The sequence below is a fragment of the Streptomyces sp. NRRL WC-3742 genome, from assembly GCF_000720635.1.
Lineage (GTDB): Bacteria > Actinomycetota > Actinomycetes > Streptomycetales > Streptomycetaceae > Kitasatospora.
Genome location: NZ_JOCF01000032.1, coordinates 1 through 56,440 on the forward strand (window position 1 = coordinate 1; position 56,440 = coordinate 56,440).

At 73.3% G+C, this 56,440-nt stretch carries 50 protein-coding genes, 1 pseudogene and 2 riboswitches (1 of these 53 cut by a window edge); of the genes and pseudogenes, 28 read left to right on the forward strand and 23 right to left on the reverse strand.

Annotated elements, in window-relative coordinates:
* Positions 1–111: 111 nt before the first annotated feature.
* Entirely contained in the window at positions 112–639 is a 528-nt protein-coding gene (locus IH61_RS0118890) for an ATP-binding protein (RefSeq protein ID WP_051837412.1), read from the reverse strand.
* 150 nt (positions 640–789) lie between these two features.
* On the opposite strand from IH61_RS0118890, the gene IH61_RS0118895 reads away from it, so the two are divergent.
* Positions 790–1,602, forward strand: a complete 813-nt coding sequence (locus IH61_RS0118895) for a helix-turn-helix domain-containing protein (RefSeq protein WP_051837414.1) — start codon at positions 790–792, stop codon at positions 1,600–1,602.
* Between the two features lie 17 nt (positions 1,603–1,619).
* The gene (locus tag IH61_RS0118900; RefSeq protein WP_031071233.1) at positions 1,620–1,832 is read left to right on the forward strand and encodes a DUF397 domain-containing protein; all 213 of its coding nucleotides are present in this window, start codon (positions 1,620–1,622) and stop codon (positions 1,830–1,832) included.
* A gap of 176 nt (positions 1,833–2,008) precedes the next feature.
* On the opposite strand, the pseudogene IH61_RS44660 reads toward IH61_RS0118900, so the two are convergent.
* A pseudogene (locus IH61_RS44660) lies at positions 2,009–2,195 on the reverse strand (transposase); the annotation flags it as partial.
* Between the two features lie 357 nt (positions 2,196–2,552).
* Between IH61_RS44660 and IH61_RS0118905 the strand changes: the two are divergent.
* Positions 2,553–4,529, forward strand: coding sequence for a DUF6528 family protein (locus IH61_RS0118905; RefSeq protein ID WP_031071236.1), 1,977 nt, complete (start codon positions 2,553–2,555; stop codon positions 4,527–4,529).
* Positions 4,530–4,671: 142 nt separating this feature from the next.
* Here IH61_RS0118905 and IH61_RS0118915 read toward each other — a convergent pair whose 3' ends face one another.
* Positions 4,672–5,412: an SDR family NAD(P)-dependent oxidoreductase gene (locus IH61_RS0118915; RefSeq protein WP_031071239.1), complete on the reverse strand. Its 741-nt coding sequence runs from the start codon at positions 5,410–5,412 to the stop codon at positions 4,672–4,674.
* 369 nt (positions 5,413–5,781) lie between these two features.
* Entirely contained in the window at positions 5,782–6,747 is a 966-nt protein-coding gene (locus tag IH61_RS0118920; RefSeq protein ID WP_031071241.1) for a serine/threonine dehydratase, read from the reverse strand.
* A gap of 201 nt (positions 6,748–6,948) precedes the next feature.
* Here IH61_RS0118920 and IH61_RS0118925 point away from each other — a divergent pair, with 201 nt between their 5' ends.
* Entirely contained in the window at positions 6,949–7,149 is a 201-nt protein-coding gene (locus tag IH61_RS0118925; RefSeq protein WP_031071243.1) for a DUF397 domain-containing protein, read from the forward strand.
* A gap of 32 nt (positions 7,150–7,181) precedes the next feature.
* On the opposite strand, the gene meaB is transcribed toward IH61_RS0118925, so the two are convergent.
* Genes meaB through IH61_RS0118940 form a run of 3 tightly spaced genes read right to left on the reverse strand, consistent with a single transcriptional unit; the run spans position 7,182 to position 12,292 of the window.
* Entirely contained in the window at positions 7,182–8,174 is a 993-nt protein-coding gene (gene meaB / locus IH61_RS0118930) for a methylmalonyl Co-A mutase-associated GTPase MeaB (RefSeq protein WP_031071246.1), read from the reverse strand.
* A 12-nt stretch (positions 8,175–8,186) separates the two neighbouring features.
* Positions 8,187–10,400, reverse strand: coding sequence for a methylmalonyl-CoA mutase (scpA, locus tag IH61_RS0118935; RefSeq protein WP_031071248.1), 2,214 nt, complete (start codon positions 10,398–10,400; stop codon positions 8,187–8,189).
* Positions 10,397–12,292, reverse strand: a complete 1,896-nt coding sequence (locus IH61_RS0118940) for a methylmalonyl-CoA mutase family protein (RefSeq protein ID WP_051837417.1) — start codon at positions 12,290–12,292, stop codon at positions 10,397–10,399. The genes scpA and IH61_RS0118940 overlap by 4 nt, the downstream gene beginning before the upstream one ends.
* Before the next feature lie 317 nt (positions 12,293–12,609).
* On the opposite strand from IH61_RS0118940, the gene IH61_RS0118945 reads away from it, so the two are divergent.
* Complete coding sequence (locus tag IH61_RS0118945) at positions 12,610–13,683, forward strand: C40 family peptidase (RefSeq protein WP_031071252.1); 1,074 nt, start codon at positions 12,610–12,612, stop codon at positions 13,681–13,683.
* 273 nt (positions 13,684–13,956) lie between these two features.
* On the opposite strand, the gene IH61_RS0118950 is transcribed toward IH61_RS0118945, so the two are convergent.
* The 4 genes from IH61_RS0118950 to IH61_RS0118965 all read right to left on the reverse strand — a co-directional run bounded on the left by IH61_RS0118950 (position 13,957) and on the right by IH61_RS0118965 (position 18,928).
* Positions 13,957–14,841: a M56 family metallopeptidase gene (locus tag IH61_RS0118950; RefSeq protein ID WP_031071254.1), complete on the reverse strand. Its 885-nt coding sequence runs from the start codon at positions 14,839–14,841 to the stop codon at positions 13,957–13,959.
* Entirely contained in the window at positions 14,838–15,206 is a 369-nt protein-coding gene (locus IH61_RS0118955) for a BlaI/MecI/CopY family transcriptional regulator (RefSeq protein WP_031071256.1), read from the reverse strand. Before IH61_RS0118955 ends, IH61_RS0118950 begins: the two co-directional genes overlap by 4 nt.
* 168 nt (positions 15,207–15,374) lie before the next feature.
* Positions 15,375–18,125, reverse strand: coding sequence for an ABC transporter permease (locus IH61_RS0118960; RefSeq protein ID WP_031071258.1), 2,751 nt, complete (start codon positions 18,123–18,125; stop codon positions 15,375–15,377).
* A complete protein-coding gene (locus IH61_RS0118965) occupies positions 18,122–18,928 on the reverse strand; it encodes an ABC transporter ATP-binding protein (RefSeq protein ID WP_031071263.1) in 807 nt (268 codons plus the stop codon). The genes IH61_RS0118960 and IH61_RS0118965 overlap by 4 nt, the downstream gene beginning before the upstream one ends.
* Positions 18,929–19,118: 190 nt before the next feature.
* Positions 19,119–19,296, forward strand: a riboswitch (M-box (ykoK) riboswitch).
* Positions 19,297–19,649: 353 nt separating this feature from the next.
* Between IH61_RS0118965 and IH61_RS0118970 the strand changes: the two genes are divergently transcribed.
* The 3 genes from IH61_RS0118970 to IH61_RS0118980 all read left to right on the forward strand — a co-directional run bounded on the left by IH61_RS0118970 (position 19,650) and on the right by IH61_RS0118980 (position 22,919).
* Positions 19,650–21,326 (forward strand): NRAMP family divalent metal transporter, encoded by a 1,677-nt coding sequence (locus tag IH61_RS0118970; RefSeq protein ID WP_031071265.1) that lies wholly within the window; start codon positions 19,650–19,652, stop codon positions 21,324–21,326.
* A 131-nt stretch (positions 21,327–21,457) separates the two neighbouring features.
* Positions 21,458–22,192, forward strand: coding sequence for an MgtC/SapB family protein (locus IH61_RS0118975; RefSeq protein ID WP_031071268.1), 735 nt, complete (start codon positions 21,458–21,460; stop codon positions 22,190–22,192).
* A gap of 49 nt (positions 22,193–22,241) precedes the next feature.
* Positions 22,242–22,919: a DUF1275 family protein gene (locus tag IH61_RS0118980; RefSeq protein ID WP_031071270.1), complete on the forward strand. Its 678-nt coding sequence runs from the start codon at positions 22,242–22,244 to the stop codon at positions 22,917–22,919.
* An 11-nt stretch (positions 22,920–22,930) separates the two neighbouring features.
* On the opposite strand, the gene IH61_RS46030 is transcribed toward IH61_RS0118980, so the two are convergent.
* A complete protein-coding gene (locus IH61_RS46030) occupies positions 22,931–23,584 on the reverse strand; it encodes a hypothetical protein (RefSeq protein WP_051837421.1) in 654 nt (217 codons plus the stop codon).
* A gap of 173 nt (positions 23,585–23,757) precedes the next feature.
* Here IH61_RS46030 and IH61_RS0118990 point away from each other — a divergent pair, with 173 nt between their 5' ends.
* Genes IH61_RS0118990 through IH61_RS0119000 form a run of 3 tightly spaced genes read left to right on the forward strand, consistent with a single transcriptional unit; the run spans position 23,758 to position 27,220 of the window.
* Positions 23,758–24,282 (forward strand): PadR family transcriptional regulator, encoded by a 525-nt coding sequence (locus tag IH61_RS0118990; RefSeq protein WP_031071273.1) that lies wholly within the window; start codon positions 23,758–23,760, stop codon positions 24,280–24,282.
* Positions 24,279–24,965, forward strand: coding sequence for an ABC transporter ATP-binding protein (locus IH61_RS0118995; protein WP_031071276.1), 687 nt, complete (start codon positions 24,279–24,281; stop codon positions 24,963–24,965). Before IH61_RS0118990 ends, IH61_RS0118995 begins: the two co-directional genes overlap by 4 nt.
* Positions 24,962–27,220 carry an FtsX-like permease family protein gene (locus IH61_RS0119000; protein WP_031071278.1) on the forward strand — a complete coding sequence of 753 codons (2,259 nt, stop codon included), beginning with the start codon at positions 24,962–24,964 and terminating at the stop codon, positions 27,218–27,220. Before IH61_RS0118995 ends, IH61_RS0119000 begins: the two co-directional genes overlap by 4 nt.
* Before the next feature lie 36 nt (positions 27,221–27,256).
* On the opposite strand, the gene IH61_RS0119005 is transcribed toward IH61_RS0119000, so the two are convergent.
* Together IH61_RS0119005 and IH61_RS0119010 are read right to left on the reverse strand one after the other, a co-directional pair.
* Positions 27,257–27,709 (reverse strand): nucleotide triphosphate diphosphatase NUDT15, encoded by a 453-nt coding sequence (locus IH61_RS0119005; RefSeq protein ID WP_158845083.1) that lies wholly within the window; start codon positions 27,707–27,709, stop codon positions 27,257–27,259.
* A 25-nt stretch (positions 27,710–27,734) separates the two neighbouring features.
* Positions 27,735–29,234, reverse strand: a complete 1,500-nt coding sequence (locus IH61_RS0119010; RefSeq protein ID WP_031071282.1) for an SDR family oxidoreductase — start codon at positions 29,232–29,234, stop codon at positions 27,735–27,737.
* A gap of 339 nt (positions 29,235–29,573) precedes the next feature.
* Here IH61_RS0119010 and IH61_RS0119015 point away from each other — a divergent pair, with 339 nt between their 5' ends.
* A complete protein-coding gene (locus tag IH61_RS0119015) occupies positions 29,574–31,013 on the forward strand; it encodes a GuaB1 family IMP dehydrogenase-related protein (protein ID WP_031071285.1) in 1,440 nt (479 codons plus the stop codon).
* Here IH61_RS0119015 and IH61_RS49975 read toward each other — a convergent pair.
* Both IH61_RS49975 and IH61_RS0119025 read right to left on the reverse strand, forming a co-directional pair.
* Positions 30,974–32,341: a DUF5995 family protein gene (locus tag IH61_RS49975; protein WP_063763228.1), complete on the reverse strand. Its 1,368-nt coding sequence runs from the start codon at positions 32,339–32,341 to the stop codon at positions 30,974–30,976. The genes IH61_RS0119015 and IH61_RS49975 overlap by 40 nt on opposite strands.
* A 107-nt stretch (positions 32,342–32,448) precedes the next feature.
* A complete protein-coding gene (locus IH61_RS0119025) occupies positions 32,449–32,838 on the reverse strand; it encodes a DUF3224 domain-containing protein (RefSeq protein ID WP_031071289.1) in 390 nt (129 codons plus the stop codon).
* A 110-nt stretch (positions 32,839–32,948) separates the two neighbouring features.
* On the opposite strand from IH61_RS0119025, the gene IH61_RS0119030 reads away from it, so the two are divergent.
* The 3 genes from IH61_RS0119030 (at position 32,949) to IH61_RS0119040 (ending at position 35,887) form a co-directional block, all read left to right on the forward strand.
* Complete coding sequence (locus tag IH61_RS0119030) at positions 32,949–33,902, forward strand: pseudouridine synthase (protein WP_031071290.1); 954 nt, start codon at positions 32,949–32,951, stop codon at positions 33,900–33,902.
* A gap of 90 nt (positions 33,903–33,992) precedes the next feature.
* Positions 33,993–34,754: an SDR family oxidoreductase gene (locus IH61_RS0119035; RefSeq protein WP_031071292.1), complete on the forward strand. Its 762-nt coding sequence runs from the start codon at positions 33,993–33,995 to the stop codon at positions 34,752–34,754.
* Positions 34,751–35,887, forward strand: coding sequence for an S-adenosylmethionine:tRNA ribosyltransferase-isomerase (locus tag IH61_RS0119040; protein ID WP_051837423.1), 1,137 nt, complete (start codon positions 34,751–34,753; stop codon positions 35,885–35,887). The genes IH61_RS0119035 and IH61_RS0119040 overlap by 4 nt, the downstream gene beginning before the upstream one ends.
* Before the next feature lie 17 nt (positions 35,888–35,904).
* Here the strand turns inward: IH61_RS0119040 and IH61_RS43000 are convergent, their stop codons facing one another.
* Both IH61_RS43000 and IH61_RS0119060 read right to left on the reverse strand, forming a co-directional pair.
* Positions 35,905–39,591 (reverse strand): SpoIIE family protein phosphatase, encoded by a 3,687-nt coding sequence (locus tag IH61_RS43000; protein WP_051837425.1) that lies wholly within the window; start codon positions 39,589–39,591, stop codon positions 35,905–35,907.
* Positions 39,592–39,995: 404 nt separating this feature from the next.
* Complete coding sequence (locus IH61_RS0119060) at positions 39,996–41,426, reverse strand: MFS transporter (RefSeq protein WP_031071296.1); 1,431 nt, start codon at positions 41,424–41,426, stop codon at positions 39,996–39,998.
* A 135-nt stretch (positions 41,427–41,561) separates the two neighbouring features.
* Between IH61_RS0119060 and IH61_RS0119065 the strand changes: the two genes are divergently transcribed.
* Positions 41,562–42,095, forward strand: coding sequence for a winged helix-turn-helix transcriptional regulator (locus IH61_RS0119065; RefSeq protein ID WP_031071298.1), 534 nt, complete (start codon positions 41,562–41,564; stop codon positions 42,093–42,095).
* 127 nt (positions 42,096–42,222) lie between these two features.
* Here IH61_RS0119065 and IH61_RS0119070 read toward each other — a convergent pair whose 3' ends face one another.
* The 4 genes from IH61_RS0119070 to IH61_RS0119085 form a co-directional block, all read right to left on the reverse strand.
* Complete coding sequence (locus IH61_RS0119070; RefSeq protein WP_031071300.1) at positions 42,223–43,434, reverse strand: alpha/beta hydrolase family protein; 1,212 nt, start codon at positions 43,432–43,434, stop codon at positions 42,223–42,225.
* A 103-nt stretch (positions 43,435–43,537) separates the two neighbouring features.
* A complete protein-coding gene (locus IH61_RS0119075) occupies positions 43,538–44,722 on the reverse strand; it encodes a thiolase family protein (protein ID WP_031071302.1) in 1,185 nt (394 codons plus the stop codon).
* Positions 44,723–44,865: 143 nt separating this feature from the next.
* Entirely contained in the window at positions 44,866–45,816 is a 951-nt protein-coding gene (locus tag IH61_RS0119080; RefSeq protein ID WP_051837428.1) for a serine hydrolase domain-containing protein, read from the reverse strand.
* An 81-nt stretch (positions 45,817–45,897) separates the two neighbouring features.
* Complete coding sequence (locus tag IH61_RS0119085) at positions 45,898–46,317, reverse strand: HIT family protein (RefSeq protein ID WP_031071305.1); 420 nt, start codon at positions 46,315–46,317, stop codon at positions 45,898–45,900.
* A gap of 163 nt (positions 46,318–46,480) precedes the next feature.
* On the opposite strand from IH61_RS0119085, the gene IH61_RS0119090 reads away from it, so the two are divergent.
* The 12 genes from IH61_RS0119090 (at position 46,481) to IH61_RS0119145 (ending at position 56,377) form a co-directional block, all read left to right on the forward strand.
* Positions 46,481–46,669 (forward strand): YegP family protein, encoded by a 189-nt coding sequence (locus tag IH61_RS0119090; protein WP_031071307.1) that lies wholly within the window; start codon positions 46,481–46,483, stop codon positions 46,667–46,669.
* 162 nt (positions 46,670–46,831) lie between these two features.
* Entirely contained in the window at positions 46,832–47,146 is a 315-nt protein-coding gene (locus IH61_RS0119095; protein ID WP_158845086.1) for an antibiotic biosynthesis monooxygenase family protein, read from the forward strand.
* A 168-nt stretch (positions 47,147–47,314) separates the two neighbouring features.
* Positions 47,315–47,442, forward strand: a riboswitch (FMN riboswitch).
* 253 nt (positions 47,443–47,695) lie between these two features.
* Entirely contained in the window at positions 47,696–48,379 is a 684-nt protein-coding gene (locus IH61_RS0119100) for a riboflavin synthase (protein ID WP_051837432.1), read from the forward strand.
* Positions 48,376–49,023, forward strand: coding sequence for a nicotinamide mononucleotide transporter family protein (locus IH61_RS0119105; protein ID WP_031071314.1), 648 nt, complete (start codon positions 48,376–48,378; stop codon positions 49,021–49,023). The genes IH61_RS0119100 and IH61_RS0119105 overlap by 4 nt, the downstream gene beginning before the upstream one ends.
* Positions 49,020–50,297, forward strand: a complete 1,278-nt coding sequence (locus IH61_RS0119110; RefSeq protein ID WP_051837434.1) for a bifunctional 3,4-dihydroxy-2-butanone-4-phosphate synthase/GTP cyclohydrolase II — start codon at positions 49,020–49,022, stop codon at positions 50,295–50,297. The genes IH61_RS0119105 and IH61_RS0119110 overlap by 4 nt, the downstream gene beginning before the upstream one ends.
* A gap of 35 nt (positions 50,298–50,332) precedes the next feature.
* On the forward strand, positions 50,333–50,806 hold the full coding sequence (ribH, locus tag IH61_RS0119115; RefSeq protein WP_031071318.1) for a 6,7-dimethyl-8-ribityllumazine synthase: 474 nt from the start codon (positions 50,333–50,335) through the stop codon (positions 50,804–50,806).
* A 117-nt stretch (positions 50,807–50,923) separates the two neighbouring features.
* Complete coding sequence (locus IH61_RS0119120) at positions 50,924–51,196, forward strand: phosphoribosyl-ATP diphosphatase (protein ID WP_031071320.1); 273 nt, start codon at positions 50,924–50,926, stop codon at positions 51,194–51,196.
* Between the two features lie 51 nt (positions 51,197–51,247).
* Positions 51,248–52,096 carry an ATP phosphoribosyltransferase gene (gene hisG / locus IH61_RS0119125; RefSeq protein WP_031071322.1) on the forward strand — a complete coding sequence of 283 codons (849 nt, stop codon included), beginning with the start codon at positions 51,248–51,250 and terminating at the stop codon, positions 52,094–52,096.
* 172 nt (positions 52,097–52,268) lie between these two features.
* The gene (locus IH61_RS0119130; RefSeq protein WP_031071325.1) at positions 52,269–52,709 is read left to right on the forward strand and encodes a PH domain-containing protein; all 441 of its coding nucleotides are present in this window, start codon (positions 52,269–52,271) and stop codon (positions 52,707–52,709) included.
* Between the two features lie 218 nt (positions 52,710–52,927).
* Positions 52,928–54,271 (forward strand): hemolysin family protein, encoded by a 1,344-nt coding sequence (locus tag IH61_RS0119135; protein WP_199823351.1) that lies wholly within the window; start codon positions 52,928–52,930, stop codon positions 54,269–54,271.
* Positions 54,268–55,308 carry a hemolysin family protein gene (locus tag IH61_RS0119140; protein WP_031071329.1) on the forward strand — a complete coding sequence of 347 codons (1,041 nt, stop codon included), beginning with the start codon at positions 54,268–54,270 and terminating at the stop codon, positions 55,306–55,308. The genes IH61_RS0119135 and IH61_RS0119140 overlap by 4 nt, the downstream gene beginning before the upstream one ends.
* A gap of 85 nt (positions 55,309–55,393) precedes the next feature.
* A complete protein-coding gene (locus tag IH61_RS0119145; protein ID WP_031071331.1) occupies positions 55,394–56,377 on the forward strand; it encodes an NAD-dependent epimerase/dehydratase family protein in 984 nt (327 codons plus the stop codon).
* Position 56,378: 1 nt separating this feature from the next.
* On the opposite strand, the gene IH61_RS0119150 is transcribed toward IH61_RS0119145, so the two are convergent.
* Positions 56,379–56,440, reverse strand: the 3' end of a protein-coding gene (locus IH61_RS0119150) for an AAA family ATPase (RefSeq protein ID WP_051837444.1). The gene runs 1,912 nt beyond the window's last position; 62 of the gene's 1,974 nt are visible here — the last part of the coding sequence; the start codon falls outside the window, past its right edge; it ends in the stop codon at positions 56,379–56,381.

Consider the following 56,440-nt stretch of genomic DNA (forward strand, 5'->3'; position numbering starts at 1 on the left):
GTGCCCACCCCCGGGCCGCGCCGCGCGGCGCCCGCCCCACACCGGCCGGGCGCCGCACCACCACTGCTCCCGAAGGGCGTCGTTGGTCGGAGTTCGCCGGTTGGGTGGGCTTCAACGCGCGCTTGAGGAATCGGTGATCGAGAGGTCGGCGTGGACGATCTTCCCGTGCGGGAGAGGCGTGACGCCCCAGCGTCCTCGGGTGAGCCGGTGCACCATGGCGAGGCCCCGGCCCGACGTGGCGTCGCGTCCGGCCTGGATCATCACGGGCATCGAGCGGGAACCGTCACCGACGAGGATGCGGAGGATCCGGGCCGAAGGCCGGCGTACGGCGACGATCATGCGGGTCTGGCACCCGGTCTTCGCGGCGTTGGTGACCAACTCGCTGACGATCAAGGTGGCGTCGTCCACCAACTCGTCGAGCCTCCATTCCAACAGCTTCGCGGTCACGAAGTGCCGTGCGGCCCTTACCGATTGGGGCTGATACGGCAGGCACACCGTCGCCGGCTCGGCGGGCGGACGGGCCTTCGCCTCCGCTCCCGTCCGGGCAGTGGCGCGGGCTCGGTGCGGCCCGAACGTCGGGAACGTGCGCGGCGATTCCGTGAAATCGGGCCTCAGGCGGGCTTCTTGGCCGAAGCGCATGGGGCGTGTCTGTTCTGAGGGCATGGGGGACTCCGTAGGTTGCTCGGCGCAGTCGGCACCTCACCTGCTGTAGCCATGGTGGCCCGACCTCCTCTACGATCGCCAGGTCTCAACCTTCACTGTTCTGGTGCGTCACAGAGGGGTCAGGCCGTGGAGTCGAACGAATATGACGAGACGTCATCTCTGGCGATCCGCTTCGGGAGGGAGCTCCGCCGGTTGCGGAAGGCCAGAGGATGGTCCCAGGTCGAGCTCGGCAAGCGGATGGGCTATTCGCACGGGTTGGTCTCGTACATCGAGGGCGCGAAGAAGCCCATCACTCTTAAATTTGCAGTGAAAGCCGACGAGGTGTTCGAAACCGGCGGCACCTTCGTGGAGTTGTGGCGGATCTACTCCCGCGCATCCCTGCTGGAGGGGTTCCCGGAGTACGCCCTCCACGAGGCCAGGGCCATCGAGGTCCGCCACTTCGAGCCGGCCGTGGTGCCCGGCCTGCTCCAGACGCCGGACTACGCGCGGGCGTTCGCCTCCGCCGCCGTTCGGCGGGGCAGTATCACCGAGAAGCAGTTGGACGACCGCCTGGACTTCCTCGTCACTCGTCAGCGTCTCATCGACCGGCACCCAGCTCCCCACCTCCACTTCGTGCTGGACGAAGGAGCGCTGCGGCGGCGGGTCGGCGGGCCGGAGGTGATGGCGCGGCAGTTGAAGCACCTTGAAGAGCTTGCGGTCCGCCCGAACGTCACGATTCAGGTCGCCCCGTTCTCCCTTGCGGAGGAGCTGCCGTTCACGATGGTCGTCACGTTGCTGACCATGCCGGACCGCACGCTCCTGGCGTACTCGGAGTGCCAGTTGCGCGGGTTCCTCGCGCGGGAGAAGGCTCTCGCTCGGGCCTGGGAGAGGGACTACCATCAGCTCCAGGTGGAGGCGCCGTCAAAGGGCGCTTCACTGGAGATGATCCGCAGTTCGTAAGGCGTGAGAGGAACATCATGACCCCCCGTGCAGACCTGTCCGGCGCCGCGTGGTTCAAGTCCAGTTACAGCAACAACGGGGGAACATGCGTCGAGGTGGCCGCCAACTTCCCCGGCCTGGCTCCCGTTCGGGATTCCAAGGACCCGGAGGGTCCGGCGCTCGTGTTCGCGGCCGATGCCTGGAAGTCGTTCGTCACCGCCGTCCGACTCGGCGAGTTCGGCACCGTCTGAGCTATCGAGAGGTCGGCGTGGACGACCTTCCCGTGCGGGAGAGGCGTGACGCCCCGGCGTCCTTGGGTGAGCCGGGGATCCGCAGGGCCCGGCGCTCGTGTTCGCGGCCGATGCCTGGATGGTCAAAGCCGCTCGGATCCGGGCGGACCTGATCGACCGGCTGGCGGAGGTGTGCACCGTCTTCCACGGGCCGTATCGCTCCGGCAGGTCACGCCACGGCACGCCCGTCCGGATCCGGTGCAGCACCCCGTTCGCGACCTGGCGATGGTCCCGGGACCTGCCGCAACGCCTGCTCACTGGGAGAAGCGGCGCCAGGCGCTCCCACTGCGCATCCGTCAGATCACTCCTACGCCCCAGAGTCATATCAACGACTCAACTGATCGCCAGGCCACTGCCTGGGCGATCTGGCCCCCCTTTTTGAGCTGTTCCGCCCCGCCGCGCTGAGGCACGCATGGGCGGCCATGGCCGGCGTGATGTGTCGACGCCGGCCCGTTGGCCGCCCATGCGCTCTCCCTGCAGTAGCGATGCGAACCGTCAACTTTCGGTGCGGCCATCTCCCTTGAGGATTCCTTCTTGCCGGAAGCCCGGCTTCGCGGCGGTCGGTCTCCCGGTGCCGGGCAGGTCCGCGGCGCCGGCATGACGAGCGCCGAAGATCGCAGACGATACGATCGCGAACCGCGTGATCAATTGGCGTTCATGTGAAGATACTTGAGGGGTTTGATGAGAAAGGTGCGCTTTGTCCGGTCGCTCTTGGTCGTGGCGGCGCTCATGGCGTCGACGCTGGCCCTGGGGGGCGGGGCAGCCGAGCCGGCGCAAGCGGCGGGCATCGACTACGGGATAGTCGCGGGGGACCAGGGCAGCAACTCGCTGATCGCCTATGATCCGGCGACCTGGGCGGTCCGGTGGACGTGGCAACCGAAAACGACCGAGGGCTTCACCTCGGACGAGATATCGGCGTTCGGGCTCGTGACCGACTTCAAGCTGCGGAACACCTCGGCCGGCCAGCGGATGGTCGTCACGGCCAGCGGCGGGTTGGCGGCGATCGTCACCCCTTACCCCGAGGGGAAGAAGGTGTGGTCGGCCAACCTGAGCGGGGACAACCTGCACGGTGCGGAGCTGCTGCCGAACGGCAACATCGTGGTGGCGTCCAGCGAGAAACTCACTACGACGACGAATGGGGGGCGTACTGGGACGGGGGCCGGAGGGTTCCTCAGGGTCTACGCGTCCTCCCAGGGGGCGAATAACGCCACCTACGCGGAGTACCCCCTGAACGAGGCGCACGGCGCGCTCTGGGATCCGACCTACGACCGGCTCTGGGCAATCGGCTACAACGGCAGCGGCGCGCCTGTTCTGGACTCCTTCACCATCACCGGGAGCGCCGCGCAGCCGCACCTGACCCTGGACAAGCAGATCAACTTGCGGGACACGTTGAAGGACACCGCTCCCCACGACTTGACTGCGGATCCGAACAACGCGAACGTGCTTCTGCTGAGCACGGGGACGAAGACATGGTCGTACGACAAGTGGAAAGGCAGCTTCACCCCGCTCGTCACGGCCAACGATGTCAAGGCCATCAGCGCGCAGCCGTCAGGTCAGCTGGTGATGACACAGCCGGATAGCTCCAAGACGCCGGAAACGGCGGGCGGCTGCAGCACCAACACGTGGTGCACCGACACCATCGACTTCTACAGCCCGGTCAAGAACCTGGACGGCTCCGTCAGCGGCTACACGCACACCTCGCACAAGGTGACCGGTGCCCGGTTCTACCGCGCACGCGTGTGGAACCCGACCTACAACTCCGTCGGCGACGCGACGCACGGCACGGTCTCCGACGGCGCCCTGTCCGGCGGCTTGCGGACTCCGGCGGTGATCGACGCCAACGCCCGGATCTCGCAGATCAGCGCCGCTGCGCTGCCCGACGGGACCTTGCACGTCCAGACGCTGCTCCCCGGAGCGGGAGTCTGGGACCGCACCCGCAACCTCGACGGAACGTGGTCGACGTCGACCCAGATCGACGCCAACCCCGCGATCACCGCGATCAGCGCCGTTGCGCTGCCCGACGGGACCTTGCACGTCCAGACGCTGATCCCTGGAGCGGGAGTCTGGGACCGCACCCGCAGCGCCGCCGGCACGTGGTCCAGCTCGAGCCAGATCGACGCCGATGGCCGGACCTCGCGGATCAGCGCCGCCGCGTTGCCCGACGGGACCTTGCACGTCCAGACGCTGCTCCCCGGGTGGGGAGTCTGGGACCGCACCCGTACCTCGTCGGGTAGCTGGTCGAACCGGACGCAGCTCGTCGTGGACTGCGCCATAAACGACACCAGCGACCCGTGCATCACCGATGTGAGTGCGACACCTGGGGCGGACGGCGGCCTGAACGTCCAGGTCCTGAGGGCGGGTTACGGGATCTCCGCGGTCTCGGTTCGGGCCTGGGCCGGGGCAAACTGGCCGCTGCCCACGACTGACGTGGACCGCAATCCGTCCATCACCCGCCTCGCCGCGAGCATCACGTCGGACGGCACCATGCACCTGGAGGCGATCGTCCCCGGCTACGGCATCTGGGACCGGACGCTCGCACCCAACGCGACGTCATGGGCCGCCAGCGCCACACAGATCGACAGCATCGGGGGCGACTTCGCCGTCTACAGCGTGGGCCTGCCGGACGGATCGCTCCACGTCGGCAGCGCCGCGTACTGACACGAGCAGGGTGTTCTCCGCCGATGCCCGGAAGTCGTTCGTCACCGCCGTCCGGCTCGGCGGGTTCGGCGCGAGCGGAGTCACCGAGGAAGGCGCCCCGGCGGTCGGTCAGACCGTCGGGGCGCCTGCTGCTGAGGGGTGATCAGGCGGTGTAGCCGCCGTCCACGGCCAGGCTGGTCCCCGTCACGTACCGACCGCCGGGGCCGGCCAGGAACTCCACTGCGGCGGCGATGTCCTCCGCCGCGCCGAACCGCCCGAGGGCGGTCAGGCCCCGCTGGAAGTCCCCGCTGTCGCCGTCCGCCGGGTTCATGTCCGTGTCGATCGGACCCGGGTCGACGGTGGTGACGTTGATCCCGCGCGGGCCCAACTCCCGTGCCAGGGCCTTGGTCAGGCCGATCAGCGCGGTCTTCGCCGTCGCCTGGAGGACGAAGTTCGAGCCCGGGACGCGGCCGTTGAAGCACGAGCCGATACTGATGATCCGGCCGCCCTCGGTGAGGTGCGGCGCGGCGGCCTGGGCCGCCAGGAACACCGACTTCACATCCACGGCCAGGACCCGGTCGAGGTCCTCGGCCGACACCTCCTCGATCGGCCCGTACGCGAGGAAGCTGGCGTTGTTCACCAGGATGTCGATCCGGCCCAGCTCTCGGACCGTCCGCTCCACCACGTCCCTGGCGGCTGTCCCCTCCGTCAGATCGGCCCGGATGACCAGGGCCCTGCCGCCGTCCGCCTCGATCTCCTTGGCGATCGCGCGCGCCTGCTCCTCCGCCTGGACGTACGTCAGCGCCACGGCCGCCCCCGCGGCGGCCAGCCGCTTCGCGACAGCCGCGCCGATACCGCGGCTGCCGCCGGTGACCAGGGCTACCTTGCCGGTCAGGTCGCTCATCTCTGCTCTCCCCGTTGTTCGGTGATCTTCGTTGAAGACGATCCTCGAACATTCCCACCAGTGTGATGGTCAAATGGTTTTCGCAAACCGGCGAACCCCGCGATTCGCCCAGCAGCCCCCGAAGCGGGGGGTAGAAGGCTCGCCCGCGTTCCTGGGCGAGACCGGAACGGCGGAGCTGGAGCCGATGTGCAATGTGGTCACCGAGCCGCGCGGTAGCTCCCTGCACTACCTCGGCCGATTCACCTATCGGGTCTGACACTCTCCCGTCGGGCCTGTCACAGCGGTCGGTGCCCATCCGCTGCCCGGTCGGCGCTCCGATGTCGTGGTCGAAGCCTTCCAGGCTCCGGCCCGTGTCGCAGAGGCGGGGTGTCAGGTGGTGACGAGGTCGGACGGGTCGGTGTTGGCTCCGCAGAGGACGACGGCGATGCGTTCGCCGTCCTCGGGCTTGTAGGCGCCGGAGGTCAGTGCGGCAAGTGCCGTGGCGGCGGCGTGTTCGACGGCCAGGTGGCGGTGGTCCCAGAGGAGTTGCCGGGCGGCGCGGATCGCGTCCTCGGTGACGAGGACGGAACGGGCCTGGGCGCGCTGCGCCCAGTGCAGGGCGGTTTCGCTGGCGCGGCGGGCTCCGAGGGAGTCCGCCGCAACGGAATCCACCGGGACGTCGACGACCTTCCCGGCCTCGACGGCGGCGTTGAGCGCCCGGCAGTTCGCCGGTTCGACGGCGACGACGCGCACGCCCAGGGCGTGGGCGGTCATGGCCGTTCCCGCGAACAGGCCGCCGCCGCCCACGGCGACGACGACGGTGTCCAGGCCGGGGACCTGGTCGTGGATCTCACCGAGCAGGGTCCCGGCGCCGGCGGCGATGTACGGGTTGTCGTACGCGTGCGAGGCCAGGGCGCCAGTGGCGGAGGCGAACTCGGCCGCAGCGGCGGCGGCTTCGGCGTACTCGGCGCCGACCTGGCGCACGTCCGCGCCGAGCGTGCGCAGCTTGGCGACCTTCACCGCCGGGGCGGTGGTCGGCAGGAAGACGGTGGCGCGGATGCCGTGACGCTGCGCGGCCCACGCGCAGGCCAGCCCGGCGTTGCCACCCGAGGCGATCACCACCCCGGCCCCGGGCATGCTCCCGGCCGCCAGGTGCGCCCCGATGAAGTTCGCCGCGCCCCGGTCCTTGAACGAGCCGGAGGACTGCATGAAGTCCAGGGCGAGGAAGACGCGGGCGGTGCCGAAACTGTCGCGGTCGATCTCGAGGACCGGCACGGGCCGGGTGACGCCGTGGACGCGGTCCTTGGCGGCCTTCACGTCCTCGTACGTCGGGAAGGTGTTCGCGGTGGTGGTCAAGGCTGCTTCTCCGGAGGCTGTCGGGACCAGGCGATGAGGTGGGGGCCACCCCGTCCGCTCGGGCTTCAACGTGCGGTCGAGGGCTCGGCGATCGAGAGGTCGGCACGGACGATCTTCCCGTGCGGGAGAGGCATGACGCCCCACCGCCCTCGCTGACGATCAACGAGGCGTCGTCCGTCAGCGACATCATGACCCCCCCGTGTGGACCTGTCCGGCGCCGCGTGGTTCAAGTCCAGTTACAGCAACAACGGCGGGTCCTGCGTCGAGGTGGCGCCCAACTTCCCTGGCCTGGCTCCCGTTCGGGACTCCAGGGATCCGCAAGGCCCGGCGCTCGTGTTCGCGGCCGACGCGTGGAAGTCGTTCGTCACCGCCGTCCGGCTCGGCGAGTTCGGAACGCTCTGAGCTACGGAAGGGTGCCGCTTCGGGTACCGGTCTCAGGCGGTGCCGAAGAACGCGTCCAGGATCTGCTGCGCCGCCAGCCCCGCCGGCAGCGTCCCCGCTCGTACCTGTGACTCCAACTCGGGTGCCATTCGCCGTACTTCGGGGTGTTCGTGGAGGCGGGCGAAGAGCTGGTCGTGGACCATCGACCAGGTCCACTCCACCTGCTGGTCCCGCCGCTTCGCGGCCAGCGCGCCGGTGGCGTCCAGTACCTTGCGGTGCTGCTGCAGCCGCTCCCACAGCACGTCGAGCCCGGCGCCGTCGAGTCCGCTGCAGGTCAGGACGGGCGGGGTCCAGATCGCGTCCGGGGCCTGCAACAGGCGTAGTGCGCCCGCGAGTTCGCGGGCGGCCGCGCGGGCGTCGCGCTCGTGCGGGCCGTCCGCCTTGTTGACGGCGATGACGTCGGCGAGCTCCAGGACGCCCTTCTTGATGCCCTGCAGCTGGTCGCCGGTGCGGGCCAGGCTGAGGAGCAGGAAGGTGTCCACCATGCCCGCGACGGTGGTCTCGGACTGCCCGACGCCGACGGTCTCGATCAGCACCACGTCGTACCCGGCGGCCTCCATGACCACCATCGACTCCCGGGTGGCCTTGGCGACCCCGCCCAGCGTCCCCGAGGTGGGGGAGGGCCGTACGAAGGCGGCGGGGTCGACGGCGAGGCGCTCCATCCGGGTCTTGTCGCCGAGGATGGAGCCGCCCGTCCGGGTGGAGGTCGGGTCGACGGCGAGCACCGCGACCCGGTGGCCGAGGCCCGTCAGCATCGTCCCGAAGCTGTCGATGAAGGTCGACTTGCCGACTCCGGGCACCCCGGTGATGCCGACGCGCACCGCGCCGCCCGCGTGCGGCAGCAGGCGCTGGAGCAGCTGCTGGGCGAGGGCGCGGTGGTCGGGCCGGGAGGACTCGACGAGGGTGACGGCCCGCGCGATCCAGGCGCGCGAGCCGTCGAGGACGCCCGTCACGTAGCTGTCGAGGTCGATCGTCCGTGGAGGCATGCGGTCAGCGGCTCACAGTTCGTGGCCGAGGTCGGCCGCCAGGGAGACGAGCAGGTCGTACGCGGCCTCCGGGATGACGGTGCCGGGCGGGAAGACGGCGGCCGCGCCGGCCTCGTACAGGGCCTCGAAGTCCTGCGGCGGGATGACGCCGCCGACGACGATGGTGATGTCCTCGCGGCCCGCCGCGGCGAGTTCGGCGCGCAGCGCGGGCACCAGGGTGAGGTGTCCGGCGGCCAGCGAGGACACGCCGACGATGTGGACGTCCGCCTCGACGGCCTGGCGGGCGACCTCGGCGGGGGTCTGGAACAGCGGGCCGACGTCGACGGTGAAGCCGAGGTCGGCGAAGGCGGTGGCGATCACCTTCTGGCCGCGGTCGTGGCCGTCCTGGCCCATCTTGGCGACGAGGATGCGCGGGCGGCGGCCCTCGGCCTGCTCGAAGCGCTCGACCAGGTCGCGGGTGCGCTGGAGGGAGGCGGAGGGTCCGGCTTCGTCTCGGTACACACCCGAGATGGTACGGATCTGGCCGCTGTGGCGCCCGTACACCTTCTCGAGGGCGTCGGAGATCTCGCCGACGGTGGCCTTGGCGCGGGCCGCGTTGACGGCCAGGTGCAGCAGGTTGCCGTCCAGGGAGCCGCCGCGCTGGGGGCCCGCCTCGGCGGCCGCCGTCAGGGCGCGCAGGGCGTCCTGGGTCGCCGCCTCGTCGCGCTCCTCGCGCAGACGGCGCAGCTTCTCGATCTGGCGGGCGCGCACCGAGGAGTTGTCGACCTTGAGGACGTCGATCTGCTCGTCGTTCTCCACCCGGTACTTGTTGACGCCGATGACCGGCTGGCGGCCGGAGTCGATGCGCGCCTGGGTGCGGGCGGCGGCCTCCTCGACGCGCATCTTGGGGATGCCCGCGTCGATGGCCTTGGCCATGCCGCCGGCGGCCTCGACCTCCTGGATGTGCTCCCAGGCGCGGCGGGCCAGGTCGTTGGTCAGCTTCTCGACGTAGGCGGAGCCGCCCCAGGGGTCGATGACGCGGCAGGTGCCGGACTCCTGCTGGAGGAGCAGCTGGGTGTTGCGGGCGATGCGCGCGGAGAAGTCGGTGGGCAGGGCCAGCGCCTCGTCGAGGGCGTTGGTGTGCAGCGACTGGGTGTGTCCCTGGGTGGCGGCCATGGCCTCGACGCAGGTGCGGGTGACGTTGTTGAACACGTCCTGCGCGGTGAGCGACCAGCCGGAGGTCTGCGAATGGGTGCGCAGGGAGAGGGACTTGGGGTTCTTCGGGTCGAACTGCTTGACGAGCTTCGCCCACAGCAGGCGGGCGGCGCGCAGCTTGGCGACCTCCATGAAGAAGTTCATGCCGATCGCCCAGAAGAACGACAGCCGCGGCGCGAAGGCGTCCACGTCGAGGCCCACGTCCAGGCCCGCGCGCAGGTACTCGACCCCGTCGGCGAGGGTGTAGGCGAGTTCCAGGTCGGCCGTGGCCCCGGCCTCCTGGATGTGGTAGCCGGAGATGGAGATCGAGTTGTACCGGGGCATCTTCTGCGAGGTGTACGCGAAGATGTCCGAGATGATCCGCATCGACGGCTGCGGCGGGTAGATGTAGGTGTTGCGGACCATGAACTCCTTGAGGATGTCGTTCTGGATGGTCCCCGCCAGCTTCTCGGGCGGCACCCCCTGCTCCTCGGCGGCGACGATGTACAGCGCCAGGACGGGCAGCACGGCGCCGTTCATGGTCATCGACACCGACATCTTGTCCAGCGGGATGCCGTCGAAGAGCTGGCGCATGTCGTAGATGGAGTCGATGGCGACGCCCGCCATGCCGACGTCGCCGGTGACGCGCGGGTGGTCGCTGTCGTAGCCGCGGTGGGTCGGCAGGTCGAAGGCGACGGACAGGCCCTTCTGGCCGGCCGCGAGGTTGCGGCGGTAGAAGGCGTTGGACTCCTCGGCGGTGGAGAAGCCGGCGTACTGGCGCACCGTCCAGGGCTGGTTGACGTACATGGTCGGGTACGGCCCGCGCAGGTACGGGGCGATGCCGGGGTAGGTCTCGAGGAAGTCGAGGCCGGCGAGGTCGGCGGAGGTGTAGAGCGGCTTGACGCCGATGCCCTCGGGGGTGTCCCAGACGAGCTCGTCGACGTCCTTGCCGGTGGCCCGGTGCCAGGCGCTCTGCCACTGGGCGTCCGAGGCAGCGCCGGGGGCCTCCGCGGAGGAGGGGCCCAGCTCGATGCCGGTGAAGTCGGGGATCATCGCGCACCCTCGTTCTCGTCGGCGCTGCCCGCGCCGGTGATCTGGTCCAGCAGGGAGGTCAGGACGGCGATCGCGTCACCGCCCGCGTGGATGAACTCGTCGACGCCGGGCGGTACTTCGGCGAGCCGTCCGGCGAGCAGCACCCGCTCGGCGCCGGCCTCCCGCAGTGCCTGGGCCACGGACGAGGCGTGCTCGCCGTACAGGGCGTCGCTGGAGCAGAGGCAGGCGACGGTGGCGCCGGACGCCTTGAACGCGGCGGCGAAGGCGGCCGGGTCGGCCGACTCGAAGGAGGTGGTCGCCAGGCCGCCCGCCTGGAAGAGGTTGGCGGCGAAGGTGGTGCGCGCGGTGTGCGCGGAGGCGGTGCCGATGGAGGCGAGGAAGAGCGCGGGGCGGGCGCCGGTGGCGGCGAGGACGGCGTCGGAGCGGTCGCGCAGGGCCTCGTACGCCTCGGCGCGGCGCACCCGCGGCAGCCCGCCGACCAGGCCGGAGGGGGCGGGCCGGCGGACGAGCGGCTGCTCGTCCAGGTGCGGGAACTCGCTGACGCCGGTGACGGGTTCGCGCCGCTTCGCCAGCCGTACGGTGCGCTCGGCCCAGGTGGCCTCGATCCGTTCGGCGACCGACCCGCCCGCCAGGGCGGCCTGTTGGCCTCCGGCGCGCTCGATCTCCTGGAACCAGGCCCAGGCGGCGTGCGCCAGTTCCTCGCTCAGCTGCTCGACGTACCAGGAGCCTCCGGCCGGGTCGATCACCCGGGCCATGTGGGACTCCTCGAGCAGGATCGCCTGGGTGTTGCGGGCGATCCGGCGGGCGAAGGCGTCGGGCAGGCCCAGCGCGGTGTCGAAGGGCAGCACGGTGACGGCGTCGGCGCCGCCGACCCCGGCGGCGAGGCAGGCGACGGTGGTGCGCAGCATGTTCACCCACGGGTCGCGGGCGGTCATCATCACCCGGGAGGTGACGGCGTGCTGGCGCTGGGCGGAGGCGTCGGGGGAGGCGCCGGAGGCTTCGGCGACGCGGGCCCAGAGGCGGCGCGCGGCGCGGAACTTGGCGATGGTGAGGAACTGGTCGGCGTCGGCCGCGTAGCGGAACTCCAGCTGGCCGAGCGCGGCGTCCACGGAGAGCCCGGCGGCGGTCAGCGTCCGCAGGTAGGCGACGCCGGTGGCCAGGGAGCAGCCCAGCTCCTGGGCGGGGGAGGCGCCGGCCTCGTGGTAGGGCAGCGCGTCGACGGTGAGGGCGCGCAGGCCCGGGTAGGTGCCGGTGCAGCGGGCGGCCAGGGCCGCGGCCTCGGCGAGCAGCGCGTCGGTGCGCGCGGCCTCGCCGGTGCGGGCCTGGAGGCCGAGCGGGTCGGCGCCGAGGTTGCCGGAGGCGTCGGCGGGGGAGACCTCGCGGGCCTCGTACAGGGCGAACAACTGCTCGGCGGCGGCGGTGGATTCGGGCCCGGCGTCGAGGGCGACGGCCGCGAGGTCCAGGTACACGCCGGTGAGCGCCTCGGGCAGCGCGTCGACGGGCAGGCCCTCGCCGCCGAGCTCCAGCCAGACGGAGGAGACGCCGTGCTCGAGGTCGGCGAGGACGGCCTCGTTGGTGCGGGCGCGGTCCGGGTCGGCGTGGCGCTGGCGCACGTCCCAGCCGGCGACGACCGAGCCCTGGGGGCGGCTGCCGCGGACGAACGGCGGGAAGCCGGGGTAGCCGGGCCGGGCGGCCGTGTTCTCGGCGGTGTAGAGGGGGAGGGCGGTGAGGCCGTCCTGGAGCGTGGTGCTGAGAGTCTGCTCGGCGGCGGCGCCGTCCTCGGGCTGGGCACCGGACTTGCGCAGCACGCCCTGGACGAGCTGCTGCCACTGCTCACGGTGCGCGGCCGGGAACTCGGCGGCGAGGGGGAGCCCTTCGGGCGGGACCTTCATGTGCGCAGGTTAGCGCCCGTTCGCGTGGGTGCAGGAGTGGCATTCCGTGTGACCTTAGCCTCGCTTAAGCGGTCGCGGCAGCACTCTGCGTGACGTCGGGTGCCACCGGTCCCTGCGGGCGGCGGGACCACGGGGACGGCGGGTGCCGGGACCACGGCGATGGCGGGTGCCGGGACCACGGGGATTGCGGAACCACGGCACTCATCTATTAAGTTACTTCGAAGAAGGTGGATGGGGGTGCAACCCCCAGCGTCCCCGCCCGCCGTCGCCGTCTTCCGGCATGCCCCTGAGTGTCCCCCGTAAGGAGCCCACCGCCCATGGGAAAGCGTCGAAAGCCCAGCCCTCCGAGCCGGGCCCGCATGGCGGTCCTGACCACGGCCGTGGCCGGCGGTGCCGTACTGGCCGCGGGCACCGCCCACGCCGAGCCGGCGCCGAACCTCGCCTCCGTCAAGGAGCAGGTGGACAAGCTCAACGAGGAGGCCGAGCAGTCCATCGAGCGCTACAACGGCTTCCAGGCGAAGCAGACCAAGCTCCAGAGCGACGCCAACCAGCTCCAGGAGAAGGTCGCGCGCGGGCAGGAGGCGATGAACGAGGTACGCACCCGCCTGGGCGCCGTCGCCGCCGACCAGTACCGCACCAACGGCATCGACCCGTCCGTACAGCTGATGCTCGACTCCGACCCGGCCGGGTACCTGGAGAAGGCCGCGGTGCAGAACCAGGTCTCCGACTCCCAGACCGCCATGCTCAAGCAGGCCCAGAACGAGCAGCGCAAGCTCGACCAGGACCGCGCCGAGGCCACCCGCACGCTCGCCGAACTCGACTCCGTCGGCAAGCAGTTGCTGGAGGAGAAGAAGCAGGTCCAGGGCAAGCTCGCCCAGGCCCAGACGATGCTGAACAAGCTGAGCGCCGAGGACCGGGCCAAGATCAACGCCCAGGAGTCGGCCGCGAAGCAGGCCGCCGCCGCCAAGCAGGCCACCGAGGCCGACCGCGCCTCCCGAGGCGCCCAGCGCCCGGACCTCAACGTCCCGGCCCCGCCCGCGAGCGGCCGCGCCGCCACCGTCATCGCGTTCGCGCAGGCCCAGCTCGGAAAGCCGTACGGCTGGTCCAAGACCGGCCCCGACAGCTTCGACTGCTCGGGCCTGACCGGTGCCGCCTACCGCGCCGCCAACGTCAAGCTCTCCCGGATCTCCCAGGACCAGTGGAACGACGGCCCGCACGTGGACCGCGCCGACCTCCAGCCCGGCGACCTGGTGTTCTTCTACGACGACATCCACCACGTCGGCATCTACATCGGCGACGGCAAGATGATCCACGCCCCGCGCACGGGCAAGAACATCGAGGTCCTGCCGATCAGCGTCATGCCGTACAAGGGCGCCGTCCGCCCGGCCTGATCCGAAGACCTGCGAGACCTAGTGCCGCGTCAGGCAACCTTTGCCCCGTCGCGACGCCCGGCACGCACTCTCGCCGCACCGGCCGAAAGCCCAAGTACGTCCAGTACGAGGCCGACTCGGGCGCACGCCCAGCCGGGCGCGAAGTGGGGGCACCTCCCGGCCGAAGGCTGGGGGAGCCGCGCGCTCGTCCGGCAAGACCCGCCGGACAGGCCCTGGCCGCGCACCCCAGGCCGGTGAGCCGCACCCATGTGGGTGCGGCTCACCGGCGTAGGTCTACGGATGCGGGGCGCAGGCCAGCAGATAGGGGAGCACCGGGAGGGCGAACACGACCGGCCAGGCCGCGAGTTGGCGCCGCCGGCCGCCGCCCGGGCGGGCGAGGCGGCGGATGCGGGCGAGCACGCCGGTGGCGGCCGCGCCGAGCGAGCCGTCCGGCGGGGTGCTACCCGTGGCCAACGCGCAGAGCGCCGAGGCGAGTTCGCCGCGCGAGACGCGTTCCAGCGCCGCGTCGTCCGCCGCCATCTCCAGCAGCAGCGCCACCTCCTCCCGCCCCCGCCGGGCGAGCGGCAGCGGGCCGAGCAGCAGGGCGAAGGTGTCGGCGGGCAGCCGCAGCAGGTGGTGGCGGCCGCGCAGGTGGCCGTGTTCGTGGGCGAGGGCCGCGGCCACCTCGCGGTCGTCGAGCAGCCGCAGCGCGCCGCGCGACAGGACGATGCGCGAGCGCCGCCCGGGCAGGCAGTAGACGGTGGGGTGCGCGTGCTCCAGCACCAGCGCGCCCCAGCGGCGGTCCCGTACGGCGACCGCGTCGAGCAGCGCCCGGTGCCGCCGCCGCACGCGGCCCGCGCGGGCGCCGACCGTCGCCACGGCGGCGGCGAGCAGGGTGAGGACGGCGGCCGGCTGCCACCAGTCGTGGGTGTGGGGGAGTACCGGCCCGACCGGTTCGAGGTGGGGGAGCAGCCCGGCGAGGCCCGCGGGCTCGTGGGCGAACGGCTCCACGGCGTGGTGCACGGTGAGCACCAGCGCCACGGTGAAGGAGGCCATCAGGGCCAGCCAGAGCGCGGCGCCGAGCACCGGGTGGGCCTGGAGCCGGGCGGAGCCGGCGAGTCGGCGGGGCAGCAGCGCGCCGGTGGCGGCCAGGTACAGGCCGAGCAGGGCGAGCGTCACTTCCCGTCCCGGGACTTGACCTGTTCGAGGGCGGCGCGCAGGGCGCTGACCTCGTCGCCGCTGATCCCCTCGACGAAGCGCAGCAGGGCCCCGGCCCGGTCGGAGGTGGTCTCGAGCGCCTGGTGCATCAGTTGGGCGGTGTACGCCTCGCGGGTGCACGTCGGCTCGTACAGCCAGGCGCGGCCGGCCTTGTCGCGGCGCAGCCAGCCCTTGGTGTGGAGGATGTCGGCGACGGTGGTGACGGTGGTGTACGCGACCGGCCGTTGCCGCTGGAGGTCGTCGACGACCTCGCGCACGGTGGCCGGCCGGCCCCAGGCCCAGAGCCGGTCCATGATCTCGGCCTCGAGCTCGCCGAACCCGCGCAGTGCCACCGTGTCTCCCTCGCCGAGCGCCGGCGATCGCTCCGCCCGCCGAATCCGTTGAACCGGTTCACCGGTCTCGTCCGTTGAACCTGCCCATGGTACGGCGCCGGCCGGGCGCCCGACCCCTGGAAGGGGAACGGGCGCCCGGCCGAGGTGGGCGGAGCGGGGGCTTCAGGACAGGCGCCGCCCCAGCGGCACCCGGGAGCGGGTGAACAGCGCGGCGAGCAGGCCCGCCGCCACCGGCAGCACCAGCACGACCAGCAGCAGTTCCCCCCACGGCGCGGTGATCAGCGCCGGCTGCGCGCCGAACCCGCGGGCCCGGGACTTGAGCAGCCCCACCGCCGGGACGAACCCGTTGGCCGCCCCGAGCAGCGCCCCGAGCATCGCGATCAGCGTGCACTGCAGACCGGCCATGGTGCGCCGGATGCGGGGCGGGGCGCCGACCGCGGCGAGGGTGGCCTGGTCCTGCCGGGAGTCGGCGGCGGCGAGGCCCGTGGCGATGCAGGCCGCGCCGAGTACGACCAGGCCGGCGAAGCCGCTGAGGGCCAGGGTGAGCGCGTCGCTCTTGGGCTGGAAGCCGCGTTCGATCTCCAGCCGTCCGAAGCGGTCGAGCTGTACGGCGGACGCCTCGGCGCGCTGCTGCGCCTTGCGGTCGGGCGGGGTGGCGGGCAGCCAGACGGCGCCGACGGGTTCGGCGGACAGGCCGAGCCCGGCCAGGGCGGTGGGGGCCATCAGGCCCTGGGCGAAGCGGGCGGCGTCCGGGGCCTCGACGACCAGGGCGTCGACGGCGACCTCCTGGAGGTCCGGCTTGGGGACCTCCCCGGGCCGGACGGGGGCGCCGCCGCCTCGCATCTGGAGCACGGCCTTGCCGTCCGCGCCGACCAGCGTCCGGTCGAAGACGAGCAACTTGCCCGCCGCCAGGGCTTGTTCGGCCGCCGGGTCGTGCAGGCCGAACTGGTTGTGCAGCACGGTGACGTCGCCGGAGGCGAGGTGCGGCGGGGCGGCGAGGCGGTGCCAGTCCGTCGGGCCCTTGAGCTGGACGACGCTGGAGCAGCCCTGGCAGAACCGGTAGACGACCTGCCCGAGGTCGCCGCGCGGCCCGAGCCCGCCGAGCTGCTTCTCCACCTCGGCGCGCACCTGGAGGGCCTGAGGCCCGCTGAGGTGGGTGCTCAACTGGACGGCGCCGTACGGGGCCTGCGGCCGGTAGTCGCGCCGGTTCTCCGCGTCGGTGCTGGTGCTGTACACCCCGATGGCGACGGCTCCGGCGACGGCGGCCATCACGGCGGCGACGGCGGGAGCGGTGCGCGAGCGGTGCCGGGCGGCGTCGCGCAGGGCGAGCCGGGGGCCGAGCGGCAGGCGGCCGGCGATCCGGCCGAAGAGGGCGACGAGGACGGGCGTGCAGGCGAGCAGGCCGAGTTCGGCGAGGACGGAGCCGCCGAGCACGGTGAGGGTGCGGGCGTCGTAGGTGCCGACCACCGGGCGGTCGTGGGACAGGGCGCCCGCGCCGTACACCGCGAGGGCGCCGCCGGCCAGGATCATCAGCAGGCCGAGCAGGGCGATCCGGCGGCTGGGCGCGCGCACGGTGTCCCGGTCGGAGAGGCCCGCGGTGACGCTGCGCCGGGCGGCCTGGAGGGCGGGCAGGGCGGCGGCGAGCAGGGCGGTGAGCAGGCCGATCCCGGCGATGGCCAGCAGGTCCAGCGGCGGGACGGCGAAGTGCCCGAAGCGCGAGCCGCCGGCCCGTTCGATCCACGGCCGCAGTACGGCGACCGTACCGGTGCCCACGGCCACGCCGATCAGCGCGCCGACGGCGCCGAGGACGAGAGCGCCGCCGAGCACCACCGCGCCGACGTGGCCGCGCCGGCCTCCGGCCGCGCCGAGCAGGGCGAGCTGGCGGCGGGAGCGGCGGGCGCCGACGGCGAAGGCGGGCCCGGCCAGCAGGGCGACCTCGAGCAGGGCCATGCCGGTGACGGTGGCCACGATGACCCGGGTGCTGTTGCCGGTGGCCGGGTCCCGGTAGGTGCGCGAGTCCCGGTAGTAGGGGATGGCGCCCTCGGGCGGCGGGGCGAGCGCGACGGAGCGCGCGGTGAGGGTGAAGCCGTACCTGTTCGCCTCCTGGACCTTGGCCCAGTCGATCGAGGCCCCGGCCGGGAGCCTGACCAGCCAGGCCCGCTGCCCGGTGGTGGCGCGGTCGGCGGGCCCGGCGCCGGCGGCGGCCCCGGGTTGCTGGGCGGCGCTCAGCAGGTCGAGCAACTCGCCGGGCCGGGCGACGAGTTCGGCCCGGCCGAGCTCGCCGGGGCGCTCGACGACGCCGGTGACGGTGAAGGCGGCGCCCTCCAGGCCCTGGACGGTGGTGGTGCCGCCGACCTTGAGGCCGCCGCGCTCCAGGAAGGCCCGGCTGGCGGCGAGTTCGTGCGCCGTCGAGGGCGCGCGGCCCTCGACGAGGTCGAGCCGGCCCCGCCAGATCCGGTCGCCGAGGTCGGCCTCGGAGATCGCGGCGCGCACCAGCCCCTCGGGGGAGGTGGCGCCGGTCTCGGGCGCGGAGCGGGCGGGGGTGAGCGTGCTGCCGGGCGGCAGCAGCGAGGTGACCAGGGTGGCCGGGTCGGTGCCCGCGGCCTTGAGCTGCTCGGCGGTGGGCTGGGCGTCGGGGCGCGGCTGGACGACGAAGGAGCCGTCCTCGGCGATGGGCGCCTGCTCGACGATCTGGCCGGGGTTGAGCGCGTTGACGTAGGCGTCCGCGCCGCCGACGACGCGCTCGACCCGTTCGGCGGGGGTGAGTTGGCCGCTGCGGTGGACGACGTCGGCGCCGGTGACGCCGAGGACGGGCAGGGCGATCATGGCGACGATCAGGGCGCTGCGGCCCTTGGCGCGCAGTGCGTCGCGGCGGGCGAGGCGCAGCGCGACCTTCCAGGCTCCGAACCTCACCGGATCACCTCGCCGGGCCCGTAGCCCGCGATGCCCGTGGCGCTCGTGGTGCCGGTGGCGCCCGTCATGCCCGTGCCGTGGGAGACACCCGCGGAGGCCCGGTGCCCGCGGCTCTCCGAGGCGATCGCCCCGTCCCGCAGGTGCACCACGCGGTCGGCCCAACTGGCGTGCGCGGCCTCGTGGGTGACCATCATCGCGGCCGCCCCGGCGTCGCAGCGGGCGCGCAGCACGGCGAGGACGGCCTCGCCGGTGGCGGAGTCCAGCGCCCCGGTGGGCTCGTCGGCGAGGACGAGCCGCCGCTCGCCGATCAGCGCCCGGGCGATGGCCACGCGCTGCTGCTGGCCGCCGGACATGTCGTCGGGGAAGCGGTCGGCGAGTTCGAGGATGCCCAGTTCCTCCAGCGCGGCGAGGGCCTCGCGGCGGGCCCTGCGGCCGGGGACTCCGTCGAGTTCGCGCGGCAGGGAGATGTTCTCCGCGGCGGTGAGCGCCGGGATCAGGTTGTAGTCCTGGAAGACGTAGCCGATGGAGCGGCGCCGCAGGTCGGCGAGGCGGCGCCGGCTGAGGCCGCCGAGGGCGACGCCCTCGACGAGCACCTCGCCCTCGCTGGGCGCGTCCAGGCCGCCCGCGAGGGTGAGCAGGGTGGACTTCCCGGAGCCGGAGGGGCCCATGACGGCGACGAACTCGCCGGGGCGGACGGACAGTTCGACGCCGCGCAGGGCGTGGACCTCGGCCGCGCCCTTCCCGTGGACCCGGGTGACGTCGGCCAGCCGCAGGACGGGTGCGGTCGGATCGGTGTGGGACATGCCTCCCCCTCGTGTGCTGTTCAGCTGCATATGTCGGTGAACTATATGTCGGTGAACTGTATATGTCGAGGCGCGGGGCATGGGGGTGCGGAAGATCGGAGGTTTGGTCAAGGTTCTACAAAGATGTAGAGGAAGGGCCGAAAGGAGGCGCGGGCCGTCCGCGAGAGGGCTATGCTTCTCGAGGTTTAGAAAGGCACCTCGTTCGGTGAGGCGTCTTCACGGACACAGGCCACTGACCCGACGACGTCGAGAGACGCCCAGGTTCAGGACAGATCTTCCCGAGTTAAGGGTTGATCCCAAGTGGCTTCCGGCTCAGCCGAGTCGGACACGCCGTGGAGTGCCAAAGCTCTGACGAGTTGGGGTGGACCGGTTCCGTGTGGGCCGGTGTGCTCCTTGCCGTGTCGCGATGCGGCGCACAGTCGGTGCGCCCCCGGCCGGGAGGAGGCGAGAACCATGGACTGCAGTAGTCCGGGCCACAGTTGCCCCTATCCCCGCATGCTCTCGTACACCTCCGGCACGCGGTAACAACCTCCCCTGCGCGTTTCTCAAGGCCCTTCGTCCCGAGCCCAGCCATCCGCGGACGCAAGCCGCCTGACGCTTCGTCACGTCCGTACGGCCGCCGCCGCTCAGCGCCGCCGTGCGGAGTCGACGACGCATGCCCGCAGGGGGACCGCCGCTGCGTGCCCCCAGTCGCCCCACCCGGGGCAAGGGAGGCTCCGCCATGACCAACGTGATGCTTGACCCGAAGGTCCCCGCCGCCCACCGCAGCGCCGTACTCGACGACGCCCACGTCGGCGACATCAAGGGCGCGCTCGGCACCATCCGCCTCGACGACGACGCACCCCGCCAGGGCCTCTCCGTCCGCCTCAAGACCCTCCTCGCGATCATCGGCCCCGGCCTGATCGTCATGGTCGGCGACAACGACGCCGGCGCCTTCTCCACCTACGGCCAGGCCGGGCAGAACTACGGCACCCAGCTGCTGTGGACGCTGCTGATGCTGATCCCGGTGCTGTACGTGAACCAGGAGATGGTGCTGCGCCTGGGCGCCGTCACCGGCGTCGGCCACGCCCGGCTCATCCTGGAGCGCTTCGGCAGGTTCTGGGGCGCCTTCAGCGTCATCGACCTGTTCCTCCTCAACGCCCTGACGCTGGTCACCGAGTTCATCGGCGTGACGCTGGCGGCCGGGTACCTGGGCCTGCCCAAGGCCGCCGCCGTGGTCCTGGCGGCGGCGATCATCATCGCCTCGGCCTTCACCGGCTCCTTCCAGCGCTTCGAGCGGGTGGCGATCACACTCTGCATAGGCTCGCTGCTGCTGGTCCCGATCTACTTCATGGTCCACCCCAAGTCCTCGCAGATGGCCCACGACTTCGTGGTCCCGCACATGCCGGGCGGCTCCGGCCAGCTCGCCGCCGTCATGATGGTCATCATCTCGATCGTCGGCACCACCGTGGCGCCCTGGCAGCTGTTCTTCCAGCAGTCGTACGTCATCGACAAGCGGATCACCCCGCGTTTCATGCGGTACGAGAAGGTCGACCTGTGGATCGGGATCGTCGTGGTGATCGTGGGCGCCGCCGCGATGATCGGCATCACCGCCGCGGCCTTCGCGGGCACCGACGGATTCGGCCAGTTCTCGGACGCGGCCGCGCTGGCCAAGGGCATCGAGGACAAGGCCGGGCGCCTCGCGGGTGTCCTGTTCGCCGTCGCACTGCTGGACGCCTCGATCATCGGCGCCTTCGCGGTCTCGCTCTCCACCGCGTACGCCATCGGGGACGTCTTCGGGATCAAGCACTCGCTGCACCGCGGGGTCAAGGGCGCCAAGGGCTTCTACGCCGTCTACGCGGGCCTGGTCGTCGCCGCGGCCGCCATCACCCTGCTCTCCACCTCCTACACCCAGGGCCTGATGACGCAGTTCGTGCAGGTGCTGGCCGGGGTGCTGCTGCCCTCCGCCACCGTCTTCCTCCTGCTGCTCTGCAACGACAGGGCCGTCCTGGGCCCCTGGGTCAACGGGCCCAGGACCAACGCCTTCACCGCCACGGTGGTCGGGGTGCTGGTGATGCTCTCGCTGATCCTCACCGCCGCCGTGGTCTGGCCGGACATCTCCTCGGACGCGATCCTGACGATCATGGCGGGATGCGGCGTGACCGGGGTCATCGTGGCCGGGTACTTCTTCGTCGCGGGCCGCAAGGGCACCAAGGAGGACCCTCTCCCAGCCTCCGGCCGGGGGCGCCCCCATGACCGCACCGGCCGCGAGAACTGGCGCATGCCCCCGCTGGAGACCCTCGCCAAGCCCGCCATGTCCACCGCCCGCAAGCTCGGCATGGGCGCCCTGCGCGCCTACCTGCTGATCGCGATGGTCATGGTCATCATCAAGGTCGTCCAGACCGCCCTGAACCACTGAGCCGCTCGCGCCCCGTACGGACGGGCGGCGGGCCCAGGCTCACCGCCCGTCCTTCCCCTTTCCGCTGAAACCCCATGAAGTCCCCTGAAGTCCGCTGAAGTCCGCTGAAGTCCTCCGAAGGAGGTGCCGCCGTGCACACCCTGACCACCGTCGAGTTCCTGGTCCGGCTCGCCACCGGCGTCGCCTGCGGCGCGCTGATCGGTGTCGAACGTCAGTGGCGGGCCCGTATGGCGGGCCTGCGCACCAACGCCCTGGTCGCGGCCGGGGCCACCCTGTTCGTCCTGTACAGCGAGGCCGTCGGCGACTCCGGCAGCCCCACCCGGGTCGCCTCGTACGTCGTCTCCGGCATCGGCTTCCTCGGCGGTGGCGTGATCCTGCGCGACGGCGCCGGTGTGCGGGGCCTCAACACGGCTGCCACGCTGTGGTGTTCGGCCGCCGTCGGGGTGCTGGCGGCCTCCGGCAAGCTCGAGCTCGCCGTCCTCGGCACCGTCGCCGTGCTCGCCGTCCACCTGATCCTGCGCCCGGCCGGCCGGCTCCTCGACCGGGCCCCGCAGTCCGGCAGCGACCCGGACGCCACCTGCCGCGCCATCGTGCACCTGGAGTGCGACCGCAGGTCCGAGACCCACATCCGGGCCCTGCTGCTCCAGGCCCTCGCCGCCTCCGGCCTCGCCCCCACGGGCCTGCGCGTCCGCCGCACCGACTCCGGGGACGCCACCAGCGTGCGCGCCACCGTCGCCGTCACCGGCCAGGTCGCCCCCGCCCTGGAGCAGGTCGTCACCCGGCTCTCGCTGGAGCCGGGCGTACGGGACCTGCACTGGCACCTGGAGGGCGAGGCCGACGACTCCGGGAACGAGGCCCTCGCCTGAGGCGGTAGAACGGAGGGATCGTCACGCCGAGCCACCCTGGGAGAGAGCGATGCTGACCCCCGACCACGAACACGGCCCGCTGGTGCCGATGCTGCTGGTGCTGACCGTCGTCACCGGGGTGGTCGACGCCGTCAGCTACCTCGAGCTCGGGCACGTCTTCGTCGCCAACATGACGGGCAACGTGGTCTTCCTCGGCTTCGCCCTCGCGGGCGCGGCGGGCCTGTCGGCCACGGCCTCGCTGGCGGCGCTCGCCGCCTTCCTCCTCGGCGCGGCCGCCGGCGGGTACCTCGCCCGCCGACTGCCCGGGCACCGGGGCCACCTGCTCACCGCCGCCGTGGCCGGGCAGGCGGTGCTCGTGGCGGCGGCCACCGTGCTGGCGGCGCTGGCGGGGCACGAGGCGGAGGGCGTGCGCTACACCCTGATCGGGCTGCTGGGCTTCGCCATGGGCGGGCAGAACGCGGTGGTCCGCTCGCTGAAGGTGCCCGACCTCACCACCACCGTGCTCACCATGACCATCACGGCCCTCGCCGCGGACCGCACCGGCCCGCGCCGACTGGCCTCCGCGGTCTGGATGTTCGCCGGCGCCCTCCTCGGCGCGCTCCTCGTGCTCCACGCGAACGTGCCGGTCGCCCTGTCCCTGGCGCTCGTCCTCCTGGTGGGCGTCGCCGCCGTGACCCACCTGGCCTCGCGGCCCCACCTGTCCCAGGGCTGGACGGCTCCGCGCTGAGGCCGAGGCGGTTAGGAGTCCTCGCGGTGGGGCGCGGTCCGGCCGGTCCAGCGGGGCTCGTGCCGGGCCCAACTCGCCGTCCAGGCGCGGTCGGCGCGGCGGTCGAGGGCCTGGAGGCGCAGCCGCAGCGCGAGCACGAGGAGGGCGAGGACGGAGAGCAGGGCGCCGGTGCCGATGCAGGCGGCGCCGACGGCGACGGCGGAGCGGTCGAGCGGGGCTGAGGCGGGGTTGCCCGCCGGGTCGACCCAGATCGGCAGGACGGTGCCGCCCAGCACGCTGCGCGGGGCCTCGACGGTGCCGGTGTGCGGGGTGCCCGCCGGGTAGGACCAGGCGGCCGCGACGGTGGTGCGGGTGTTGTAGCCGGTGAAGCGGCCGCCCGCCGCGCCGTGGTCGGGGGTGTCGAGCACGACGGCGTCGACGCGGTGCAGCCGGGTGTGGTCGCGGTCGGCCTGCGCCGCGCTCGTACGGAAGGAGACCAGCGCGCCGCCGGTGGAGAGGGCGACGGCGAGCAGGGCGCCGAGGACGGCGAGGACCCAGGCGCGGGAGCGGGAGCGGTCGAGGGGGCGGACGAGCGCTTCGTGCCGGGCACCGAGGGCCCGCCTCAGGTGCCGGCCGGTTCGCCGCGACAGCGACGCGGGCCGGGCCGGGCGGGGTGTCCTGGACACGTTGAAGGCTCCTCAAAGGTACGTGAACGCACAGGTGTTCGTTACTCAATCTCCACCTGATGCTCCCTCGACGGCGCCTCGCGCACAAGAGTGGTGCGGGCGCCCGGCGCCTCTCCGAGGGTTATCCGCTCCGGCTATACACTCAGTATGTACTCCGGGTGTATGGTCCTCTCATGAGTGTTCCTCTGACCCTGTTGGGGCTGCTTGAGCGGGAGCCGAGCCACGGCTACGACCTCAAGCGCGACTACGACGCCTTCTTCGGCCGGGGCAAGCCCCTCCCGTACGGCCAGGTGTACTCGACCCTCGGCCGGCTGGCCCGGGACGGCAAGGTGATGGCGGGCGAGGCGGAACCCGGCGACGGCCCGGACCGCAAGCGCTACGTGATCACCGAGACCGGCGCCACCGAGTTCGAGACCTGGCTCAAGGAGCCCGTCGCCCCCGAACCCACCCTCCAGTCCACCCTGTTCACCAAGGTCGTCCTGGCCCTGATGCTCGGCCGCGACGCCCAGGAGTACCTGGACACCCAGCGCGCCGCCCACCTGCGCCGGATGCGCGAGCTCACCGAACTGCGCCGCAGCGGACCGCTGGTGGACGCCCTGCTCGCCGACCACGGCCTGTTCCACCTGGACGCCGACCTGCGTTGGATCGACCTGACCACCGCCCGACTCGACGCGCTCGCCGCGGAGGTGCGCCCGTGACCACCGTGATCGAGGCCCGTGACCTCGCCCTGGCCTTCGGCGAGACGCCCGCCCTGCGCGGGGCGAGCCTGTCCGTCGAGGCCGGCGAGGTGCTCGCCATCATGGGGCCCAGCGGCTCCGGCAAGTCCACCCTGCTGCACTGCCTGGCCGGCATCCTCGTCCCCGACGCGGGCGAGGTGCTCTTCAACGGGCAGCGCATCGACACCCTGCCCGAGGCCAAGCGCAGCGCCTTACGCCGTGACAGGTTCGGTTTCGTCTTCCAGTTCGGCCAGCTGGTACCGGAGTTGACGGCGGAGGAGAACGTCGCCCTGCCGCTGCTGCTGAACGGGGTGCGCCGCTCGGCCGCCCTCGCCGAGGCCCGGCCCTGGTTCGAGCGGCTCGGCCTGGACGGTATGGGCGGGCGCCGCTCCGGCGAGCTGTCCGGCGGGCAGGCGCAGCGCGTGGCGCTGGCCCGGGGCCTGGTGGCCCGTCCGCAGGTGCTGTTCGCCGACGAGCCGACCGGCGCGCTGGACTCGCTGACCGGCGAGCAGGTGATGGAGCTGATGGTCGGCGCGGCCCGGGAACAGGGCACCACCGTCATCCTGGTCACCCACGAGGCCCGGGTCGCCGCGTACGCGGACCGCGAGGCCGTCGTGCGCGACGGCCAGGCCCGTACCCTGTCGGCCGGGTCGGTGGCCCCGTGATCGCCTTCGCCCTGCGGCTGGCCGTCAGCGGCGGCCGGGAGGCCCTGGCCCGGTTGGCCACCATCATGGCGGCGGTGGCGATCGGGGTCGGGCTGCTGCTCTCCACCTTCGCCAGCGTCAACGCGATCGGTGAGACGAACGACCGCCAGCACTGGATGAACACGGGCGCTCAGAGCCCGGCGGCGACCTCCGCGGCGAACAAGCTGTGGTGGGAAGCCCGGATGGACTACTACGACGGCAAGAACCTCTTCCAGGTCGAGGTGGCGGCCGACGGGGCCGCCGCGCCGGTGCCGCCCGGTCTGGACAGGCTGCCGGCCCCGGGGGAGTACTACGCCTCGCCCGCGCTGCAGAAGCTCATGGGTTCCGTCCCGGCCGCCGAACTGGCCGACCGCTTCCCGGGCCACCTGGCGGGGACCGTCGGGAACGCGGCCCTGCCCTCCCCGGACAGTCGCACGATCGTCGTCGGCCGTACCGTGGACGAGGTGAAGGCGCTGCCCGAGGCCGTGGCCGTGACCAGCATCGCGACCACCACGCTGGAGGAGTGCGAGCACGGTTGCTTCGGCGAGGGCGTCAAGGGCGACGCCATGGTGCTGATCCTCACCGTGGTGGCCGGGGCGCTGTTCTTCCCGGTGCTGATCTTCATCGGCACCGCCACCCGGCTCTCCGCCGCCGCCCGGGAGCAGCGCTTCGCCGCGATGCGGCTGGTCGGGGCGACCCCGGCGCAGATCTCGGTGGTCGCCGCGGTGGAGTCCACGGTCGCGGCGGCGGTCGGGACGGTGGCCGGCTTCCTGCTCTACTTCGCGCTGCGGCCGCTGGTCGCGGACGTGCCGTTCACCGGGCAGCGGTTCTTCCTCGACGACCTCGGTGTGAGTTCGCTGCAGGCGGTCGCGGTCGCGCTGGGCGTGCCGCTGGCGACGGCGGTGTCCGCCCGGCTGGCGCTGCGCCGGGTGGTGATCTCCCCGCTCGGGGTGTCGCGCCGGGTGACGCCCAAGCCGCCGCGTGCCTGGAGGCTGATCCCGCTGGCGGCGGGTCTCGGCGAACTGGGCTGGTTCGTCGTCCACCACCCGAGCACGACGAACGCCCAGTCGCTGGCCTACCTGAGCGGGTTCGTGCTGGTGATGCTCGGCCTGGTGAGCGCGGGGCCGTGGCTGACGATGGCCACCGCCCAGCTCGTGGCCCGGCGGACGAGCCGCCCGGGCTCGCTGATCGCGATGCGGCGGCTGGCGGACGACCCGAAGGCGGGCTTCCGTTCGGTGGCGGGCCTGGTGCTGGCGCTGTTCGTCACCTCGGCGACGGTCGGGATCATCGGCACGATCAACAGCGAGCGGGGCGCGTCCCTGAGCGGCGACCAGATGGTGCGCAAGTCGATCGTGGACGCCTCGAGGAGCGGCTGGGGCAACGGCATCGAGGCCGGGAGCAGCGAGGGCACCATCGCCTCGGTCTCCGCCGACGTGGTGGCGCAGGCGCGGGCCGTCCCCGGCTTCGAAGGGCTGGCGATCGTCCACGAGAACCCCGCGGGCCTCGGCGCGGTGATGCGCGGTCGGCACAGGCTCTTCCCGGCCCTGGTGCGCTGCTCGGACCTGGCGCAGGTCCCGGTGGTCGGGCAGTGTGCGCCCGGCGCCGCCGTCGCGGCCGTCGACCGGTACCAGTTCGTGGACCTCCAGAGCGGCGCGGGGAAGGTGTGGCCGGCCGTGCCGATCTCGGCGGAGGAGGTCGACAAGCTGCCGGTGCGGGCGCTCTATGCGACGACCGACGGCTCCACCTCGGCACTGGAGCGGCTGCGGTCCCTGTTCGCCCGCAACTACCCCTCGCACGAGCCCCGGTTGGCCGACGACTGGGCCTCCGCCGGGCAGCAACGGCTCCAGGGCTGGCGCCAGTTGGCGAACGTCGTCCTGCTGACCACTCTGCCGATCGCCGGGTGCAGTCTCGCGGTGAGCGTGGTCGCCGGGCTCTCCGACCGCCGACGCCCGTTCGCGATGCTGCGGCTGACCGGTGCGCCGCTGCAACTGCTGCGCAAGGTCGTCGGACTGGAGAGCGCGGTGCCGCTGCTGGTGGTGTCGGCGATCTCGATCGGGGCGGGCTTCGCCTCGGCGGCGATGTTCCTCAAGTCGCAGATGAAGTACGACCTGGCCTCGCCGGGCGCGGTGTACTACGGGCTGACGGCCTTCGGGATCGCCGCCTCGCTGGGGATCATCGCCTCCACCCTGCCGCTGCTGCGGCGGATCACGGGGCCGGAGGCGGCCCGCAACGGCTGACCGCCCGTCGGTCCGGATACCCCGTCACCCGCCTGTTCAGCGCGTGACGGGGTAGCCGTGCGTGTCGGCCTTCAGCTCCGGGCGCAGCTGCGCCAGCCAGCTGCCGAGTACCAGCGCGGACGGGTAGAACATCGGCTGCGGCAGCGCGTCCACCGGCAGGCGCTCCCAGCCGGCGCAGGCGTGCGGCTCGGTGACGTACGCCTGCGCCAGGCTCTCCGGGGCGAGCACGGCGGCGGTGAGCCGGGGCCGGCCGAGGTCGTGGTCGAGGTGCAGGGCCAGTACCCGCATCGCCCCGGCGGGCAGCACGATGCCCGTCTCCTCGGCGAGTTCGCGCGCCGCCGTCTGCTCGAAGGACTCGCCCGGGTCGACCTTGCCGCCGGGCAGGCTCCAGGTGGGCGGCTCGCCGGCGGTGGTGCGGCGGCCGATCAGCACCCGGCCGTCCCCGGTGGGGACGATGACCCCGGCGCCGAGCATCGGTGCGGTCGTCAACTCGCTTGCTCCTTAGGGCTGGTGGTTACCAGTTGGCGCGCTCGTAGTCCTTGAGGAAGCAGCCGTACAGATCCTCGCCGGCCTCGCCACGCACGATCGGGTCGTAGACCCGGGCCGCGCCGTCGACCAGGTCGAGCGGGGCGTGGAAGCCCTCGTCGGCCAGGCGCATCTTGTCCGGGTGCGGGCGCTCGTCGGTGATCCAGCCGGTGTCGACGGCGGTCATCAGGATGCCGTCGTTCTGGAACATCTCCAGCGCGCTGGTGCGGGTGAGCATGTTGAGCGCGGCCTTGGCCATGTTGGTGTGCGGGTGGCCGGCGCCCTTGTAGCCGCGGGAGAAGACGCCCTCCATCGCGGAGACGTTGACCACGTACTTGCGGCGGGACTTCGAGGCGGCCATCGCCGGGCGCAGACGGCTGATGAGGATGAACGGCGCGGTGGAGTTGCAGAGCTGGACCTCCAGCAGCTCGACCGGGCCGACCTCGCTCACGGTCTGCACCCAGCTGTTGGTGTCCGCGAGGTCGGGCACCAGGCCGCCGGCGTCGATCGCGGTGCCGGCCGCGATCCGGGCGGGGGTCGCCGATCCGGTGACCAGGGCGAGCGAGGTGACGTCCTCGGCGGCCAGGCGCTGGGCCTCGCCGCCCGCCTGGTGGGGGAGCGCGGGCAGCTCGACGCCGCCGCTGCCGAAGCGGCCGATGGTCGTGGACTGCGGCAGCTCACCGGCCGGCAGCGGGGCGGACTCGGCGTTGACCAGCTCGCGGTAGGACTCCGGCGGGCGGCGCACGGTCTGCGCGGCGTTGTTGATCAGGATGTCCAGCGGGCCGTCGGCCGCGACCTCGTCCGCCAGCGCCATCACCTGGGCGGGGTCGCGCAGGTCGATGCCGACGATCTTGAGGCGGTGCAGCCACTGCTCGCTGTCCGGCATCGCCTTGAAGCGGCGGATCGCGTCGTTGGGGAAGCGGGTGGTGATGGTGGTGTGGGCGCCGTCGCGCAGCAGCATCAGCGCGATGTACATCCCGATCTTCGCCCGGCCGCCGGTGAGCAGCGCGCGCTTGCCGGTGAGGTCCGCGCGGGCGTCGCGGTGGGCGCGGTTCTTGACGGCGCAGTTCTGGCAGAGGTTGTGGTAGAAGGCGTCGACCTCGACGTAGCGCTGCTTGCAGGTGTAGCAGGAGCGCGGCCGCTCCAGGACGCCGGCGATCTCGGTGGTGGTGACGGTGGTCAGGCCGAAGGCGCCGGCCGTCTCGTCGTCGATCCGGCTGGGGGCGCCGGTGGCGGTGCGGGAGGTGACCTCGCGGTCGTTGGCGGTCTTGCGGGCCCGGGTCTCCTGGCGGCGGCGCTGCTTGAGCGTGCGGAATATGCCGCCGACGGCCTGGCGGACGGTGATCGCGTCCGGGTGGTCCACGTGCAGCTGGTCCAGCTCGGCGAGCACCTCCAGGCAGAGCTTGAGGCGCTCGGGGTCCAGGCCGGGGCCGTAGTCGACTTCCTCGCCGGTCTCCCCGGTCTCCCCGGTCTCCTGGCCCTGCTCGATGCCCTGATCGATGGCCTGCTCGATGCCCTGATCGTTGCCGCTGTCCTGCTTGGTGTCCACGCCCGGTGCCGCTTCCCACTCGCCTCGCCGTTACCGCGTGAATGCTACGGGAGCGGGCCCGGGAGGGGCGAAAACCGGGGCGCTTGGATGATCATCCAAATCTACGCGCGGAGCATTGACAACGGTTTGTGGACAGCCCCAGCAATCGCCCTCGAACTGGCATTTGCCCGGACCGTCCCGGAGAATCGAACGTTGGGTGCGGGCCGCCCGAGTGCGCCTCGACGGCATCGCCGCCTACCGCGCCCGAGGTGTATCCCCCCAAGCCAGAGAGCCCCCTTCATGCGCTTCCTGAACGACCTCACGCCCTCGTACGACCTCACGTACGACGACGTCTTCATGGTCCCCAGCCGCTCCGCCGTGGGCTCCCGGCAGGGTGTCGACCTGTCCTCCAACGACGGGACCGGCACCACCATCCCCCTGGTCGTCGCCAACATGACCGCCATCGCCGGCCGCCGGATGGCCGAGACCGTCGCCCGCCGCGGCGGCCTGGTCGCCATCCCGCAGGACATCCCCACCGAGGTGATCGCCGAGGTCGTGGACTGGGTCAAGGGCCGCCACCTGGTGTTCGACACCCCGATCACCCTCGCGCCGTCCGCCACCGTCGCCGAGGCGCTCTCGCTGCTGCCCAAGCGCGCGCACGGCGCCCTCGTGGTCGTCGAGGACGGCAGGCCGGTCGGCGTCGTCACCGACTCCGACTGCCAGGGCGTGGACCGCTTCACCAGCCTCGCCGACATCATGTCCCGCGACCTGCTCGTCCTCGACGAGACCATCGACCCGCGCGCCGCCTTCGAGAAGCTCACCGAGGCGCACCGCCGCCTCGCCCCGGTGGTCGACGCCGAAGGCCGCCTCGTGGGCCTGCTCACCCGCAAGGGCGCGCTGCGCGCCACCCTGTACACCCCGGCCGTCGATGCGGCGGGCAAGCTGCGCATCGCCGCCACGGTCGGCATCAACGGCGACGTCGCGGGCAAGGCCAAGGCGCTCGTCGAGGCCGGTGCCGACGTGCTGGTGGTCGACACCGCGCACGGCCACCAGGAGTCCATGATCAGCGCGCTGCGCGCGGTGCGCGGCCTGGACCCGCAGGTCCCGATCGTCGCCGGAAACGTGGTCTCCGCCGTCGGCGTGCGCGACCTCGTCGAGGCGGGCGCCGACATCCTCAAGGTCGGCGTCGGCCCCGGCGCCATGTGCACCACCCGGATGATGACCGGCGTCGGCCGGCCGCAGTTCTCCGCCGTCCTGGAGTGCGCCGCCGAGGCCCGCCGCCTCGGCAAGCACGTCTGGGCCGACGGCGGCGTGCGCCACCCGCGCGACGTCGCCATGGCGCTCGCCGCCGGCGCCTCCAACGTGATGATCGGCTCCTGGTTCGCCGGCACCTACGAGTCCCCGGGCGACCTCCAGACCGCCGCGGACGGCCGCCAGTACAAGGAGAGCTTCGGCATGGCCTCGGCCCGCGCGGTCAGCAACCGCACCGCCCAGGACTCCTCCTACGACCGCGCCCGCAAGGCCCTGTTCGAGGAGGGCATCTCCCACTCCCGCATGTTCCTCGACCCGGCCCGCCCGGGCGTCGAGGACCTGATCGACTCGATCATCGCCGGCGTCCGCAGCTCCTGCACCTACGCGGGCGCCAGCACGCTGGAGGAGTTCCACGACAAGGCCATCGTCGGCATCCAGAGCGCCGCCGGCTACGCCGAGGGCAAGCCGCTCCACTCCAGCTGGGCCTGACCGGACCCGGGAGGGTCGACCGGGGCACCGCCCGGCTCCGCGAAGGGGGCGGAGCCGGGCGAGGCGCTGACGGCCACCCCGGGGTAGGCGGCGTCCGGCAGCACCACGCCGGGCGCCGCTGATGCGTTGGATGCCGCCGACGCACCGGGCGCGGCCGACGCACCGGACGCCGCCGACGCGACGGCGGCGTCCGCAGGCGCTGTGCCGGTTGCCGTTGACCGGCTCGCAGTCGAAGCGGCGGGCGAGGGGTGCACCGCAACGCCCCTGGGGCTGCCGACGCGCCGCCCGCCCGGGGCGTCGCGGCCGTCCTGGTCGGGCAGCCCTGCTCGGGCGGCCTGCCCGTTCGGCTCGCCCCGCGCCGCACTTGACCTGCCGCCGACTGTGGCCGCCTGCCCGCCCGGGGCGTCTCGGCCGTCCCGCCCGGGCAGCCCTGCTCGGGCGGCCTGCCCGTACGGCTCGCCCCGCGCCGCACTCGACCCGCCGCCGACTGTGGCCGCCTGCCCGCCCGGGCCGCCCGTCGCGCCCGGTTCGGACGTGCCGCCCAACTCCTGTGCCGCGCCGGCCAGCTCCCGCGCCGCGCCCGACCCGGTGCCGCCCGTCTCCCGCGACGCGCCCTCCGGCTCGTGGAGGCCGAGCGGGAGCAGCAGGGCGCGGCCGAGGAACCCGACCGAGCCGTCGAGCACCGCGGCGAAGGCCCGCGCCGCGCCGGGCAGTCCGCGCAGTTCCCACAGCGCCTGGACGGCGGCCCAGGCACCCTCCCGCGCGGCCTGCACCGACCACGCGCCGAGCAGGTGGGTGAGCGGCTCGGCGCGCTCCAGGAGGTCGGGGCCGGGCATCAGCTGCTCCCGGACGAGGGCCTCCGTGTCGGCCAGTACGTCGTTGATCCGGTGATAGTCCTCCTCGAGGGCGGCCGGTGTGCAGTTCCGGCGGCGGCAGATGTCGATGACGGCGAGCGGCAGGTCGTGCTGGATGTGGGCGTTCATTCCGGCCAGCCCGAACTGCAGCGGGTGCACCCCGGGGTGGGCGCGCTGGTCGAACAGTGGCCGCCAGCTGGCGGGCGGCTCCTGCCCGGCCGCGTCGGCGGCCACGGCCAGCAGGTACCGCCCGGCGAACACCACGTCCAGCTCGGCCACGGCCGGAGGGTCGGCGAAGTACCGGCCGCCGAGGTGGTCGCGGACGGCCTCCGTCACCGTGAGGTAGAGCCGGTTGAAGACCGCCACGCCGTCCCCCGGCGGCAGCCCTGCCCCGATTCCGCGCAGCCGGTCGACCACCTCCTCGACCGTGCCCGGAACACCTGCCGCGATCTGGGCCACCGTCGCCTCGGGCATGCGCCACCCTCCGATGTCGATCGTGCACTGATCGCATCATCGTGACAGCGCGCACCGGCGCTCGAGCTGTACGGCACCACCGCCGTCGAGGTGACGCCCCGGGGCGGTCAGCCCAGCTCGTACTCCAGGACGAAGGTGTGGGCGCCGGACTCGTCGACGGTCAGGTGGAACTCCCCGGTGATCCCGGCCAGCTCGCCCGCCCCCGTGCCCGGCGCCACGCGTATCGTCGTGCCGGACGTGTCCCACGCGGCGTGCTGGAGCACGAACGAGCCCTTGCGCCCGTCCAGTTCACCCGTCACGTGCTCCACCGCCACGTACGAGGCCGGCTCGCCGCCCGGCCCGCCGACCGACAGCATCCGCACCTCGCTGGTGCCGCTGAGCGCACCCGTGAACACCTTGGCGATCCTGATCCGCCCGAAGGAGGCGCTCTCGCGCTCCTCCACCTCCACCTGCTCGAACGTGGTCAGCTCGAACGACCCCGCAGCCCTGAACCCCATGGCACCGTCCCCTCGTCAGCCGTGTACGACCGTTCCTCGATCGTGCTCGGGACGCTAGCAGCCACCACTGACAATCGCCCCTGCCCGGGAGCACTAGGCTGGGCCGGGAGATGAGACGCAAGAACCGACGCCCGGCCTCCCCCCTCCCGCAGCGCAACGGCGTGGACCCGGTGCACCTGCGGCTTCCCCTGGAGGGCCCCTGGCCCACCGTGCGGGCGTACCTCGTCGAGAGGCTGCCCACCGTCGGCGCCGAGCGGGTCGACGAGGCGCTGCGCGGGCGGGAGATCGTCGGCGAGGAGGGCCCGGTCGCGCCGGAGGAACCGTTTCGCCCTGGTGCACACCTGTGGTTCTACCGCGACCACCCCGAGGAGGTGCACGTCCCGTTCGAGCTGGTCGTGCTCCACCGGGACGAGCACCTCGTCGTCGTCGACAAGCCGCACTTCCTGGCCACCACCCCGCGCGGCCGGCACGTGATCGAGACGGCGCTGTCCCGGCTGCGCCACGGCCTCGAGCTGCCCGCGCTCAGCCCCGCGCACCGCCTGGACCGGCTCACCGCGGGCCTGGCCATGTTCGTGGTGCGCCCGGAGGACCGTGGCGCCTACCAGACGCTCTTCCGCGACCGCCTGGTCCGCAAGGAGTACCGCGCGGTCGCCGCCTACGACCCGGCGCTGGAGCTGCCGCGCACCGTCCGCAGCCACATCGTCAAGGAGCGCGGGGTGATCGCCGCCCGGGAGCTCGACGCGCCGCCGAACAGCGAGAGCCGGGTCGACCTGCTGACCCACCGAGACGGCCTCGGCCACTACCGCCTGCGCCCCCTCAGCGGCCGCACCCACCAGCTGCGCCTGCACATGTCGGGCCTGGGCCTGCCGATCCTCGGGGACCCGGTCTACCCCGTGGTGCTGCCCGAACCGGCCCCGGACGACTTCCGCCGCCCGCTGCAACTGCTCGCCTCCTCCGTCGAGTTCACCGACCCCCTGACCGGCCGCGAGCGGTACTTCGAGACCCGCCGCACCCTCCGGGCGTGGACGGACCCGGACGGCTGGGCAGGCGAAGGCGGGTCCTAGGACGGCCTGCCGATCTAGGACGAACGGACCAAGCCCCGCTGGGTCCGCCGCCCGATCCACCCCCCGGCCGGGCGGGGCGAAAGTGGGGGCATGAAGCGATCTGCACCGCACAACACCGCTCCCGTCGCCCTGGTCACGGGCGCCTCCCGGGGCCTCGGCCGGGCCCTCGCGCAGGCGCTCGCCGAGGACGGCTGGCAGCTGGTGATCACCGCCCGTGGCGCGGCCGAACTCGCCGTGGCCGAGGCCGAACTGGCGGCCGTCACCACCGTCGTGGCCCTGCCCGGGTCGATCGTCGACGACGACCACCGGGCCCGGCTGGCCGAGGCCGCCGAGCGGCTCGGCGGCGCCGCGCTGCTGGTGAACAACGCCGGCACGCTCAACGGCGCCCCCGCGCCCGGCGCCGAGCCGCTGCCCCGGCTGGCCGCGTACCCGTTGCCGGACCTGCTGGAGACCTTCGAGGTCAACGCGCTCGCCCCGATCGCCCTCACCCAGCTCGTCCTTCCCCAACTGCGCGCCCACCGGGGCGCCGTGCTCAACATCAGCTCGGACGCGGCCGTGGAGGCGTACGTCGGCTGGGGCGGCTACGGCGCCAGCAAGGCGGCGCTGGACCAGGCGAGCGCCGTACTCGCCCGCGAGGAGGGGGAGTTGCGGGTCTGGGCGGTCGACCCGGGCAGCATGCGCACCCGGATGCTCCAGGAGGCGAGCCCCGGGGAGGACATCTCCGGCGAGGCCCTGCCGGAGCAGGTGGCCCCCGTCCTGCTCGCCCTGGTGCGCGAGCGCAGCGCCTCCGGCCGCTACCGCGCCGAGGACCTCGCCGCCGTCGCATCCGTCCCGTCCGGGGGCGGCAGGTGACGACGGCCGAGGCGGACCTCGGCCTCGGGCCCGAGTTCACCGTCCCGCCCGAACTCTCCGCCCGCGCACCGGCGGAGGCCCGAGGCGGGGCCCGCGACGGCGTGCGGATGCTCGTCGGCCGCCGCGACGTCGGCCGCCGCGACGTCGGCAGACGCGCTGCCGCTCCGCGTGACGCCGCCCCGGAAGCCGAAGCCCGCACCGAGCACCGCCGCTTCTCCGACCTGCCCGAGGTGCTCCGCCCGGGCGACCTCCTGGTGGTCAACAACTCGGCCACCCTCCCCGCCGCGCTGCCCGGCCGCCTGCCGGACGGAACGCCGGTCGCGCTGCACCTGTCCTCCGCGCAGCCGGACGGACTCGGCACCCACCTGGTGGAGCTCCGCCGGGTGGAGCCGGGCCGGGCCGCCGCCTACTACCCGCCCGAGGAGACCCCGGCCCGCCCGGGCCTGCGGATCTCCCTACCGGCCGGAGGCGCCGCCGAGCTGACGGCCTCCTTCACCGCCCGCCTCTGGCACGCGGAACTCGCCCTGCCGGCACCCCTGTTGCCCTATCTCGCGCAGCACGGCCGGGCGATCCGCTACGGCTACGTGGACCGCGAGTGGCCGATCGAGGCGTACCAGACGGCCTTCGCGACCGTCCCCGGCAGCAGCGAAATGCCCAGCGCCGCCCGCCCGTTCACCGCCGACACGGTGGCCCGACTGGCCGGCCGGGGCGTGCTCCTCGCCCCGGTCACCCTGCACACCGGCGTCGCCTCGCCGGAGGCGCACGAGGCCCCGTACGCCGAGCGCTTCCACGTCCCGGCGGCCACCGCCCGCCTGGTCGGCCACGTCCGCTCCGGCGGCGGCCGGGTGATCGCGGTCGGCACCACGGTGGTCCGCGCCCTGGAGTCGGCCGCCGCGCCGGACGGGACGGTCCAGGAGGCGGACGGCTGGACGGAGTTGGTGATCACCCCGGAGCGCGGCGTCCGCGCCGTGGACGGTCTGCTCACCGGCTGGCACGAGCCGCGCGCCTCGCACCTGCTGATGCTCGCCGCCGTCGCCGGGCGCCCGCTGCTCGCCGACTGCTACCGCGAGGCCGTGCAACACCGGTACCTGTGGCACGAGTTCGGGGACGTGAACCTGCTGCTGCCGAACTGACGGCTCCGGAGACGGAGTCAGGCGGCCGTCGAGCCCGGGGGCAGTTCCAGCTCGAACCAGACCACCTTGCCGTTCCGGGTGCGCCGGCTGCCCCAGCGGTGGGCGAGTTCGTTGACCAGGTGGATGCCGCGCCCGCCCTCGTCCTCGGTGTGGGCGCGGCGCATCCGGGGCACCTCACTCTCCCGGTCCGCGACCTCGACGGTGAGCGTGCGGTTGCAGAACAGCCGTAGCTGGGTGGGCGATCCGGCGTGCACCAGGGCGTTGGTGATCAGCTCGCTGGTCAGCAGCTCGGCCCAGTCGGCGAGGGCGCCGAGGCCCCAGGACTCCAGCGTCTCGCGGGCGAAGCGGCGCGAGTGGGCGACCATCTCGCGGTCCCCGGTGAGCGGCAGGGAGGCGATCCGGTCGGCGCCCGCCGGGCGGACCTGGGCCATGAGGACGGCGATGTCGTCCTCACTGGTGGGGCCGGTGAGCCGGGTCAGCACGGCGTCGCAGGTCTGCTCCAGCGTGCGGCGGCGGTCGGCGACGGTGCGGCAGAGCAGTTGCAGGCCCTCGTCCAGGTCGTGGCCCCGGCGCTCGACCAGCCCGTCGGTGTACAGAGTGAGGATCGCCTCCTCGGGGAGGGTGAACTCGGCGCTGTCGAACGGGACTCCGCCCACCCCGAGCGGCGCCCCGGGCGGCAGCTCGACCAGGTCCGCCCGGCCCTCGGTGTCGGCGACCACCGGCGGCAGGTGGCCCGCGCAGGCGGCGGTGCAACTGCGGTCCGCCGGGTCGTACACCACGCAGACGCAGGTGGCGAACTGCCCTTCGCCGAGCGCCGTGGTGGCCTCGTCCAGCCGGTACATGACCCGCGCCGGGTCCAGGTCGAGGGTGATCAACGTACGGGCGACGGTGCGCAGTTGGCCCATCGTCGCGGCGGCCCGGATGCCGTGGCCCATCACGTCGCCGACGATCAGCGCGACCCTCCCGGCGGCCAGCGGCACCACGTCGAACCAGTCGCCGCCGACCTCGCTGACCACGCTGCTCGGCAGGTACCGGTAGGCGATCTCCAGCCCGAGCGTGCGGTGGATCTCCTGCGGCAGCAGGCTGCGCTGCAGCATCAGGGCGGTGTCGCGCTCGCGGCGGTACAGCCGGGCGTTGTCGATGGCCAGCGCCGTCCGGGAGACCAGTTCCTCGGCCAGCGAGCGGTCCTCCGGGCCGAACGGCACCGGGTTGCGGGTGCGGATGAACTCCGCGCCGCCGAGCACCACTCCGCGCGCCACCAGCGGCACCATCAGGTACGAGTGCACCCCGGCGGACAGGCCCGGCTCCACCCGGTCGGGGGAGGCGGCGATCCGGCGCATGTCGGCCTCCGTCACCTCGGAGATCAGGATCGAGCGGCGGGTGCGCAGGCTCTCGGCGTACACCTGCGCGGACTGGGAGGACTCGCCGACCTGGTCGGCGGTCACGGTCAGGGCGCCGTCACCGCCGGTCACGTCGCCGACTGCCACCGCCCGCATCAGCACCGCTCCGTCGGCCGGGACGGGCCCGGGCTCCTCACCGCCGAGCACCGTGTCGCGCAGGTCCACCGTCACGAAGTCCGCGAAGCGCGGCAGCACCACCTCGACCAACTCCCGGGCGGTGCGGTGCAGATCGAGCGTGGTGCCGATGCGGGCCGTCGCCTCGTTCAGCAGCGACAGGCGCTGCTGCGCGGCCCGGGCCTCGTCCAGCGCCCGCTGCCGCGCGTCCGAGGCGTCCCGCTCGCGGGTGTACAGCAGCGCGTTGTCGATCGACACGGCCGCCCGTACCGCCAACTCCCCGGCCAGCGCCAGGTCCTCGTCCACGTACGGGCGGTCGACGAGGGTGCGGTAGAACCCGGCGACACCGATCGGCGTCCCGCGCGCGATCAGCGGGACGACCATGAAGGAGCGCACGTTCTGCTCGCGGATGGCCGCCGTGCGCACCGGATCGTCGGCGAACCAGGCCAGCCCCTGCTCGTCCATCCTCGGCACCAGCACCGGCTCCCGATGCTCCAGGCACCACGCGTACGGCGAGCCGGGCGGGAACCGGTGCACCCCGCCGAGCCGGGCGATCGGCGACAGGGTGGAGCCGGGCACCGAGTGGAAGGCCATCCGCCGCAGCAGCGCGGACCCGTCCGTCGTGGCGGCCGCCTCGCGCTCGCCGTGCACCAGCCCGTCCAGGATCTCCACCACCACCGTGTCCGCCAGCCGGGGCGTCGCCACCTCGGCCAACTCCTGGGCGGTGCGGTCGATTTCGAGGGTGGTGCCGATCCTGGTCGAGGCGACGTTGACCAGCGCCAGCCGCTCCTGCGCCGCCTTCGCCTCGCGCAGCGCCTGCTGCCGCGCCAGCACGGTCTGGTGCTGGCGCAGGTACAGCCGGGCGTTGTCGAGGGCGACGGCGGCGCGCGAGGCCAGCTCCTCGCCGAGGGTGATGTCGGCCTCGGCGAAGGACTCGCGCGCACCGCGCCGCGAGTACACCACCATGCCGAGGGTGGTGCCGCGCGCGACCAGCGGGGTGATCCGCACCGAGCGGGGCCGGTCGCCGAGGAAGGCGCGCCTGCGGCTCTCGGTGACGCCGTCGCTCAGCAGCGGCGGCACCACCACCGTCCGCCCGGTGGCCAGCGCCCTGGCGTACGGGGAGTCCGGCGGCAGCTCGTACAGCGCGTCCACCGGCAGCGCCTCGGCCGGGTACAGCGGATCGTCGGTGGCCAGCGCCAGGCGGCGCACCAGCATCGGGGCCTGCGGGTCCGGGGGCTCCACGCTGCGGCCGGCGACCAGCGCCTCCAGGGCGAACACCCCGCTCACGTCCGCGACCTGGGGCACCATCGCGTCCGCCAGCTCGCGGGCGGTCTGGTGCAGGTCGAGGGTGGTGCCGATCGAGGCCGTGGCGTCCACCAGCAGCGTCAGGCGCTCCTGCGCCCGGGCGGCGCGGGCGTCGGCGCGGAAGCGCGCGGTGATGTCGACGACGGTCGCGCTCACCCCGAGCACCCGCCCGCCCCGGTCCTGCAGCCGGAAGTACGAGGCGGACCAGGCGTGTTCACGGCGGGGGTCGCTCATGGTGCGGCCGTGCGCGCGGGCGTCCAGCACCGGCACGCCGCTGGCCAGCACCCGCCGCATCGCCTCCTCGGCCTCGGCGCCGTTGGTCCCGGGCAGCAGTTCGGAGATCCGGCGGCCCAGGTGCTGCTCGGCCGGCAGGCCGTTCGCGCGGGCCAGGGCCTCGTTGAGCCGGACGAAGCGCAACTCGCTGTCGAACACGCCCATGCCGACGGGGGACTGGGTGAAGAACCCGTCCAGCACCGCCAGGTCGGACTGGATGCGGCGCAGCGTCGTCACCTCGGCGGCGACCGCCAGGACGAGTGGGCCGACGGCTCCCGGCACGGTGATCGCATGGGTGTGGAACTCCAACTGCACCGCGTGGCCGTCCCGGTGGCGCACCGGGAACACCCCCGTCCAGGGGCGGCCGGCCTGGATCTGCCCGAACAGCTGGAGCACCTCGCTCCGCTGCTCGTCGGTGGCCAGCAGGTCGGCGGCCCTCGCCCCGAGGGCCTGCTCCGCGCTGTAGCCGAGCAGCGCCTCGGCGTCGCCGCTCCAGTGCAGGATGCGGCCGTCGGCACCCAGGAGGGCCGTGGCGATCGGCACCATCAGCAGGGCGTCCTGCTGGGGCTCGCCCCGGTGCTGCGCGTCGTCGTTCACCACGTCGTCCACCACGGCCCGAGAAGCGTACGGAGATCGTTCCGACCAGCCCTGCCATCTTCGCACGCGGCCCCGGGACCCGCCTCAGGGTAGGAGGACGAGGCGATCCAGGTGGAAGGGGTCCTCGGCGGGCTGTTCGCCGCCGAAGGACCGCACGCGGTGACGGCCGGGCGGGAGCCCGACGGGGAGGTGCTCGCCGGACGCGAGGAGGACGCGGGCGGTGCGCAGGAAGTCGGCCCGGCCGACTTCCCGCGCATCCGGGGGTGTGTGGGCGAGCCTGGCGCTAGCTATCGAAGGGCAAATATTGGCCCGCTGAGCCTTCGGCGGCCTTCGCCCGTCGCCCGTCGCCCGTCGCCGGAGAAGGCTGCCGAGCAGGAACAAGATGAGCCCCCGAAGAGGCCCGGCCGACTCCCCGCGCGTCACCGCCCCGCCGCAGCGGGCTCAGGCGCGCGCTCCGCCGCCTGCGGCGCAGGTGCGCGGCGCGCGAGGAGGGCGAGCAGGGCGCCGACGAGGCAGAGGACGGCGGCGGCCAGGGTGGCCCGGTCGGTGCCCGTGGCCAGGGTGTCCGCCGTGGTGCCGGGCCGGGTGGAGCCGACCAGGGCGATGGTGAGGGCGACGCCGAGGGCGGAGCCGAGGTAGCGGGAGGTGATGTTGGCGCCCGAGCCCATCGCGGCCCGGTGCGGCGGGACACTGCTGACCGCGAGCCGGGCCAGCGCCGCGTTGAGGACGCCGCTGCCGATGCCCGCCACCACGAGCCCCGGTGCCAGCCGCAGCCAGGAACCGCCGGGCGTGAGCCCGTACAGTCCGGCCGCGCCGAGGCCGCAGACCAGGAGCCCGAGCGCGACCTGCACGGTGGCGGACAGGTGCGCCGCCAGCCGACGGGCCTGGAGCGCGGAGACGACGGACAGGCCCGACCAGAGGGCGACCACCCCGCCCGCCGCCGGGCCGGAGAGCGCGAGGACGCCCTGCAGCAGGGTGGGCAGGTAGCTCATGTAGCCGACGATCGCGGCGCCGGTGAACAGCGCCCCGCCGGTGGCGACGAGGAAGCCCGGGTCGCGGAACAGCCCGAGGTCCAGCATCGGCTCCCGCACCTTCGCCTCGACCAGGACGAACGCCGCCAGCAGCAGCACCCCGCCCGCGAGCAGCGCCGCGACCACCGGCCGCCCCCAGCCGTCGCGGCCCTCGGCCAGGCCCGCGATCAGGCAGGACGTGCCGGTGGCCAGGGTCAGGACGCCGTACGGGTCGAGGGCGCGCGGCCGCCCGGCCCGGGACTCGGTGAGGACGGCGGCGGCGAAGGCCGCCACGGCGGCGGAGGCCAGCGCGACGCCGCCGCTGACCGCGCGCCAGCCCGCCCACTGTTCGACCAGCGCGCCGCACACCGGGCCCACCGCGATGCCGAGGCCGAGCGACGCGCCCCACACCCCCAGCGCCCGCACCCGTGCGGGGCCCGGCGGGTGGGCGTGGCTGATCAGGCCGAGCGCGGGGGCGAGGAGGGCCGCCGAGGCGACGCCGAGGAGAACGCGCGCGGCGAGGTAGACGGCTCCGCCGGGGGCGAGCGCGGCGAGGGCTTCGGAGGCGAGGAGCAGCAGGGCGCCCAGGGTGAAGACCTTCTTGCGGTCGTGGTCGTCGGCGGCGCTGCCTGCGGTCAGCAGCAGGGCGGTGACGCCGACGAGCGTGCCGGTGAGGATCCAGGTGCGTCCGGCGGCGCCGAGGTGGGCGGCCTCGGCGGTGGCGGCGAGGGAGGCGGTGGGGGCGGTGTAGGCGACGGTGACCAGGGCGGTCGCGGCCGAGGTGACGGCCAGCGTGGCGCCGGGCCGCAGGGGAGAGGTGCCGGGCGGTGCGGGGGGCATGGGAGTTCCCTCCGGGCGACGGAACAGTGGGTCCGGTGAACGTGAGTCTGGTGAATGAACCTTCTTCTCGGCGGCACGCTACCACCGTTGGTCTGTTCATTGAACCCACTCGGACCGTGGACTACCCTGACCCGCATGGCCCTCGGCACCGACTACGAATCCCAGGACTGCAGCCTGGCCCGCGCCCTGGAGGTGATCGGCGAGCGCTGGAGCCTGCTGATCGTCCGCGACGCCTTCTACGGCGTGCAGCGGTTCAACGACTTCCTCACCCACCTCGGCATCCCGAGGGCCGTCCTCACCGCCCGGCTGGGCGCCCTCGTCGAAGCCGGGGTGCTGCGCAAGGAGCCGTATCAGCTCGCGCCGCTGCGCCACGCGTACCTGCTCACCTCGAACGGGCTCGAACTCTGGGGCCCGCTCTACCAGTTGAGCCGCTGGGGCGCCCGGCACGCGATGCAGGACGGGCCGTACCACCTGTTCGCCCACGCCGCCTGCGGCACCGACCTGGACCACCTCGGCCTCTGCCCCCGCTGCGGCGGAGCGCCGGTGGCGCCCACCGAGATCGCCATGCGCCCCAACCCGGCCCGGGCCGCCGGTCGGCGGGACGACCCGGTCTCCCGCGCCATCGCCCGCCCGCACCGGCTGCTCGAACCGGTCGCCTCGGCGGCCTGACCGCCGAAGACGCCTGACCGCCGAAGACGCCTCGCACCCGAAAACCCCAACGGCGGAGCCGCAGAGGGCTCCGCCGTCCGGCGAATCCGGTCGATCGGGAGTGGATCAGGAGTGGATCAGGAGTGGATCAGGAGTGGAACCGCACCTCCGGGTCGGCGGCGCTCGGCCCGTCCAGCAGGGGCTGGTCCACCCCCTTCAACTGCTGGTCGAAGAAGGCCACCACGTACTGCCGGGTGAGGTCCACCCCGCGACGGGCGGTCATGGTGGTGTCCGGGCCCTGCGGGAGGCCGAGCTTCTCCATGAAGAGCGGCAGGTCGGTGAAGCTGCCGTGGTTGGCGCCGTCGAAGATCAGCCAGCGCTTCCAGCCGTCGAGCTTGGTCCAGCCGTCCTTCCAGCTGTCGTCCTCGCTGCCGTCCTTCTGCCCGTGGGAGATCATCAGGACCGGCTTGCCGCCGATGCCGGTGTCGGGCACCCGGTAGTCGAAGGTCCCGTCCAGGTTCACCCCGGCCTGGATGCGGTCGTCGTTGAGCAGGGCCGGGACGATGGCCGCGCCGCCCGCCGAGTGCCCGGCCATGCCGATGCGGTCGCGGTCGATGAGGCGGGCGTACTGCCACGCGGGGTGGGGGCGGTCGGTGAGCTGGTCGACGACGAAGGAGACGTCCGTCGCCCGGCTCGCGTCCAGGGCCTTCCACGCCTCCTCGGTCCTGAACGTGCCGCACACGACGCAGGGGAGCGTCCGCCCGTCCGGGAAGGTGGTCCCGGTGTTCTCGTAGGTGTGGTCGACCAGCGCGACGACGTACCCGTGGCTGGTCAACTCCTCGGCCAGGCTGGAGATCTCGGTGCGGGGTGCGGTGAAGCCGGGGGAGAGGACCACGAGCGGGTAGTGCCCGCCGAAGGGGCGCGCGCCGGTCTCCGACCACGTCCGGGTGCCGGTGACGGCCTCGGTCGGGATGTGGTTGCCGGGCACCTTGACGTCCAGCAGGGCGCGGGCGGCCCCGGGGGTCATGTACGGGGCCGGGGTGCCCGTGCCGGCGTGCGCGGGGTAGTACATCGACACCATCAGCTGACGCGGACCGGAGGACGGGACCCACGGGTCCGGCCGGTCGTTGTCGACCAGGTGCAGGATCTCCTGGCCGACGGCGAACGGCCCGGTCGGGCGCGGGAGTTCGACCAGGGCGGAGGCCGGGGCCGTGGTGGCGGACGGGGTGGCGGACGGGGCGGCGGACGCGGCGGTGTCCGGCGCCGTCGGCGCGGCCAGGGCGGGCGAGGCGGCGACCACGGACAGAGGGAGCGCGAGCAGCAGGGCTGCCGCAGCGGCGGTGGTGCGAAGTCGGCTCATGCGGTCGACGTTAGGTTTCCCGCACGGAAGTTGACGTCAGCTCAGAGGAGTACCGGCCCCCTGCGGGGCGCCGCCGGCCGCCCCTAGGGGAAAGCGGCGGCGATCAGTCCAGCGCCTCCAGGATCGTCGCGTTGGCCAGGCCACCTGCCTCGCACATGGCCTGCAGCGCGAACCGCCCGCCCCGGCGCCGCAGTTCGTGGACGAGCGTGGTCATCAGCCGGGCGCCGCTGGCGCCCAGCGGGTGGCCGAGGGCGATGGCGCCCCCGTTGACGTTGAGTCGGGCGGGGTCGGCGCCGGTCTCCTGGAGCCAGGCCAGGACGACGCTGGCGAACGCCTCGTTGATCTCGAACAGGTCGATGTCGGCGAGCGAGAGCCCCGAGCGGCGCAGCACCTTCTCGGTGGCGGGCATCACCCCGGTGAGCATCAGCAGCGGGTCCGAGCCGGTGACGGCGAAGGAGTGCAGCCGTGCCAGCGGGCGCAGCCCGAGCTTCGCGGCCGTCTCGCTGCTGGTGATCAGCAGGGCGGAGGCGCCGTCGTTGACGGGGCTGCTGTTCCCGGCCGTCACCGACCAGTCGATCTGCGGGAAGCGCTCCGCGAACGCCGGGTCGGCGAAGGAGGGGCGCAGTCCCGCGAGCACCTCGGGTGTGGTGGCCGGGCGCACCGACTCGTCCATGGTCACCAGCCCGCCGGGGGTGGCCACCGGGACCAGCTCGTCCGCGAACCGGCCCTGCGCGTGCGCCCGGGCCGCCTTGGCGTGCGAGCCGGTCGCGAACTCGTCCATCGCCTCCCGGGAGATCGACCACTTGGCGGCGATCAGTTCGGCGCTGACGCCCTGCGGCACGAGCCCGCCCGGGTAGCGCGCGGCGACGGACTCGCCGAACGGGTCCGCGCCCGCCGGCACGTTGGACCACATCGGCACCCGGCTCATCGACTCGATCCCGCAGGCCACCACCACGTCGTACGCGCCGGACATCACGCCCTGCGCGGCGAAGTGGACGGCCTGCTGGGAGGAGCCGCACTGCCGGTCGACGGTGGTCGCCGGGACGGACTCGGGCAGCCCGGCCGACAGCCAGGCGTAGCGGGCGGTGTTCATGGCCTGCTCGGCGACCTGGTCGACGCAGCCGGCGATCACGTCGTCGACCAGGGCCGGGTCGATGCGGCTGCGGTCGACCAGCGCCCGGAGGGTGCGGCCGAGCAGCTCCACCGGGTGGACGGAGGAGAGCGCGCCTCCCGGCTTGCCCTTGCCGATCGGCGTGCGGACGGCTTCGACGATCACGGCGTCGCGCATGGCGGGCCGCCTTTCCTGTGAGGGTGGGTTGGAAAAGCGAACTCACTATAGGACCGGTGAGTTCGAAAATCCAACCCTCTCGAAGGCGGCACTCCTCGCAGCGGCACTCCTCATGGCAGCACCCCTCCCGTAGGGCGGCGGCCTCAGGCCGGGTGCGTCTGGAGGCGGCGCAGGAGGGCGGTGGCGGCGGTGTCGGGCTGGCGGTGGGTGGTGAGGGCGACGACGCCCACGGACGTGGCCGGGTCGAAGGCGACGAAGGCGCGGGAGCCGGGGGCGCCGCCGTGGTGCCAGATCTGGAGGTGGCCGCCCTGCTGGTGGTGGAGGCGGTGGGCGAGCCAGCCGAGGTGCGTCCAGGCGAACCGGTTGACGCGGTGGCGGGTCTCCCGGGTGAGGGTGATCGCGGGGGCGAGGGGGCCGTCCGGGGTGTGCTCGGCGGCCAGCTGGGCCTGGAGGAGGACGACGAGGTCGGCGGCGGTCGAGTGCACGCCCCCCGCGCCGGGCAGCACGACGGGTCGCAGCCGGGAGCCGCGCCCGCCGCCGTCCCGTACGCCCGTGCCGGTGAGCCCCAGCGGCCCGCACACCTCGCGCGCCAGCACCTCCCCGTACCCGGTGCCCGCCCGGTGGGCGAGCGCGAGGCCGAGGAGCCCGGCGCCGAGGCCCGAGTAGCGGAAACCCCGCCCGGGCACGGACCGCAGCCGCGTTCGGCCGAGCCGCTCCAGCACGCACGAGGAGCCGCGCCAGTGCAGGAAGTCCCGGGGCAGGCCCGAGGAGTGGGTGGCCAACTGCCGCAGGGTGACGGGCTGTCCGCGCCGGCTGGGCACCGCGACCTCGCCGTCCAGCACCTCGGCGAGCGGCTCGTCCAGGCACACCGTGCCGTCGAGGACGAGCCGGGCGAGCAGCAGCGAGGTGAACACCTTGGAGACGGCCCCGATCCCGAACTCCGTCTGCGGGCCCGGCGCTTCGCCGCCCGGCCCGGCCCGCCCGGTGCCCCGGACCTGCACCTGCCCGCCGGAGATCCCGGCGACCACCGCGCCGGCGTTCTGCTGTGCGAGCCGGTCAGCGGTCCCCTGCACCAGGTCGGCGAGTTCATCCATGCGCGCGAGCCTAAAGGGCGAGGTCCGCGTGGATGTCAGCCGGTCCGCCGCAGCGCCTCCCGCAGCCGGGCCGCACGCCCGTCAGCCGGTCCGCCGCAGCGCCTCCCGCAGCCGGGCCGCGACCGCCGCCGCCTCCGCCTCGTCGGGGTACGTCCGGCGCGGCCAGAAGAACCCGCGCAGCCCGTCCTTGGGATTGCGCGGCACCACATGGACGTGCAGGTGCGGTACGGACTGGCTGATCCGGTTGTTCGCCGCGACGAAGCTGCCCGCCGCGCCGAGCGCCTCCTCCACGGCCGCCGCGACACGCTGCACGCACAGGAAGAACGGGCCCACCTCGGCGGCCGGCAGGTCGGCCAGGGTGCGGTGGTGGGTGCGCGGGACGACCAGGGCGTGGCCCGGGAACAGCGGCCGGCGGTCCAGGAAGGCGACGGCCGCCTCCTCCTCCAGCACCCGGTGCGCGGGCTCGGTGCCCGCCACCACCGCACAGAACACGCAGTCCATCCGTCCATTGAAACCACCGGCACCCGGCCCCGGCACCCCCGCAAACCCCGGCCGCCCGGATCTCACCCGGACGGGCGGCGCCCGGATGCGCCCGGCCCGCCGCCGTGCGCACCGTGTTCCCGGGGGAGACACACCCCCACCGCAGAACCGAGGAGGTGGCCCGATGGCGGGCAAGTTCGAGGTCTACGAGGACTCCGCAGGCAAGTACCGGTTCCGGCTCAAGGCGGGCAACGGCGAGATCGTCGCCACCGGCCAGGGCTACTCGAGCAAGGACGCCGCCCACAAGGGCGTCGAGGCGGTCCAGCGGGCGGCCGTCGACGCCTCGGTGGTGGACATGCCCAAGGCGGCCTGACGGGCACCCCTGACGGGCACCCCTGACGGGCACCCGGAGTCACCCACCCCCGCCGGCGGGGCCAAGCGCGGGGCACCTCTGCGTAAAAATCCCGCCGGACCCACCCCCACCAGCGGTTTCGCGCCGATAATGGGGCCAGGGACTCCACGGGAGGTGGTGGTCGTGATCGTCAGGATCTGGGCCGGGCAGGTCGTCGCCGGTCGCCTGGAGGAGTTCTGCGCGCACCTGGTGGCCCAGGTGATCCCGCAGCTCGGGCAGACGGACGGCTGCCTCGGCGGCGAACTGCTGCGCTCGGTGGCCGAGGACGGGCAGCGGGTGCTCGTGCTCAGCCGCTGGCGCGACGAGGAGGCCCTGCGCGGCTACGCCGGGCCGATGTGGCGGATCCGGCCGGTCTGGTCGGAGGGGGAGATGACCTACCTCGCGCACCCGCCGGAGGTGACCCACTTCACCACCACCGCTCTGCCCGCCGCCGCCTGAGCCGTGTCCTTCGGCTCACGCCGGGCGGTCGCAGCTCGCCCCCCTCCGGAGGGCCCGCCCCGGAGGGGTCGCGCATTCCCGCCCCCCGCGTGAAACAGCCCACACCCCGGGGCCCTCCCTGAGCCCTCGCGCCGCGTGGCACAATGACGGGCAACAGCAGTGACGTTCAGCGCACTCCGGGGTCGGTGAAAATCCGAACCGGCGGTTACAGTCCGCGACCCGTCCGCAGCCAGCGGCCGGTTGACCAGGTGAAATTCCTGGACCGACGGTTAAAGTCCGGATGGGAGGCGTGCGCGGGCGGACGAAGAGCAGTATCCGTGGTTCCACGAGGTCGGTCGCGATCGCATGCGGTCGCAGAGCGAACGAGCAGAACCACGGGCAGGTGAGTGACGGGAGCCAGTGCTCCCGGCCGGGAGAGCGATCCCCTGGCGGCCTCAAACACCGCACCCCCGACCAGGGGTACGGCCAGGGGGCCCGCGCACCGGTGCCCGTCCGTGTCATCTCCCTCTGCCGCCCCGGAGTCCGCGCCCCAAGCGCGAGGAGACCCGGGTGTTCACCGGCATCATCGAAGAGCTCGGCGAGGTCGTGTCGATCGAGGAGATCGGCGACTCCTCGCGAATCCGCCTGCGCGGCCCGGTGGTCTGTGCCGATGCGAGCCACGGCGCCTCCATCGCGGTCAACGGCGTCTGCCTGACCGTCGTCGACACCCCGGACGAACTGGCCGCCGGCACCGGCGAGTTCAGCGCCGACGTGATGGCCGAGACCCTCCACCGTTCCAGCCTGGGCGAGTTGAAGCCCGGCTCGCCGGTCAACCTCGAGCGCGCCATGGCGCTCGGCGCCCGGCTCGGCGGACACCTGGTGCAGGGTCATGTCGACGCCACCGGACGGCTGTTGAGCCGGGAGCCCGGCGAGCGCGACGCCAACGGCGACCTGCGCTGGGAGGTGCTGCGCTTCTCGCTGCCCGCCACCGTCTCCCGCTACCTGGTGGAGAAGGGCTCGATCACGGTCGACGGCGTCAGCCTCACCGTGGTGGAGGCGGCCCTCGACAGCTTCACCGTCAGCCTCATCCCGGCCACCCTCGCCCTGACCACGCTCGGCGCGAAGACCGTCGGCGAGAGCGTCAACCTGGAGGTGGACGTCCTCGCCAAGTACGTGGAGCGCCTCCTCGAGGCCCGCACGCTCCCCACCCTCCCGAACCTGCCGAACCTGCCCGAGACGGGGGAGACCAAGTGAGCTGGCTCAGCGGCGAGGCGTTCACCGTCCTCGGCGAACACGTGAAGTGGGCCGACATGATCGGCAACCTGCTCGGTTTCGGCGCCCTCGCCCTCGGCTGGCGCCGCTCGATGTGGAGCTGGCCCGTGCAGCTCCTCTCCGGCGCCGTGCTGATCACCGCCTACCTCGGCGGCCACGTCCCCGGCCTGATCGGCAAGCAGCTGATCATCATCACCACGGCCGTCTGGGGCTGGCGGCAGTGGCGCCTCGGCCGCCGCGACACCGGCACGATCGCCGTACGGTTCGCCACCTGGCCCGAGCGCGCCGTCCTGGCCGGGGGCACCGCCGTCGCCACCGTCGCCCTGGCGCTGCTCTTCACCTCGTACCCGAGCCTGTCCTGGAGCCCCTGGTCGGACGCCTACATCTTCGTCGGCACCCTGGCCGCGATGATCGCCCAGGCGCGCGGCTGGCTGGAGTTCTGGTTCGCCTGGATCGCCGTCGACGTGGTCGGCGTCCCCTTCGCCTTCAACAGCGGCTACACCTTCTCCGGCCTCACCTACTCCGTCTACTTCGTCCTGGTGATCCTCGGCCTGCGCTCCTGGTGGATGAGCACCCGTGAGCCCCGAGTCACCGCCGCCAACGTCCCGCAGGGAGTCACGGCATGACCGAGAACCAGACGCACCCCGACGGCGACGACGGCCTCGCCGACATCGTCCTCGACCCGGTCGAGCGCGCCATCGCCGACATCGCCCTCGGGCGGGCCGTGATCGTGGTCGACGACGAGAACCGCGAGAACGAGGGCGACTTCATCTTCGCGGCCTCCGCCGCCACCCCCGAGCTGATGGCCTTCACCATCCGCTACAGCTCCGGCGTCATCTGCGTCCCCATGACCGGGGACGAGCTGGACCGCCTCAAGCTCCCGCCCATGACGGCCGTCAACGAGGACCGCAAGGGCACCGCCTACGCCGTCTCCGTGGACGCCCGCGAGGGCGTGGACACCGGCATCTCCGCCGCCGACCGCGCCCGGACCGTACGGCTGCTCTCCTCGCCCGGCACCGAGCCCGGCGACCTCACCCGCCCCGGGCACGTCTTCCCGCTGCGCGCCGTCGAGGGCGGCGTGCTGGCCCGCCCCGGCCACACCGAGGCGACCGTCGACCTGGCCCGCCTCGCCGGGCTGGCGCCGGCCGGCGTCTGCGTCGAGGTGGTCAACGACGACGGCACCATGGCGCGGCTGCCCGAGCTGGTCGTCTTCGCCCGGGAGCACGGCCTCGCGATCATCTCCATCGCGGACCTGATCGCCTACCGCCGCCGCACCGAGCTGCACGTGGACCGGGCCGCCGTCACCTCCCTGCCCACCCGGTACGGCGACTTCACCGCCGTCGGCTACCAGGGCACCATCGACGGCGTCGAGCACCTCGCCCTGGTGGCGGGCGGCCTCGGCCCGGACGGGCGGCTGCCGGACGGCGAGGACGTGCTGGTGCGCGTCCACTCCGAGTGCCTGACCGGCGACGTCTTCGGCTCGCTGCGCTGCGACTGCGGCCCGCAGCTGGACGCCTCGCTCGAGCGCGTCGCCGAGGCCGGCCGGGGCGTGGTGCTCTACCTGCGCGGCCACGAGGGCCGGGGGATCGGCCTGATGCACAAGCTGCGGGCGTACGAGCTCCAGGAGCAGGGGCGCGACACCGTCGACGCCAACCTGGAGCTGGGCCTGCCCGCCGACGCCCGCGACTACAGCATCGGCGCCCAGATGCTGGTGGACCTCGGGGTCCGCTCGCTGACCCTGCTCACCAACAACCCGGAGAAGCTCACCGCGCTCACCGACCACGGCCTCAAGGTCAAGGGGCGCGAGGCGGTCGAGATCGCGCCGAGCGAGCACAACCTGCGCTACCTGCGCACCAAGCGCGACCGGATGGGCCACGACCTGCCCGGCCTGGGCTCCTGAACCACCTCACCACGTACGGAAAGTAGGAACAGAGCATGAGCGGCCACGGAGCCCCCGAGCTGACCATCGACGGCGTCGCCGACCTCAAGGTCGCGGTCATCGCCGCCCAGTGGCACGACAAGGTGATGAACGGCCTGCTGGACGGCGCCCACCGCGCCCTCAAGGAGCTGGGCATCGCCGAGCCCACCGTGCTGCGCGTGCCCGGCACCTTCGAGCTGCCCGTCGCCGCCAAGCGCCTCGCCGAGCGCGGCTACGACGCCGTCGTCGCCCTCGGCGTGGTGATCCGCGGCGGCACCCCGCACTTCGACTACGTCTGCCAGGCGGCCACCGTCGGCCTCACCCAGGTCAGCGTCGACACCGGCGTCCCCGTCGGCTTCGGCGTGCTGACCTGCGACAACGAGGAGCAGGCCCTCGACCGGGCCGGCCTGCCGGGCTCCGCCGAGGACAAGGGCCACGAGGCCGTCACCGCCGCCGTCGCCACCGCCGCGGTGCTGCGCGCCGCGCTCTGACACCGGCCGGTCCGGGCCTTCCCGGAACCTTCCCGGACCGTGGACGTCCACCCGACCGTCCACGGTCCGGGACCGTTTACCGCCCGTCCGCCCGCACGCCGTAAGGTGAGTCCCATCATGGCTTCGAAGACATTCGAGGAGCTCTTCGCCGAGCTCCAGCAGAAGGCCGCCACCGGCGACCCCTCGTCCTCCCGTACCGCGCAGCTCGTCCAGCAGGGCGTCCATGCGATCGGCAAGAAGGTCGTCGAGGAGGCCGCCGAGGTCTGGATGGCCGCCGAGTTCCAGTCCGACGAGCAGACGGCCGAGGAGATCTCGCAACTCCTCTACCACCTTCAGGTGATGATGATCGCCCGCAAGCTGACGCTCGACGACGTCTACAAGTACCTCTAAGCCCGACCCTCAGTAGCACTCCCTCCCCAACAGGTAAGGAAGCAACCTCCCATGCTGCGCATCGCCGTCCCCAACAAGGGTTCGCTCTCGGGTCCCGCGGCGGAGATGCTCCATGAGGCCGGCTACCGCCAGCGCAAGGACCCGAAGGAACTGGTCCTGGTCGACCCGAACAACGAGGTCGAGTTCTTCTTCCTGCGCCCGCGCGACATCGCCGTCTACGTCGGCTCCGGCCGCCTCGACGTCGGCATCACCGGCCGCGACCTGCTCCTGGACTCGCACTCCAACGCGGAGGAGGTGCTCGCCCTCGGCTTCGCCGCATCGACCTTCCGCTTCGCCCGCCCCGAGGGCGTGCAGGTCGAGGACGTCAAGGGCCTGGAGGGCCTGCGCATCGCGACCTCCTACACGGGCCTGGTCGAGCAGCACCTCGCCGACAACGGCGTGAAGGCGACGGTCACCAAGCTGGACGGCGCGGTCGAGACCGCGGTGCAGCTCGGCGTCGCCGACGTGATCGCCGACGTGGTGGAGACCGGCACCAGCCTGCGCAACGCGGGCCTGGAGGTGTTCGGCGAGCCGATCCTGATCTCCGACGCCGTGGTGATCCGCCCCAAGGGCGCCGGCGAGGACGCGGGCGTGGACCAGTTCCTGCGCCGCCTCCAGGGCGTCCTGGTGGCCCGCCGCTACGTGCTGATGGACTACGACATCCGGGCCGAGAAGGTCGGCGCCGCCGTGGCGCTCACCCCGGGCCTGGAGTCGCCGACCGTCTCCCCGCTGCACACCGAGGGCTGGGTGGCCGTCCGCTCGATGGTGCTGCGCAAGGAGGCCCAGCAGATCATGGACGACCTGTGGGGCATCGGTGCCCGCGCGATCCTGGTCACCAACATCCACGCCTGCCGCCTCTGACCCGCCACGAGCGCTGACCCGCCACGAGCGCTGACCCGCCACGGGCGGCGACCCGCCACGAGCGCTGACCTGCCGCGAGGTCCACAGGTAAAGAACGGTTCAATAGGGGCGGGGACGCCGGCCGGCGTCCCCGCCCCTGCGCTGCCGCCACCCGAACCACCGGAGACCGAACGTGTCCACGCCGCCCGTCCAGTACCCCGTCACCTGGGCGCCCCGCCGCACCCGCGCCGTGCTGCTGCCGGTCTGCGCGCTGCTGGTGGCGCTGTTCGCGGTGCTGGCCGTGCTGCTCCCGGAGAGCTGGCAGCTCAACGACCGGATCATGATGGTCATGAGCGGCGTCCTGTTCGCCGCCGTGGGCCTGATGCTGGCCCGCCCCCGGGTGAGCGCCGACGCGGACGGCGTGACGGTGATCAACTTCGTCCGCACCCGCCGCCTGGCCTGGGCCGAGATCGTCCGGGTCAATCTCCGCCAGGGCGACCCGTGGGCCACCCTCGACCTCGCGGACGGCACCTCGCTGGCCGCCGTCGGCATCCAGCCCGGCGTCGGCCGGAACCAGGCCATCGCGGACGCCCGCGCCCTGCGCGACCTGGTCGACCACCACGCGGGCCACTGAAGCCAGGCCACCAACCCCGGACCACCGAACCCGGGCCCGAACGGGCCTGCGAGCCATGTCCGGATATCGTCTACGCTGGTAAAAGCGGGGCAAAGCTTTCCGCCCCCCGAACGACCTGCCCGCACATGACCTGAGGAGTGACACTCCCCCTCGATGGACGATCCGTCCGGTAGTACCTGCGCCGCCTCACTTCCCACCACCGGAAGGCAGGCGGCACTGTGATCACCGCCTGGCTGCTGTTGCTCGCGGCCGTCCTGCTGATCCTCGCCAACGGCCTCTTCGTCGCCGCCGAGTTCGCCTTCGTGACCGTCGAGCGCGGGGCCGTGGACCGTTCCGCCGCGGCCGGCGACGCCAAGTCCGGCCGCGTGGCCAGGGCCCTGCGGCACCTCTCGTTCGAGCTCTCCGGCGCCCAGCTGGGCATCACCGTCACCTCCCTGGTGGTCGGCATGCTCGCCGAGCCGGCCCTGTCGACCCTGCTGAGCCCCGTCATGACCGCCGTCGGCGTGCCCGACGCGGCCGCGCGCGGCGTCGCCGTGGTGGTCGGCATGGTGCTCGCCACCGTCGTCCAGATGGTGATCGGCGAGCTGGTGCCGAAGAACTGGGCGATCTCCCGCCCGCTCCAGGTGGCCCGCGCGGTCGCCGCCCCGCACATGGCCTTCTCGCTCGTCTGCCGCCCGCTGATCAGCTTCCTGAACGGCGTGGCCGACCGGACGGTGCGCGCCTTCGGTGTCGAACCGCAGGAGGAGCTGGACCACGCCCGCACCCCGGACGAGCTGGTCGCCCTGGCCCGCCACTCGGCGAAGGCCGGCGCCATAGACGAGGAGTCGGCGCGGCTGTTCGTCCGCACCCTGGGCCTGGGCGAGCTCACCGCCGAGTCCGTGATGACCCCGCGCATCGACGTGTCCGCCCTGCAGGGCGACGCCACCGCCTCCGACGTCATCAACCTCACCCGGGCCACGGGCCTGTCCCGCTTCCCGGTGTACGCCGACAGCCTGGACGAGGTCACCGGCATCGTCACGCTCAAGGACGCCCTCGCCGTCCCGGCCGCCCGCCGCGGCCTGGTCCGGGTGGCCGAGCTGGCCGCGCCCCCGCTGCTGGTGCCCGAGACCCTGCCCGCCGAGCGGCTGCTCGACCGGCTGCGCAAGCTCCAGCCGATGGCCATCGTCGTGGACGAGTACGGCGGCACCGCCGGCGTCGTCACCGTCGAGGACATCGTCGAGGAGATCGTCGGCGAGGTGCAGGACGAGCACGACCCGGCCGACCACCCCGACCTCCTCGCCCTGCCCGCCGTCAACGGCCTGCCGGTCTGGCAGGCGGACGGCCGCGCCCGGCTCGACCAGCTGGAGCGCATCGGCCTGCACGCCCCGGACGGCCCGTACGAGACGCTGGCCGGCCTGGTCGCCGACCTGCTCGGCAAGCTCCCCGAGGTCGGCGAGCGGGCCGAACTGCCCGGCTGGCGGCTCACCGTCACCGGCGTCGACCGCCACCGCACCAGCGAGGTCCGGGTGGAACGCACCGCCGCGCCCACGCTGTTCGGCGACGACAGGGGCGGCTCCCGATGACCGCCCTCCAACTGCTGGTCGCGCTGCTGCTCCTGCTCGGCAACGCCTTCTTCGTCGGCGCCGAGTTCGCCGTCGTCTCGGTGCGCCGCAGCCAGATCGAGCCGCTCGCCGAGGCGGGCAACAAGCGCGCCCGCACCGTGCTGCACGCCCTGTCCAACGTCTCCGCGATGCTGGCCGCCGCCCAACTGGGCATCACCGTCTGCTCGCTGGGCCTCGGCGCGCTCGCCGAGCCGACCATCGCCTCCCTGCTGGAGGGCCCGTTCCACGCGATCGGCGTCCCCTCCGGCCTGATGCACCCGCTCAGCTACGGCATCTCGCTCGCCGTCGTGGTGTTCCTGCACATGGTGATGGGCGAGATGGTGCCGAAGAACATGGCCATGGCCGGCCCCGAGCGGGCCGCGCTCTGGCTCGGCCCGCCGCTGGACCGGCTGGCCCGCTGGCTCGCCCCGGTGATCCGGCTGCTGAACAGCCTGGCCAACGCCGTGCTCAGGATGTTCCGGGTGGAGGCCAAGGACGAGGTCGAGTCGGTGTTCACCACCGAGCAGCTGATGTACCTGCTCGTCGACTCCCGGGACGCGGGCCTGCTCGACCAGGGCCGCCAGGAGCGCCTGGAGGACGCCCTGGAGATGGGCCACCGCCCGGTCACCGACGTCCTGCTGCGCCCCGAGCAGCTCGTCACCGTGGACACCAAGGTGACGGCCGCCGAGGTCGAGGAGCTCGCCCTGCGCACCGGCTTCTCGCGCTTCCCGGTCACCGACGGGGACCCGGCGGGCCACGGCTACCTGGGGTACCTGCACCTCAAGGACATCCTCGACGTCGACGACCCGTCGGCGCCCGTCCCGGCCCGCCTGTGGCGCCCGATCACGGTGCTGCGCGGCAGCCTCCCGCTGGACGACGCCCTCGGCGCGATGCGCAGGGCCACCTGCCACCTGGCCGCCGTCCTCGACCAGGACGGCCGCACGCTGGGCGCGGTGATGCTGGAGGACGTCCTGGAGGAGCTGGTCGGCGAGATGCACGACCCGGACCACCGCGCCTGAGGTTCACGTACGTTCGCCGACGGCGATTCTGCCGACAGCAGCGAACGCTTCCCATGCCGGCCACCCTCGTCGCAGGGTGGTCGGCATGAGACTTCTGCTGCTGGGTGGGACGAACTTCGTCGGACGGGCCCTCGCCGAGGACGCGTTGGCCAGGGGCTGGGAGGTGACGGCCCTCAACCGCGGCAGCCGGCCCGCCCCCGAGGGCGTGCGGGCGCTGACCGGCGACCGTACGGCCGAGGGCGGCCTCGCGGCGCTGGCGGCGGGGGAGTGGGACGCGGTGGTGGACACCTGGTCCTGGGCCCCCGCCGCGGTGCGCGACAGCGCCCGGGCGCTGGAGGGCCGCGTCGGCCACTACACGTACATCTCCAGCCGGTCGGTGTACGACTACCCGACGAGCGCCGGGGCCGACGAGAGCGCACCCGTGGTCGACTCCTCCCCGGACCTCACCGGCGAGGTGCCCTACGCCGAGGCCAAGCGCGGCGCCGAACTCGCCCTGGAGGCGCGCTACGGCGGCCGGGCGCTGCTGGTGCGCGCCGGGCTCATCCTCGGCCCCTACGAGGACATCGGCCGGCTGCCCTGGTGGCTCGACCGGATCGCCCGGGGCGGCCCCGTGCTCGCCCCCGGCCCCCGCGAGCAGGCCCTGCAGTACATCGACGTCCGCGACCTCGCCCGGTGGACCCTGGACGCGACGAAGGCCCGCCTCGGCGGCCCGTACAACGTGGTGAGCCCCTCCGGGCACGCCACCATGGGCGAGCTGCTGGACGCCTGCGTGCGGGCCACCGGCTCGGACGCCGAGCTGCGCTGGACGGCGCCGGAGAAGATCCTCGCCGCCGGGGTCGCGCCCTGGACGGAGCTGCCGATCTGGCTGGCCCCGGGCGACCTGTACGACTTCCTGCACACCGGCTCCGTCGCCCGCGCCGAGGCTGCCGGGCTGCGCTGCCGGCCCGTCGCCGAGACGGTCGAGGACACCTGGGCCTGGCTGCGCTCGATCGGCGGCACGGCCCCGCAGCGCGCTGACCGGCCGGCGGTCGGGCTCGACCCGCGGCGCGAGGCGGAACTCCTGGCGTGATTCAGGAGCGGCCGTCGATCAGCTCCCCGTACGCCTGCACCAGGTCCGGCAGCCGCAGGGTCG

Bases quoted from the DNA above. Each gene is read 5' to 3' on its own strand.
- IH61_RS0119075 (WP_031071302.1), bottom strand. From the start codon at position 44,722: ATGCGCGACGCCGTGATCGTCGAAGCCGTCCGCACGCCGATCGGCAAG.
- IH61_RS0118980 (WP_031071270.1), top strand. From the start codon at position 22,242: ATGCTGACCCCCGACCACGAACACGGCCCGCTGGTGCCGATGCTGCTG.
- IH61_RS0119035 (WP_031071292.1), top strand. From the start codon at position 33,993: ATGAAGCGATCTGCACCGCACAACACCGCTCCCGTCGCCCTGGTCACG.
- IH61_RS0119110 (WP_051837434.1), top strand. From the start codon at position 49,020: ATGACCGAGAACCAGACGCACCCCGACGGCGACGACGGCCTCGCCGAC.
- IH61_RS0118940 (WP_051837417.1), bottom strand. From the start codon at position 12,292: ATGAAGGTCCCGCCCGAAGGGCTCCCCCTCGCCGCCGAGTTCCCGGCC.
- scpA (WP_031071248.1), bottom strand. From the start codon at position 10,400: ATGATCCCCGACTTCACCGGCATCGAGCTGGGCCCCTCCTCCGCGGAG.
- IH61_RS0118945 (WP_031071252.1), top strand. From the start codon at position 12,610: ATGGGAAAGCGTCGAAAGCCCAGCCCTCCGAGCCGGGCCCGCATGGCG.
- ribH (WP_031071318.1), top strand. From the start codon at position 50,333: ATGAGCGGCCACGGAGCCCCCGAGCTGACCATCGACGGCGTCGCCGAC.
- IH61_RS0118970 (WP_031071265.1), top strand. From the start codon at position 19,650: ATGACCAACGTGATGCTTGACCCGAAGGTCCCCGCCGCCCACCGCAGC.
- IH61_RS0119060 (WP_031071296.1), bottom strand. From the start codon at position 41,426: ATGCCCCCCGCACCGCCCGGCACCTCTCCCCTGCGGCCCGGCGCCACG.
- IH61_RS0118900 (WP_031071233.1), top strand. From the start codon at position 1,620: ATGACCCCCCGTGCAGACCTGTCCGGCGCCGCGTGGTTCAAGTCCAGT.
- IH61_RS0119090 (WP_031071307.1), top strand. From the start codon at position 46,481: ATGGCGGGCAAGTTCGAGGTCTACGAGGACTCCGCAGGCAAGTACCGG.
- IH61_RS0119030 (WP_031071290.1), top strand. From the start codon at position 32,949: ATGAGACGCAAGAACCGACGCCCGGCCTCCCCCCTCCCGCAGCGCAAC.
- IH61_RS0119065 (WP_031071298.1), top strand. From the start codon at position 41,562: ATGGCCCTCGGCACCGACTACGAATCCCAGGACTGCAGCCTGGCCCGC.
- IH61_RS0118890 (WP_051837412.1), bottom strand. From the start codon at position 639: ATGCGCTTCGGCCAAGAAGCCCGCCTGAGGCCCGATTTCACGGAATCG.
- IH61_RS0119085 (WP_031071305.1), bottom strand. From the start codon at position 46,317: ATGGACTGCGTGTTCTGTGCGGTGGTGGCGGGCACCGAGCCCGCGCAC.
- IH61_RS0119080 (WP_051837428.1), bottom strand. From the start codon at position 45,816: ATGGATGAACTCGCCGACCTGGTGCAGGGGACCGCTGACCGGCTCGCA.
- IH61_RS0118905 (WP_031071236.1), top strand. From the start codon at position 2,553: ATGAGAAAGGTGCGCTTTGTCCGGTCGCTCTTGGTCGTGGCGGCGCTC.
- IH61_RS0118915 (WP_031071239.1), bottom strand. From the start codon at position 5,412: ATGAGCGACCTGACCGGCAAGGTAGCCCTGGTCACCGGCGGCAGCCGC.
- IH61_RS0119140 (WP_031071329.1), top strand. From the start codon at position 54,268: ATGACCGCCCTCCAACTGCTGGTCGCGCTGCTGCTCCTGCTCGGCAAC.
- IH61_RS49975 (WP_063763228.1), bottom strand. From the start codon at position 32,341: ATGCCCGAGGCGACGGTGGCCCAGATCGCGGCAGGTGTTCCGGGCACG.
- IH61_RS0119120 (WP_031071320.1), top strand. From the start codon at position 50,924: ATGGCTTCGAAGACATTCGAGGAGCTCTTCGCCGAGCTCCAGCAGAAG.
- IH61_RS0118990 (WP_031071273.1), top strand. From the start codon at position 23,758: ATGAGTGTTCCTCTGACCCTGTTGGGGCTGCTTGAGCGGGAGCCGAGC.
- IH61_RS0119015 (WP_031071285.1), top strand. From the start codon at position 29,574: ATGCGCTTCCTGAACGACCTCACGCCCTCGTACGACCTCACGTACGAC.
- IH61_RS0118965 (WP_031071263.1), bottom strand. From the start codon at position 18,928: ATGTCCCACACCGATCCGACCGCACCCGTCCTGCGGCTGGCCGACGTC.
- hisG (WP_031071322.1), top strand. From the start codon at position 51,248: ATGCTGCGCATCGCCGTCCCCAACAAGGGTTCGCTCTCGGGTCCCGCG.
- IH61_RS0119145 (WP_031071331.1), top strand. From the start codon at position 55,394: ATGAGACTTCTGCTGCTGGGTGGGACGAACTTCGTCGGACGGGCCCTC.
- IH61_RS0119025 (WP_031071289.1), bottom strand. From the start codon at position 32,838: ATGGGGTTCAGGGCTGCGGGGTCGTTCGAGCTGACCACGTTCGAGCAG.
- IH61_RS0119070 (WP_031071300.1), bottom strand. From the start codon at position 43,434: ATGAGCCGACTTCGCACCACCGCCGCTGCGGCAGCCCTGCTGCTCGCG.
- meaB (WP_031071246.1), bottom strand. From the start codon at position 8,174: ATGCCTCCACGGACGATCGACCTCGACAGCTACGTGACGGGCGTCCTC.